The 57,671-nt window shown below is 41.9% G+C and carries 49 protein-coding genes and 1 pseudogene (1 of these 50 running past the window's edge); 26 read left to right on the top strand and 24 right to left on the bottom strand.

All coding sequences use genetic code 11. The features are described 5' to 3' along the window. Nucleotides 1–163: the start of a hypothetical protein gene (locus tag KFO40_RS03175; RefSeq protein WP_009041149.1), read on the bottom strand. The gene continues 236 nt to the left of window position 1, outside the view; the window shows 163 of its 399 coding nt (coding positions 1–163); the start codon lies at nucleotides 161–163; its stop codon lies off the left edge, out of view. Between the two features lie 196 nt (nucleotides 164–359). Between KFO40_RS03175 and KFO40_RS03170 the strand changes: the two genes are divergently transcribed. The 6 genes from KFO40_RS03170 (at nucleotide 360) to gcvP (ending at nucleotide 7,174) form a co-directional block, all read left to right on the top strand. Further along, nucleotides 360–1,445, top strand: coding sequence for a metallophosphoesterase (locus KFO40_RS03170; protein ID WP_004306295.1), 1,086 nt, complete (start codon nucleotides 360–362; stop codon nucleotides 1,443–1,445). A 72-nt stretch (nucleotides 1,446–1,517) separates the two neighbouring features. Then, a complete protein-coding gene (locus KFO40_RS03165) occupies nucleotides 1,518–1,751 on the top strand; it encodes a YecH family metal-binding protein (protein ID WP_074706552.1) in 234 nt (77 codons plus the stop codon). Between the two features lie 144 nt (nucleotides 1,752–1,895). Then, nucleotides 1,896–2,747, top strand: a complete 852-nt coding sequence (locus KFO40_RS03160) for a DUF3298 and DUF4163 domain-containing protein (RefSeq protein WP_074706555.1) — start codon at nucleotides 1,896–1,898, stop codon at nucleotides 2,745–2,747. A 113-nt stretch (nucleotides 2,748–2,860) separates the two neighbouring features. Beyond that, nucleotides 2,861–3,481 (top strand): 16S rRNA (guanine(527)-N(7))-methyltransferase RsmG, encoded by a 621-nt coding sequence (gene rsmG / locus KFO40_RS03155; RefSeq protein ID WP_049702941.1) that lies wholly within the window; start codon nucleotides 2,861–2,863, stop codon nucleotides 3,479–3,481. 43 nt (nucleotides 3,482–3,524) lie between these two features. Continuing rightward, complete coding sequence (locus tag KFO40_RS03150; RefSeq protein ID WP_004311627.1) at nucleotides 3,525–4,163, top strand: MBL fold metallo-hydrolase; 639 nt, start codon at nucleotides 3,525–3,527, stop codon at nucleotides 4,161–4,163. A 161-nt stretch (nucleotides 4,164–4,324) separates the two neighbouring features. Further along, the gene (gcvP, locus tag KFO40_RS03145; RefSeq protein ID WP_049702942.1) at nucleotides 4,325–7,174 is read left to right on the top strand and encodes an aminomethyl-transferring glycine dehydrogenase; all 2,850 of its coding nucleotides are present in this window, start codon (nucleotides 4,325–4,327) and stop codon (nucleotides 7,172–7,174) included. Between the two features lie 213 nt (nucleotides 7,175–7,387). On the opposite strand, the gene KFO40_RS03140 is transcribed toward gcvP, so the two are convergent. From KFO40_RS03140 to KFO40_RS03065, 16 genes are all read right to left on the bottom strand, one after another. Further along, nucleotides 7,388–7,957 carry a nitroreductase family protein gene (locus KFO40_RS03140; RefSeq protein ID WP_008643824.1) on the bottom strand — a complete coding sequence of 190 codons (570 nt, stop codon included), beginning with the start codon at nucleotides 7,955–7,957 and terminating at the stop codon, nucleotides 7,388–7,390. A gap of 61 nt (nucleotides 7,958–8,018) precedes the next feature. Further along, nucleotides 8,019–9,104 (bottom strand): HpaII family restriction endonuclease, encoded by a 1,086-nt coding sequence (locus KFO40_RS03135; protein WP_008643830.1) that lies wholly within the window; start codon nucleotides 9,102–9,104, stop codon nucleotides 8,019–8,021. A gap of 81 nt (nucleotides 9,105–9,185) precedes the next feature. Next, nucleotides 9,186–9,989, bottom strand: a complete 804-nt coding sequence (locus tag KFO40_RS03130) for a C39 family peptidase (protein ID WP_170849028.1) — start codon at nucleotides 9,987–9,989, stop codon at nucleotides 9,186–9,188. Nucleotides 9,990–10,010: 21 nt separating this feature from the next. After that, complete coding sequence (locus KFO40_RS03125; RefSeq protein WP_009041156.1) at nucleotides 10,011–10,628, bottom strand: IMPACT family protein; 618 nt, start codon at nucleotides 10,626–10,628, stop codon at nucleotides 10,011–10,013. A 283-nt stretch (nucleotides 10,629–10,911) separates the two neighbouring features. Further along, nucleotides 10,912–12,159 (bottom strand): DUF1015 domain-containing protein, encoded by a 1,248-nt coding sequence (locus KFO40_RS03120; RefSeq protein ID WP_008643834.1) that lies wholly within the window; start codon nucleotides 12,157–12,159, stop codon nucleotides 10,912–10,914. An 88-nt stretch (nucleotides 12,160–12,247) separates the two neighbouring features. Then, on the bottom strand, nucleotides 12,248–13,168 hold the full coding sequence (locus tag KFO40_RS03115) for an NAD(P)-dependent oxidoreductase (protein ID WP_008022136.1): 921 nt from the start codon (nucleotides 13,166–13,168) through the stop codon (nucleotides 12,248–12,250). Nucleotides 13,169–13,275: 107 nt separating this feature from the next. Then, a complete protein-coding gene (gene serC / locus KFO40_RS03110; RefSeq protein WP_008022134.1) occupies nucleotides 13,276–14,343 on the bottom strand; it encodes a 3-phosphoserine/phosphohydroxythreonine transaminase in 1,068 nt (355 codons plus the stop codon). A gap of 431 nt (nucleotides 14,344–14,774) precedes the next feature. Further along, nucleotides 14,775–16,109, bottom strand: coding sequence for a DEAD/DEAH box helicase (locus tag KFO40_RS03105; protein ID WP_211146060.1), 1,335 nt, complete (start codon nucleotides 16,107–16,109; stop codon nucleotides 14,775–14,777). Nucleotides 16,110–16,155: 46 nt separating this feature from the next. Further along, nucleotides 16,156–16,335, bottom strand: a complete 180-nt coding sequence (locus tag KFO40_RS03100) for a hypothetical protein (RefSeq protein ID WP_004306317.1) — start codon at nucleotides 16,333–16,335, stop codon at nucleotides 16,156–16,158. Between the two features lie 250 nt (nucleotides 16,336–16,585). Further along, entirely contained in the window at nucleotides 16,586–17,860 is a 1,275-nt protein-coding gene (nqrF, locus tag KFO40_RS03095; protein ID WP_004300391.1) for an NADH:ubiquinone reductase (Na(+)-transporting) subunit F, read from the bottom strand. A gap of 18 nt (nucleotides 17,861–17,878) precedes the next feature. Next, a complete protein-coding gene (nqrE, locus tag KFO40_RS03090) occupies nucleotides 17,879–18,505 on the bottom strand; it encodes an NADH:ubiquinone reductase (Na(+)-transporting) subunit E (protein ID WP_004300390.1) in 627 nt (208 codons plus the stop codon). A gap of 110 nt (nucleotides 18,506–18,615) precedes the next feature. Further along, a complete protein-coding gene (locus KFO40_RS03085) occupies nucleotides 18,616–19,257 on the bottom strand; it encodes an NADH:ubiquinone reductase (Na(+)-transporting) subunit D (RefSeq protein WP_004326960.1) in 642 nt (213 codons plus the stop codon). Between the two features lie 21 nt (nucleotides 19,258–19,278). Next, a complete protein-coding gene (locus KFO40_RS03080; RefSeq protein ID WP_004315905.1) occupies nucleotides 19,279–19,953 on the bottom strand; it encodes a Na(+)-translocating NADH-quinone reductase subunit C in 675 nt (224 codons plus the stop codon). Between the two features lie 13 nt (nucleotides 19,954–19,966). Further along, nucleotides 19,967–21,139 carry an NADH:ubiquinone reductase (Na(+)-transporting) subunit B gene (locus KFO40_RS03075; protein ID WP_004311620.1) on the bottom strand — a complete coding sequence of 391 codons (1,173 nt, stop codon included), beginning with the start codon at nucleotides 21,137–21,139 and terminating at the stop codon, nucleotides 19,967–19,969. Nucleotides 21,140–21,272: 133 nt separating this feature from the next. Next, a complete protein-coding gene (locus KFO40_RS03070; RefSeq protein WP_032811845.1) occupies nucleotides 21,273–22,622 on the bottom strand; it encodes a Na(+)-translocating NADH-quinone reductase subunit A in 1,350 nt (449 codons plus the stop codon). 913 nt (nucleotides 22,623–23,535) lie between these two features. After that, the gene (locus tag KFO40_RS03065) at nucleotides 23,536–24,930 is read right to left on the bottom strand and encodes a C1 family peptidase (protein ID WP_004315907.1); all 1,395 of its coding nucleotides are present in this window, start codon (nucleotides 24,928–24,930) and stop codon (nucleotides 23,536–23,538) included. Nucleotides 24,931–25,148: 218 nt separating this feature from the next. Here KFO40_RS03065 and KFO40_RS03060 point away from each other — a divergent pair, with 218 nt between their 5' ends. The 7 genes from KFO40_RS03060 to KFO40_RS03030 all read left to right on the top strand — a co-directional run bounded on the left by KFO40_RS03060 (nucleotide 25,149) and on the right by KFO40_RS03030 (nucleotide 34,238). Continuing rightward, nucleotides 25,149–26,420, top strand: a complete 1,272-nt coding sequence (locus KFO40_RS03060; RefSeq protein WP_195651404.1) for a BamA/TamA family outer membrane protein — start codon at nucleotides 25,149–25,151, stop codon at nucleotides 26,418–26,420. Nucleotides 26,421–26,557: 137 nt separating this feature from the next. Continuing rightward, on the top strand, nucleotides 26,558–27,304 hold the full coding sequence (locus KFO40_RS03055; protein WP_008017377.1) for a TolC family protein: 747 nt from the start codon (nucleotides 26,558–26,560) through the stop codon (nucleotides 27,302–27,304). 11 nt (nucleotides 27,305–27,315) lie between these two features. After that, nucleotides 27,316–29,541 carry a GumC family protein gene (locus KFO40_RS03050; RefSeq protein ID WP_074557179.1) on the top strand — a complete coding sequence of 742 codons (2,226 nt, stop codon included), beginning with the start codon at nucleotides 27,316–27,318 and terminating at the stop codon, nucleotides 29,539–29,541. Then, nucleotides 29,531–30,829 (top strand): O-antigen ligase family protein, encoded by a 1,299-nt coding sequence (locus KFO40_RS03045; RefSeq protein WP_004315911.1) that lies wholly within the window; start codon nucleotides 29,531–29,533, stop codon nucleotides 30,827–30,829. The genes KFO40_RS03050 and KFO40_RS03045 overlap by 11 nt, the downstream gene beginning before the upstream one ends. 9 nt (nucleotides 30,830–30,838) lie before the next feature. Then, a complete protein-coding gene (locus tag KFO40_RS03040; RefSeq protein ID WP_004315912.1) occupies nucleotides 30,839–31,765 on the top strand; it encodes a glycosyltransferase family 2 protein in 927 nt (308 codons plus the stop codon). Between the two features lie 27 nt (nucleotides 31,766–31,792). Further along, nucleotides 31,793–32,986, top strand: a complete 1,194-nt coding sequence (locus KFO40_RS03035; protein WP_004315913.1) for a glycosyltransferase — start codon at nucleotides 31,793–31,795, stop codon at nucleotides 32,984–32,986. Nucleotides 32,987–33,095: 109 nt separating this feature from the next. Continuing rightward, complete coding sequence (locus KFO40_RS03030) at nucleotides 33,096–34,238, top strand: glycosyltransferase family 4 protein (protein ID WP_004315914.1); 1,143 nt, start codon at nucleotides 33,096–33,098, stop codon at nucleotides 34,236–34,238. A 94-nt stretch (nucleotides 34,239–34,332) separates the two neighbouring features. Here the strand turns inward: KFO40_RS03030 and KFO40_RS03025 are convergent, their stop codons facing one another. The 4 genes from KFO40_RS03025 to KFO40_RS03010 all read right to left on the bottom strand — a co-directional run bounded on the left by KFO40_RS03025 (nucleotide 34,333) and on the right by KFO40_RS03010 (nucleotide 37,436). Further along, nucleotides 34,333–34,782: an N-acetylmuramoyl-L-alanine amidase gene (locus KFO40_RS03025; protein WP_008643849.1), complete on the bottom strand. Its 450-nt coding sequence runs from the start codon at nucleotides 34,780–34,782 to the stop codon at nucleotides 34,333–34,335. A 4-nt stretch (nucleotides 34,783–34,786) separates the two neighbouring features. After that, on the bottom strand, nucleotides 34,787–35,092 hold the full coding sequence (locus KFO40_RS03020; protein ID WP_004300375.1) for a hypothetical protein: 306 nt from the start codon (nucleotides 35,090–35,092) through the stop codon (nucleotides 34,787–34,789). Nucleotides 35,093–35,148: 56 nt separating this feature from the next. Beyond that, nucleotides 35,149–35,691 carry an HU family DNA-binding protein gene (locus KFO40_RS03015; RefSeq protein WP_004300374.1) on the bottom strand — a complete coding sequence of 181 codons (543 nt, stop codon included), beginning with the start codon at nucleotides 35,689–35,691 and terminating at the stop codon, nucleotides 35,149–35,151. Between the two features lie 185 nt (nucleotides 35,692–35,876). Beyond that, nucleotides 35,877–37,436, bottom strand: a complete 1,560-nt coding sequence (locus tag KFO40_RS03010) for an ATP-binding protein (protein WP_004315916.1) — start codon at nucleotides 37,434–37,436, stop codon at nucleotides 35,877–35,879. A 180-nt stretch (nucleotides 37,437–37,616) separates the two neighbouring features. Here KFO40_RS03010 and KFO40_RS03005 point away from each other — a divergent pair, with 180 nt between their 5' ends. After that, the gene (locus tag KFO40_RS03005) at nucleotides 37,617–37,874 is read left to right on the top strand and encodes a DUF4248 domain-containing protein (RefSeq protein ID WP_004311607.1); all 258 of its coding nucleotides are present in this window, start codon (nucleotides 37,617–37,619) and stop codon (nucleotides 37,872–37,874) included. A 96-nt stretch (nucleotides 37,875–37,970) separates the two neighbouring features. Here the strand turns inward: KFO40_RS03005 and KFO40_RS03000 are convergent, their stop codons facing one another. Together KFO40_RS03000 and KFO40_RS02995 are read right to left on the bottom strand one after the other, a co-directional pair. Continuing rightward, entirely contained in the window at nucleotides 37,971–39,764 is a 1,794-nt protein-coding gene (locus tag KFO40_RS03000; RefSeq protein WP_008997724.1) for a bifunctional DNA primase/helicase, read from the bottom strand. Between the two features lie 159 nt (nucleotides 39,765–39,923). Beyond that, nucleotides 39,924–40,892 carry a Lin1244/Lin1753 domain-containing protein gene (locus KFO40_RS02995; protein ID WP_008022120.1) on the bottom strand — a complete coding sequence of 323 codons (969 nt, stop codon included), beginning with the start codon at nucleotides 40,890–40,892 and terminating at the stop codon, nucleotides 39,924–39,926. A 148-nt stretch (nucleotides 40,893–41,040) separates the two neighbouring features. Between KFO40_RS02995 and KFO40_RS02990 the strand changes: the two genes are divergently transcribed. From KFO40_RS02990 to KFO40_RS02935, 12 genes are all read left to right on the top strand, one after another. Further along, on the top strand, nucleotides 41,041–41,379 hold the full coding sequence (locus KFO40_RS02990; protein WP_008017359.1) for a hypothetical protein: 339 nt from the start codon (nucleotides 41,041–41,043) through the stop codon (nucleotides 41,377–41,379). A gap of 74 nt (nucleotides 41,380–41,453) precedes the next feature. Continuing rightward, a complete protein-coding gene (locus KFO40_RS02985; protein ID WP_004315920.1) occupies nucleotides 41,454–42,569 on the top strand; it encodes a hypothetical protein in 1,116 nt (371 codons plus the stop codon). A gap of 41 nt (nucleotides 42,570–42,610) precedes the next feature. Next, a complete protein-coding gene (locus tag KFO40_RS02980; RefSeq protein WP_004315921.1) occupies nucleotides 42,611–43,579 on the top strand; it encodes a glycosyltransferase family 2 protein in 969 nt (322 codons plus the stop codon). Continuing rightward, nucleotides 43,572–45,023, top strand: a complete 1,452-nt coding sequence (locus tag KFO40_RS02975; protein ID WP_004315922.1) for a lipopolysaccharide biosynthesis protein — start codon at nucleotides 43,572–43,574, stop codon at nucleotides 45,021–45,023. Before KFO40_RS02980 ends, KFO40_RS02975 begins: the two co-directional genes overlap by 8 nt. Before the next feature lie 43 nt (nucleotides 45,024–45,066). Then, a complete protein-coding gene (locus KFO40_RS02970) occupies nucleotides 45,067–46,212 on the top strand; it encodes a hypothetical protein (protein ID WP_004315923.1) in 1,146 nt (381 codons plus the stop codon). 4 nt (nucleotides 46,213–46,216) lie between these two features. Further along, nucleotides 46,217–47,383, top strand: a complete 1,167-nt coding sequence (locus tag KFO40_RS02965) for a glycosyltransferase family 4 protein (RefSeq protein WP_008770970.1) — start codon at nucleotides 46,217–46,219, stop codon at nucleotides 47,381–47,383. Beyond that, nucleotides 47,380–48,231 carry a glycosyltransferase family 2 protein gene (locus KFO40_RS02960; protein ID WP_004315925.1) on the top strand — a complete coding sequence of 284 codons (852 nt, stop codon included), beginning with the start codon at nucleotides 47,380–47,382 and terminating at the stop codon, nucleotides 48,229–48,231. Before KFO40_RS02965 ends, KFO40_RS02960 begins: the two co-directional genes overlap by 4 nt. Nucleotides 48,232–48,235: 4 nt before the next feature. Continuing rightward, nucleotides 48,236–49,327 carry a hypothetical protein gene (locus KFO40_RS02955; RefSeq protein WP_004315926.1) on the top strand — a complete coding sequence of 364 codons (1,092 nt, stop codon included), beginning with the start codon at nucleotides 48,236–48,238 and terminating at the stop codon, nucleotides 49,325–49,327. Between the two features lie 166 nt (nucleotides 49,328–49,493). Then, on the top strand, nucleotides 49,494–51,134 hold the full coding sequence (locus KFO40_RS02950; RefSeq protein WP_015531241.1) for an LTA synthase family protein: 1,641 nt from the start codon (nucleotides 49,494–49,496) through the stop codon (nucleotides 51,132–51,134). An 8-nt stretch (nucleotides 51,135–51,142) separates the two neighbouring features. Beyond that, nucleotides 51,143–52,357, top strand: a complete 1,215-nt coding sequence (locus KFO40_RS02945; protein ID WP_008770969.1) for a glycosyltransferase family 2 protein — start codon at nucleotides 51,143–51,145, stop codon at nucleotides 52,355–52,357. A gap of 70 nt (nucleotides 52,358–52,427) precedes the next feature. After that, complete coding sequence (locus KFO40_RS02940; RefSeq protein WP_008770968.1) at nucleotides 52,428–55,085, top strand: ATP-binding protein; 2,658 nt, start codon at nucleotides 52,428–52,430, stop codon at nucleotides 55,083–55,085. A gap of 45 nt (nucleotides 55,086–55,130) precedes the next feature. After that, nucleotides 55,131–56,228 carry an endonuclease/exonuclease/phosphatase family protein gene (locus KFO40_RS02935; protein ID WP_008017354.1) on the top strand — a complete coding sequence of 366 codons (1,098 nt, stop codon included), beginning with the start codon at nucleotides 55,131–55,133 and terminating at the stop codon, nucleotides 56,226–56,228. 47 nt (nucleotides 56,229–56,275) lie between these two features. Here KFO40_RS02935 and KFO40_RS02930 read toward each other — a convergent pair. Further along, nucleotides 56,276–57,671, bottom strand: a pseudogene (locus tag KFO40_RS02930) (cell envelope biogenesis protein OmpA); the annotation flags it as partial.

The raw sequence follows: 57,671 nt of genomic DNA, 5'->3' as shown, positions 1-57,671 counted from the left end.
AATCGCAAGTATGAGACTTTTTACACTTCGGACAGCCTGAATCACAGCAACTCTGCACTGTCTCACAACGGGCACAGCAATAACGCACAATAGAGACTCCGCCTCCTGAATAGATAATCAGGAGAGAAAGGATAAGTGCTGTTATGTAGGCTAGTTTTTTCATTTCAGAGGACAAAGATAAGAATAAAAACAGATTTTCCTATAATTTTTCGTAATTAAGATTCAATCAATCCGATACAGACACATTCTCTTTCCTTTATTTGGCTATTTTAGAGTCATATCAGCACTATTAACTCTTTTTACTCAACAATAAAACCTATCTTTGCCCCAATAAATTCTCTGATTTTTAAGTAAACGCTATGCTTACATATTTACTCATCATTATCACTCTTTATCTGGCAGGTAATGCCTACATATTTATCAGAGCAAAGCAAGCTCTGAAAGTTAAATCTCTCGGAGTAAAAATATTCCTGACCGTTTTATTCTGGATATGTGCTTTATCCTTTTTCGGCACGATGCTAACTCGTAACCTTGAGATGCCTGTCTTTATCTCCCATTCAATGTACACCATTGGAACAAGTTGGTTGATATTTACTCTATACATGGCATTATTCTTGCTTTTGTTTGATATCTTGAAATTATTCAAAGTTGTCTACAAATATAGGTTCTATCTGTCTTTAGTGTTCACGTTGGGATTGCTGGGATGTGGGGTATATAACTATCATCACCCGGAAACCAATGTAGTCAGCATTTTAACCAATAAACGATATGAAGATACTCCCCAAGCAATTAAAATCGTCGCAATCAGCGATGTTCACTTGGGAAATGGCACAGGGAAAGCCGCATTAAAAAAATATGTGGAAATGATAAATGCGCAGCATCCCGACCTGATACTGATTAGTGGTGACTTGATTGATAATAGCGTCGTACCTCTTTATACAGAGAATATGGCGGAAGAATTAGCTAACTTGAAAGCTCCTATGGGTATCTATATGGTTCTCGGCAATCACGAATACATTAGCGGTATCGATGAAAGTATCCGATATATTAAAAGCACTCAAATACAATTATTGCGCGATTCAGTAGTTACACTTCCCAACGGCATACAACTGATAGGACGTGATGACCGTCATAACCGCAAGCGTCATTCCCTGCAAGAGTTAATGGTGAATATCGATAAAAGCAAACCTATCATTTTATTGGATCATCAACCTTTTGATTTGGAAAAAACGGAAGCTGCCGGCATCGACCTGCAATTCAGTGGGCATACACACCACGGACAAATATGGCCTATTAATTGGGTGACCGATTATATCTTCGAGCAAAGCCACGGTTATCGCCAATGGGGAAACAGTCACGTGTATGTATCTTCCGGATTGTCTCTTTGGGGACCACCCTTCAGAATAGGAACGCATAGTGAAATGGTTATTTTCAATTTTCAATGAATATTATGCAGTTTTGTCACATATGTTACAGTTTCCAAGCAATCTCTGCCCTATCTTTGCAGAAAAAAGATTATGGAACAATTACATGCTCATGAAGTCCTCCACATGATGGAAGGAAATAGCTACTCGGAATCATCATTGCGGGAAGCAATCATTAAGAAGTTTGGCTCACAGCAACGTTTTTATGCTTGCTCGGCAGAAAACATGGATGTAGATACCCTTATCGAATTTCTGAAAATGAAAGGGAAATTTATGCCTGTTGAAGATGGATTCACAGTAGATATCACTAAAGTTTGCAAGCATTGATTGGCGGATAATATCCGCCAATCCCATTTTTGGGGATAAATAGCTGCATTTTTTTCTGTTTTTATTAGCCCGATTCACGAATTTCATCTATATTTGTCAATAGTGAATGATAAAACAAATGTTGAATTTACAGAAAAAACGGGTATGAAAAAACAATATGTCAGTCTGCTTGCAATTATACTTTCGGTAAGCGGCTTTTTGTTTTCTTGTCATGACAAGATGAACAAAAACACAGGTGCGTTACAGTTTGATAGCATTCAAGTGAATGAGACAGCACACCTCTTCAGTGATACAGCCAAACCGGCCTGCAATATTATTATTAATTTTGCCTATCCGGTAAAATCATCGGATGATATGCTGAAAGATAGTTTGAATTCTTATTTCATTTCGGCCTGCTTCGGTGATAAATACATCGACGAAAAGCCGGAAGAAGTTGTAAAGCAATATACCGAGAACTATATCAGCGAATACCGCCGCGACCTCGAACCGATGTATGCCGAGGACGAGAAAGACAAGGAAGACGAATCTTCCATCGGAGCTTGGTATTCTTATTATAAAGGTATAGAGAGCCACGTACAACTGTATGATAAAGACCTGCTTGTATATCGTATCGACTACAACGAATATACCGGAGGTGCACATGGCATTTACATGGCTACTTTCCTGAACATGGACCTCACCCTGATGCGCCCGCTCCGTCTTGATGATATTTTTGTCGGAGACTACAAAGACGCATTGACCGACCTGATCTGGAACCAGCTCATGGCGGACAACAAAGTGAACACTCACGAAGCATTGGAAGACATGGGATATGCTTCCACCGGGGACATCGCTCCGACAGAAAATTTCTATCTAAGCAAAGAAGGAATCACCTTCTATTATAATGTATACGATATCACTCCTTATTCTATGGGACCTGTAAAGGTAACAATCCCATTTTCTATGATGGAGCATTTACTAGGCAGTAACCCAATTCTGGGAGAACTGAAAAATTAAAATTCATAAAAAGCTGAACACCAATGAATATCCTATTGTTATCACTCCCGTGTGACAGAATAGGATATTCATCCACATCTATCATTCAAAACTTATAACTCAAAACTCAAACAGTGGAAATCATACTGAAATATTTTCCTGATCTGACGGAAGAGCAGCGCAAACAGTTTGCAGCTCTATACGACCTCTACATTGACTGGAATTCTAAAATCAACGTAATCTCCCGCAAGGACATCGAGAATTTATATGAGCATCACGTGCTCCATTCGTTAGGCATTGCCAAAACAATCCAATTTCGCCCCGGAACCAGCATTATGGACCTGGGTACAGGAGGAGGTTTCCCCGGTATTCCTTTAGCCATCTTATTTCCCGAAGTAACATTTCACCTCGTGGACAGTATCGGCAAAAAAGTACGGGTAGCAACCGAAGTGGCAAATGCTATCGGACTGAAAAATGTAACGTTCCGCCATGCCCGCGCAGAAGAGGAGAAACGAACGTTCGACTTTGTTGTCAGCCGTGCCGTAATGCCTTTGGCGGATTTGATTAAGATTATCAAAAAGAATATCTCCTCAAAACAACAAAATGCATTACCCAACGGACTGATCTGTCTCAAAGGTGGCGAACTGGAGCATGAAACGATGCCGTTCAAGCATAAAACGGTCATTTATAACTTGAGCGATAGTTTCGAGGAAGAGTTCTTTCAAACCAAAAAAGTGGTATATGTTCCGATTTAAATAAGACTATATGTTCTGATAGATGATAAATCATAAAGAAACCATGAAAATAAAGAGATTTGAATTTAATATGTTTCCCGTAAACTGCTACGTATTATGGGATGACACTAAAGAAGCAGTCGTAATCGATCCCGGCTGTTTTTATGAAGAGGAAAAGCAGGCTCTGAAAAAGTTCATTCTTACCAATGAGCTGAATGTAAAGCATCTGCTGAATACTCATTTGCACCTGGATCATATCTTCGGAAATCCGTTCATGCTGAAAGAATTCGGATTATCGGCAGAAGCAAACAAAGCGGATGAGTACTGGATTGACGAAGCACCGAAACAAAGCAGAATGTTTGGTTTTCAGTTGCAGGAAGAGCCTGTACCACTGGGCAAATACCTGCATGACGGAGATATTATCACTTTCGGACATACCAAACTGGAAGCGATACACGTGCCCGGACATTCACCCGGTAGCTTGGTGTACTATTGCAAGGAAGATAACTGCATGTTCTCCGGCGATGTCCTGTTTCAGGGTAGCATCGGTCGTGCCGATCTCACAGGAGGCAACTTCGATGAACTGATAGAGCACATTTGCAGCCGTCTGTTTGTTCTCCCCAACGAAACTGTCGTTTACCCCGGACACGGTGCTCCTACGACGATCGGAATGGAGAAAGCTGAAAACCCATTTTTTAGATAAGAGAAGATTTAATGAGTTATGAATTCTGATTTATGATTTATGATTTGCCGTGCGGATGAAGTAGGTGTTGCGGCTGATTGAGGTTTATAAATCGGGAAAACATAAGAAAGCATAAATCAGAACTCATAATTCATAAATCATAAATCATAAATCATTAAGACATGAAAACCGATTTGTTAGCTAGCCGTCACATCGGCATCAATGAACAAGACACAGCCCTGATGCTCCGCAAAATTGGGGTGAACTCACTGGACGAACTGATTGATAAAACAATTCCCGCCAATATACGGCTGAAAGAGCCGCTGGCATTGACTAGTCCACTGACGGAATACGAATTTGGAAAACATATCGCCGAACTGGCAAATAAAAATAAACTATATACTACGTATATCGGTTTGGGATGGTACAACACGATTACCCCGGCTGTTATCCAGCGGAATGTATTCGAAAACCCGGTATGGTACACTTCTTACACTCCTTATCAGACAGAAGTGTCGCAAGGACGCCTGGAAGCGTTGATGAATTTTCAGACAGCCGTGTGCGACCTTACTGCCATGCCACTTGCCAACTGTTCACTTCTGGACGAAGCAACTGCCGCTGCCGAAGCCGTAAGCATGATGTATGCCATCCGCTCCCGTGCGCAACAGAAAGCCAATGCGAACGTAGTCTTTGTAGACGAGAATATTTTCCCACAAACATTGGCTGTTATGACTACACGCGCCGTGCCGCAAGGCATCGAACTGCGTGTAGGTAAATATAAGGATTTTGAACCTTCACCGGAAGTGTTTGCCTGCGTTCTACAATATCCAAACTCGAATGGAAACGCAGAGGATTATTCCGAATTTACAGAAAAAGCTCATGCCGCAGATTGCAAGGTAGCTGTCGCCGCCGATATTTTGAGTCTTGCCCTGCTGACTCCTCCGGGAGAATGGGGAGCAGATATTGTATTCGGAACTACACAACGTTTGGGTACTCCAATGTTCTATGGTGGTCCGTCGGCTGCTTTCTTTGCTACCAGAGACGAATACAAACGGAATATGCCGGGACGAATCATCGGATGGTCTAAAGATAAATATGGCAAACTTTGCTACCGGATGGCTTTGCAGACACGTGAACAGCATATCAAACGGGAAAAAGCAACTTCAAATATCTGTACCGCACAGGCATTATTAGCTACTATGGCAGGCTTTTACGCTGTTTATCACGGTCAGGAGGGTATCACTACAATTGCGTCGCGCATCCACAGTATCACTGTATTTCTTGAAAAGCAACTGAAGAAATGTGGATACACACAAGTCAACGTTCAATATTTTGACACCTTACGTTTTGAGTTGCCCGAACACGTTTCGGCACAACAAATCCGTACCATAGCGCTTAGTAAAGAAGTAAATCTGCGTTATTATGAAAATGGTGATGTCGGTTTCAGTATTGATGAAACAACAGATGTGGCAGCTGCCAATGTATTGCTCTCTATCTTTGCCATCGCTGCCGGAAAAGACTATCAGAAGGTAGACGATATCCCAGAAAAAAGCAATATCGACAAGGCTTTGAAACGGACAACTCCTTTCCTGACGCACGAAGTATTCAGCAAATATCACACGGAAACAGAGATGATGCGTTATATCAAACGTTTGGATCGCAAAGATATTTCGCTTGCACAATCGATGATTTCTCTCGGTTCATGCACCATGAAGCTGAATGCAGCTGCGGAAATGTTGCCTTTAAGTCGTCCCGAATTTATGGGTATGCACCCGCTGGTTCCGGAAGATCAGGCAGAAGGATATCGGGAATTAATTAAGAATTTAAGTGAAGATCTGAAAGTTATCACCGGATTTTCAGGGGTGAGTCTGCAACCCAATTCGGGTGCTGCGGGAGAATATGCAGGGCTTCGTGTAATCCGTGCTTATCTCGAAAGTATCGGTCAGGGACATCGGAACAAAGTCCTGATTCCAGCTTCGGCTCACGGAACAAATCCTGCGTCAGCTATACAGGCTGGATTTGTGACCGTCACCTGTGCCTGTGACGAACAAGGAAATGTAGAAATGGATGACCTACGTGCCAAGGCTGAAGAAAATAGAGATGAATTGGCAGCGCTGATGATTACTTATCCTTCTACACATGGTATCTTCGAAACAGAAATAAAGGAAATTTGCGACATCATTCATGCCTGTGGCGCACAAGTATATATGGATGGAGCCAATATGAATGCCCAAGTGGGATTGACCAATCCGGGATTCATCGGTGCGGATGTCTGCCACTTGAATCTTCATAAAACATTCGCTTCCCCTCATGGTGGCGGAGGTCCGGGAGTAGGTCCTATCTGTGTGGCCGAACATCTGGTTCCTTTCCTTCCCGGACATGGAATCTTCGGCAATTCGCAGAATCAAGTATCAGCTGCCCCATTCGGTAGTGCAGGTATTTTGCCTATCACGTATGGATATATCCGCATGATGGGTGCAGAGGGATTGACGCAGGCAACTAAGATCGCCATCCTGAATGCTAATTATCTGGCTGCTTGTCTGAAAGATACGTATGGAGTTGTCTATCGGGGAGCCAATGGTTTCGTAGGACACGAAATGATTCTGGAGTGTCGGAAAGTACATGAAGAAGCAGGCATCTCGGAAAATGATATTGCCAAACGTCTGATGGATTATGGTTATCATGCTCCTACCCTCTCCTTCCCTGTTCACGGTACATTGATGATTGAACCGACAGAAAGCGAGAGTTTGGCAGAACTGGACAATTTCGTAGATGTCATGCTGAATATCTGGAAGGAGATTCAGGAAGTGAAGAATGGCGAAGCTGATAAGGATGATAATGTGTTGATTAATGCTCCGCATCCGGAATACGAGATTGTTAGTGATCGTTGGGAACATTCGTACACACGCGAGAAAGCGGCTTATCCGATAGAAAGTGTACGTGATAACAAATTCTGGATCAATGTAGCTCGTGTAGATAATACATTGGGCGACCGTAAGTTACTACCAACTCGTTATGGCACTTTTGAATAAAGGTGATTTATTGTAGAAATCAATTCATTAGAAAAGATTTTTAGAAGCATCTCAATAAGAAATAATCCCGGGGCTCAATGAATGTAAGCCCCGGGATTATTTTTATCAGCCCAGGACTGAATAAACAAAAGCCCTAGAGATGCATCAATTATCCCCAAGGCTCATATTTTGTGATATGGAATGTAAATCCAACTACAATTCTGAATATTTTTTCTACTTGACAATCGTTACCGTATCAGCCTTCACCTTTTTCTCTTTCATTGGAATCTTCGAATCAGCATACCCCAAAGCCACGCAACCATAGACTTTATGATTGGCAGGAACACCTAAAGAGGTAATATATTCACGAACTTCAGGATCATCACACGTTGTGCCCAACTGGTTGATCCAGCAAGAGCCGATTCCTAAAGAATGGGCAGCCAGAAACATATTTTCTATTGCACAAGCACAATCCATACCAGCCCACCATTGTGTAGGTTCATTGGATACAATCACCAAAGTCGGAGCATGATAATAACAACAATAGGTCTTGCTATGTCCACGCTCTTGCAAACGGGAATCATCGCTTTTTGCAAAAGCTCCTTTAATGCGTTCATTCAGTTCTGTCAATTTATCTACATTTTGAATAGCAGTAAAGTGCCATGTTTCCAAATGCATTCCACTGGGTGCATAAGTTGCAGCTTCCAGAATAGCCTGCAAATCTTCTTCTGAAACTTGCTGACTAGTATAAGCCCGTACACTACGACGTGCTTTAATGTTCTCTAAAACTTCATTCGTTTTCATGAATAACAAGTTTTTTATATATATCGAATCAAAATTTCACCACAGAATTCTAATTTATCATTTACCTTTTAACTAGCCCAATCTTTGCATTCAGTTTGAAATAATAGACTCCATTCTCTCTTTCCAAAAATCCGTATTTATCCTTCTCCAAAGATCCTTTTTCCAAACGGGTATTTTGAAACAAAAAGTCTTCCATTACTTGCTTTTCTGATTTATGATAACAGAGCACCTCTCCACTTCCGCCCACTAACAGAATACCTTCCACAGCCGAATCCAATCCATTATAAATCTTTGCGGGACGCATACCTAAAGCTAATGCCATCAAGAACTGCTTCATCTTAAACTCATAAAACTTATGCTTGTTTATCAGTTCATCTTTAATCTTTAACGGATTCATTTGTTTGATAACTTCCGTCAGCTCACTAATGCGAGAGATACCATCCAAATGCATAATACGAACCATTTCTGTCAAGACACGTGGAAAATGCAGGTCAATCATCAGAAGATTGCTACGGAATACCCGGTCGGCTACATCAGAATATTTAAGTACACCGCCCAATCGTTCGATCATCATCATTCGCTCGGCAACCTCATTGGGAGATTCAGGCAAAGCATTGATTTTATTCACTGTGGGAGTGGCAAATTTGACTCCACTCTGTTCCAGTTTTAGATTTGCAGCACGTCCTCCGTCCAGTAACGGATTCATTACACCCAAACGTGAACGAACATTAAAACCTCTCAACGGAGCTTCCGGATGCCAAAATGCAATGGAGAAATCAGTACGATCTTCTGTTTTTGCTTCCAAATCGAAAATGGCTGCTTCGTCTAAAAACTCTTCTACTCCTTCCGGAGAGGTTACGTCATCTTCCGAAGAAGATTTCACAGCCCGTAATATCAAATCAGCTACAATACCAAAGTCTTCGCGAGGCATGGATTTAGTTCCGCTCTCTGCTTCTATACGAATCGTATCTTCCTCAATATAATATTGACGTGTTCCATCATGTTCTTCCCGTTGAATCATTGCAATAGGCCAAGATGTTTCTCCCGCCTTTGCGTCTGCTGTGCCTAGCACTACTTTTCCGTCTGTCAGGAGACGAAAGAAAGAATAGAGTTCGCACCATTCTTTTTTGGTTGCTTCGAATGCCATATATCTTTGTTCTTCTTTATTTTACTAATGTTCTTTTTATCCTAATTTCACTAAGAAATTTCTATCTTCACAATGAATTGCTTACTGATTAATAACCTGCGGTAAGGTTACAGGCAACGCAACAGGAGGTACTATATGAGTTACTTCCTCCAAAGGAGGAAGCTTGCCTACTTGTGCAAACAGGGAGTTTCGAATCCATTCTTTAGGAGTGACTATGATAAATCGTCCCGTCCAGCAACCATCAAAATAGGAAGGATTGCCCGGCTGTTTCTTTATTGGATAGCAGATATTTTCTCCTTTACTCCGCATCTCCGGCGAACGTCCGGGGTCATTTACCCACACATGTTTATCGTCAATGCCACGAAGCACCATCCAGTGCCCTCTCGGACCGGGACGCAAACCACGAACTGCTCCTGTATATCTCACATTCACAAGCACAGGTATACCACGATCAATATAATCTTTCAATACCCGGTAATCTTTCTGCTGAAAATGTTCGGCACTTATCATATTTTCATAATAACGTGTCAAAGAATCAATTTCAAAAGAATAGTATCCTCCCTGCCCTATCGATGTACGACGACGGAAAGGGGCACGTTTTTTCAGAAAGTAGTTACGTTGATACTCAATCAGTTTCTTTTCTGCATCCTGGGCTGTACGTTGTGTATCAGTCGTCATGCCTTTAAAGTAGTCAAAGACCATTAACGAAGAAGCCAGAGAGCAATGCGAGTAAGGACATCCTGTGATTTTCTGCGAATACCACGGAACAGGGATATTATTAGGAGCGAGCTTTTGAGTCTCCTGTGCTTGTGCTTGCGTCTGAACGCTTATCAAAGCAAAGAAGCTTAAAAACAAATTGAAAATTATATGATATTTATTTCTCATGCAATATTTTAAATATCTTATTTACAATACATTCTCCTCATCAAGAATCCGAGCTGTCTCCACCTTTTCCAAACGAGCACGCAATTTAGGCATCATCGAACGACGAATACGTAACGTCATACTACAATCCATGTCATACGACTGATTGAGAATTTCCGGTTCCTCCTCTTTCACAATGCGCATCACGTCATTCATGAAAGGATATTCAAACATTACCGTCACGTCTTCATCTACTGTCTTTTCTATAATTGTAGCGGCAGCAATAGCTTCAGCAGCGGCAGCCTTGTAAGCCACGATCAATCCGCTTGTCCCTAACTTGATTCCTCCAAAATAACGGACTACTATAATCAGGATATCCGTCAGTTCATTTGAATTTATCTGTCCGAGAATGGGTTTTCCCGCTGTTCCGGAAGGTTCTCCATTGTCATTGGCACGAAAATCCTTTCGTGCAGCTCCCAACATATAGGCATAACATACGTGTCGTGCATCATAATACTTTTTCTGATACGTTTCAAGATGTATTTTTATCTCATCGAGAGTACGCACAGGAAGGGCTATAGCAATGAACTTGCTTCGTTTTTCCGTATAAATACCTTCGGAAGGTTCAATGATGGTTTTATAAGTATCTTCAGCAGTCATGCTGCAAAGATACGGCTTTAATAAGAAAAGTCAATCTATCGTTTGGAAATATTAATGTTCCACTTATCGATGAGATGTAGCTGGGAATATAAAAATCTTTGTTGGCAGATTATCATCTACAAGATAGTGACGCTATCCAATAAAAATAGTGACGGTATACCACAAGGATACCGTCACTATCCCGGGCATATACCGTCACTATTTTTTTATCTTAATCGAGTGTTACATTTATTGATATAACTTACATCAGCAACGTCTTTTTTGCATCATCCGATAGAATTTCCTAATCCAATTTATGAATTACCAACCCCGAACGAAGTTTAGGTTCAAACCAAGTTGTCTTCGGTGGCATGATATTACCTGTATCTGCAATATCCATCAATTGTTTCATAGATACAGGATAAAGAGCCAGAGCCACTTTCATTTCACCGCTATCCACACGCTTCTTGAGTTCTCCCAATCCACGGATGCCGCCCACAAAATCAATACGCTTGTCCGAACGCAAATCCTTTATACCCAAAATTTCATCCAAAATCAGGTTGGAAGAAATGGTAACATCAAGCACGCCAATAGGGTCGTTATCATTGTATGTACCTGTCTTGGCTGTCAGACTGTACCATTTACCACCCAGATAGAGTGAGAAGTTATGTAAGCCGGATGGTTTATAGATATCCGCACCCTTCTCTTCTACTATAAAGTTTTTATCAAGTGCAGCCAGGAATTGCTCGGGAGTCAAACCATTGAGATCTTTCACTACACGATTATAGTCGATGATGGTTAGCTGGTTTGCAGGGAAGCAAACAGCCATGAAGTAATTATATTCTTCATCACCCCGATGATTCGGATTTTGCTTTGCTTTCTCTGCTCCCACTAGTGCAGCAGCGGCAGAACGGTGATGTCCGTCGGCAATATAAAGAGCCGGCATCTTAGCAAATTCGGCAGTAATAGCAGCAATATCCTCATCTTGATCGACAATCCAGAAAGTATGTCCAAAACCATCCCCCGGAGCGATGAAGTCATAAACAGGCTTGTTTGCCGTATACTTCTTGATAATAACATCCAACTTCTCATTATCCGGATAAGCAAAGAAAACAGGCTCAATGTTAGCGTTGTTCACACGGACATGCTTCATACGGTCTTCTTCCTTGTCACGACGGGTAAGCTCATGTTTTTTGATAATCCCATTCATATAATCGGGAACGTATGCACCAACTACCAATCCGTATTGTGTTTTCCCGTTCATCGTTTGGGCATAGATATAATAATTTTCCTTATTATCCTGCACCAACCAACCTTTGTCCTGGAACAGTTGGAAATTCTCGGCAGCTTTAGCATACACTTGTTCGTCGTGTTCGTCCGTACCGACAGGGAAATCTATTTCCGGTTTAATAATATGATAAAGAGACTTTTCGTTACCTTCCGCTTCTGCGCGGGCTTCTTCTGAATTCAATACATCATAAGGACGTGAAGCGACCTGTTCTACGAGGTCTTGCGGAGGACGAATACCCTTGAAAGGTTTAATTATTGCCATGATATTAGTATTTTATATGTAAAAAATTAAAGCCACAGACTTATTGAAAATCTGTGGCTCAAATATACTACTTATTTCTAAAAGAATCTTATTTGTTTACTCTAAATTTCTCGCAACCATCTTTCAGGAAGCCTACAATTTGTTGAGCGGCAGCAATACCGGCATTGATATTTGCTTCAGCAGTTTGAGCACCCATCTTCTTTGGAGTTGAGAAATAACGTCCGGCAAATTTCTCTGCAAATTCTGCGTTAGCAACAGGCATAATATCTGTGATATATTTGAAGTCTGCACGCTCTTCCATCAATTTAATCAGTTCTGCTTCGTTGATAACTTCCTTACGGGCAGTGTTTACCAACATAGCACCTTTCGGCATATCTTTCAACAAAGCATAATTGATAGAATTTTTCGTTTCGGCAGTTGCCGGTATATGAAGAGATACCACCTGACAAGTCTTATACAGTTCTTCTGCCGAATCAAGTGCTTTCACACCATCTTTTTCGATTACTTCTTTCGGGCAGAATGCGTCGTAAGCATACACTTCCATTCCGAAACCTTTGGCAACACGGGCTACATTACGACCTACGTTTCCATAAGCATGAATACCCAGTTTTTTGCCCATCAATTCTGTACCGGAAGTTCCGTTATAGAAGTTACGGACAGCATATACCATCATACCCAAAGCAAGTTCGGCAACAGCATTAGAGTTTTGTCCCGGAGTGTTCATCACACATACGTTGTGAGCAGTGGCAGCAGCCAGGTCAACGTTGTCATATCCCGCACCGGCACGTACTACGATTTTCAATTCTTTGGCAGCATCAAGCACCTCTGCATCAATAATATCACTACGGATAATGATAGCATTAGCATCTTTCACTGCATCCAGCAATTGAGCCTTATCTGTATATTTCTCAAGTAAAGCAAGCTCGAATCCAGCTGCTTCTATTTCTTTACGGATACCGTCTACTGCAACTTTAGCAAACGGTTTTTCTGTAGCTACAAGTACTTTCATAATTTAATTCTATTTATAAAGACTCACCACAGATTACGCAAATTTTCACAGATTATAGAATTTAGGAATCTGTGCTAATTCGTGTAATCTGTGGTGAAAATAATATATTAATGAAGTTTTTCAAATTCCTGCATGCAGTCAATCAAAGCTTGTACGCTTTCTTTCGGTAAAGCATTGTAGCAAGATGCACGGAAACCACCCACAGAACGATGTCCTTTGATACCTACCATACCTCTTTCAGTGGCAAACTTCAAAAAGTCAGCTTCAAGGTCTTTGTATTCGGGAGCCATCACGAAACAGATGTTCATGCGTGAACGGTCTTCTTTGGCAGCAGTACCCACGAACATTTTGTTGCGGTCGATTTCAGCATACAACATATCCGCTTTTTCAATGGCACGACGTTCCATTTCTTTCACACCACCTTGTGCTTTGATCCAACGAAGGTTCAGCAATGCAGCATAGATGGGCACTACCGGAGGAGTATTGAACATAGAACCATTATCAATGTGTGTCTGATAATTCAGCATTGACGGAATGTAACGAGAAACCTTACCTACAGCATCATTCTTAACAATAACGAATGTAACACCTGCAGGAGCCAGATTCTTTTGTGCACCACCATAAATACAGATATATTTAGAAACGTCGATCGGACGTGAGAAAATATCAGAAGACATATCGGCAACCATCGGAACCGGAGAATCGAGGTCTTTCTTCAATTCTGTACCGTAAATCGTGTTGTTAGTAGTGATGTGAAAATAATCTGCGTCTGTCGGGATTGTGTAATCTTTTGGGATATAAGTATATGTAGCTTCAGCAGAGGAAGCAACTTCTACAACTTCACCAAACCCTTTAGCTTCTTTCATTGCTTTCTTAGCCCACACACCAGTGTTCAGGTAAGCAGCTTTTTTTTCCAGGAAGTTATAAGGAACCATGCAGAACTCCATACTAGCACCTCCACCCAGGAACAGTACCGAATAGCCTTCGGGAATATTGAGTAATTCCTTGAATAATGCCTCTGCTTCGTCAACCACAGGTTGGAAGTCTTTGGCACGGTGGCTGATTTCCATCAAAGAGAGACCAGAGCCGTTGAAATCTAAAATAGCCTTCGCTGTATCCTCTATCACCTCACGCGGAAGAATGGAAGGTCCTGCATTGAAATTATGCTTTTTCATTTGAAGTTTGTTTTTGGTTTAACAATTTCGTTACTTTTGTCTTTTGACCTTGCGAATTTACGAATTTATTCCCATCGCACAAATCTTTCCTTATAAAAATACTGTTTTAAAGCAGATTTTCCTTTCTTTTTATTGGTTTATACAGGATATATACACCATATTGTTATCTATAGATGTCAAGTATGGGATAAAAGTCGAGATTGAAATAGAACCGGAGATATTGATGATAAAACAAAAGATTAATGCAATAAAAATGAATATTTATAAACTACAACAGTGAATTCAGCTTAGATTAACAGGGAAATGAAGTGAAAAGTAAAACATCTTTGGAAATAATGTAATCATCCCTATGCTCAATGACTAGTGAACATAGGGACGATTGTAAATAATAAAAGAGGACTTTAAGAGTTCTATATTACAAAAAAAGAGTTTTACTTCGCTTCCTCAATAATAGTCTTCATTCCTTTTATTTTCTCTCCTTGAATCAGATTCAGGAGTTGCTTCACCTTAGCTCGGCGAACGGCAACGAAAGCATAATGTTCTTTGACATCAATCGCTCCGACATCTTCGCGAGTCAGATTTCCTTTTTTATATAAGAATCCGGCAATATCTATCCGGCTAAGTTTCTCCTTTTTTCCTTTACCTATATAAATGGTAGCCCAGACCGATTTCGGAGGCCGGGGAGGGTTTTCAGGCAACACTACTATCTCCATTTCTTCCAGAATATAAGAAGGAAGTTTCTCTTCGGCATGAAGAATCAGATAAGACGTTCCGGTCGCATCCCAACGTGCTGTTCGTCCGTTGCGGTGCGTAAAGGCTTCTTCATTGACCGGCAAATGATAATGGATGATATGTCCGACTTCCGGAATATCCAGTCCACGGGCAGCCAGATCGGTAGAAATCAATACATGACAACTGCCATTACGGAACTTGTAAAGCGCACGTTCACGGTCCGGCTGTTCCATACCACCATGAAAACGTTCTGCGAGTAGTTTTTTATCCGCCAATAACTGATGTACACGGTCCACCGCATCCCGATGATTACAAAACACGATGCTCGAAGCGCTCCCCAATGTACAAAGCAGGTTATATAAAGTATCAATCTTATCTTTGGAAGGCGAAAGCACCTTCATCAATTTCAAGCGCGACTCTTGTTCTTCAGAATCGTCCGAAAGGAAGTTCAACTTAACTGTGCGGTTCAATCCTGTAAATTCGGGAATCTCTGCCGCATCGGTAGCTGAAAGCAACATACGTTTTTTTAATCCCGGAAGCTGGGTGATAATCTCTGCCATTTCATCGTGGAAACCAAACTCCAACGATTTGTCGAACTCGTCGATAATTAAAGTTTCAATGGTTTCGGGATTGAAATTTCCTTTAGACAGATGGTCGGTGATACGTCCCGGAGTACCAATGATGATAGCAGGATGATTGCCCAATATACTTTTCTTTTCTTCGGCGATAGGATGCCCACCGTAACAACAGCAGGTTTTCCAGGAAGTCCCCATTGCTTTGAATACAGAATCTATCTGTAAGGCCAGCTCACGCGAAGGAACGAGAATCAAAACCTGCACGCTGTCATCGTTCGGTTTTAGAGTAAGGAGTAAAGGTAACAGATAGGCCAGCGTCTTGCCCGATCCTGTCGGTGACAACAGTATAACGTCTTTTCTTCCGGTAGCTTGTTCAAGTGATGCTTCCTGCATCGGATTCAGCTCCTCAATCTTCAAATTGCGGAGAGCCGACTGTATAATTTCATTTTTCTCTAACATGGGGGCAAAGATACAAAAAGGAAAGAGTACGGAGATAAAAATGCAATCAAACTTTAGCCATGCCGGTCAATATATAATAACCTTTCAGATTATTCTCTTTCATGTAAATGGTTACTTCTGCCCTACAAGCTGTCACCAAGGCATATCCCGTTAAACTTGAACTCATAGCTTTGACAAATGAATACTCTGTATCATTGTGAATAAAAGATATACGATGATATTCCATAACCTATTGTACTTTAATAATTCTATTGTGTAGCCAAATATACGAATATAATAGATAAGTACGGATAAAAAAGGAGAACTATCTTTAAAACAGACATAAAATAGATACAAACCATAACGGAAAGACATTATGAGATAATAGTAAAAAAAAGCGGGAAATCGAAGAAGCATTACTGCTTTTCAGATTTCCCGCTCTGTGTTTATGTAACCTTTCCGGTCATTGTTCCGACCGGTTTGTTCTCTTCTGCGAATTATCCTCCGAAGTTGTCGAACATCAGGTTCTGTGCCGGAACGCCAAGATCGTCGAGCATCTTCTCAACAGCTTTCGACATCGGACCAGGACCACACATGTAGTATTCAATATCTTCAGGAGCTTCGTGATTCTTCAGGTAAGTTTCGTAAATTACGTTGTGAACGAATCCCGGAGTGTACTTCACGCCTGCAGCATCAGCAGCAGGGTCCGGACGGTCGAGAGCCAAATGGAAAGTGAAATTCGGGAAGTCCTTTTCGATTTGCAGGAAATCTTCCAGATAGAACACTTCGTTCAGCGCACGGGCACCGTAGAAGTAAGACATCTTACGGTCAGTAGTATGCAATGTCTTGGTCAAGTGCATGATTTGCGCACGCAACGGAGCCATACCGGCACCACCACCAATCCACATCATTTCCTTCTTAGAATCGAAGATTGGGTGGAAGTCTCCGTAAGGACCACTCATTATTACCTTGTCACCCGGTTTCAGGGTAAAGATATAAGAAGAAGCGATACCCGGCATTACATCCATAAATCCAGGACCTTGTTCTTTCGGTTTGAACGGCGGAGTAGCGATACGTACTGTCAACATGATACGGTCACCTTCGGCAGGATAGTTGGCCATAGAGTAAGCACGGATTGTTTCCTCGTCGTTCTTACACTTCAGACCCAGCAAACCGAATTTCTCCCATGCAGGAAGATATTCATCACCAATCAAGCTCTTATCGATGTCCTTGTCATAGTCCATTGAGAATTTAGGAATCTTAATCTGCGCATAAGAACCCGGGATAAAGTCCATGTGTTCGCCTTTAGGCAGAGCAACGATGAACTCTTTGATAAATGTAGCCACGTTCTTGTTGGAGATTACTTCGCACTCCCACTCTTTCACACCGAGTACAGATTCATCAATTTTGATAGCCATATCCCCCTTCACTTTTACCTGACAACCCAGACGCCAGTGGTCTTGCTGCTGTTTACGGCTGAAGTGAGGAACTTCAGAAGGCAGAATTTCACCACCACCTTCAAGCACCTGGCATTTACATTGCCCGCAAGATCCCTTACCACCACATGCGGATGACAGGAATATTCCGTTTACAGACAGAGTATTAAGCAAAGTAGAACCGGAAGCAACTTCCAATTCCTTTTCGCCATTGATTGTCAGTTTCACGTTTCCTGATGGCACCAGGAAATTTTTGGCAACCAGCAAGATAACAACAAGCAACAGAATAACCACAAGGAATACCCCAATGCTCGCTAATATTAAATTCATATCCATTGTCTTATTCCTTTCTTTTTAGATGTTCAAACCAGAGAAACACATAAATGCGATTGCCATCAGACCTACTGTGATAAATGTGATACCCAAGCCCTTCAACGGAGCAGGCACGTCAGAGTAAGCCATTTTCTCGCGGATAGCAGCCAGACCTACGATAGCGAGCAACCAACCGATACCGGAACCTAATGCATAAGAAAGAGCATCCCATACATCACCGATATATTTCGGGTCGCTCGGACCAAGGTTGATACGTTGTTGCATGAACAGAGAGGCACCCATGATGGCACAGTTAACAGCAATCAACGGCAGGAAGATACCCAGCGAAGCGTACAGCGAGGGGCTGAAACGTTCTACCACCATCTCCACCAGTTGCACAATACCGGCAATAACGGCAATGAAAAGAATAAAACTCAAGAAGCTAAGATCAACACCTTCAACAATAGCATTGGCAGCTAGCACCTTGGTTTGCAACAGATAGTTGACCGGAAGTGTCACCAGTAACACAAAAGTTACCGCAATACCCAGCCCTACGGCAGTCTTCACATTCTTCGAAACAGCCAAGTATGAACACATACCCAGGAAGAATGCGAATATCATGTTGTCCACAAAGATAGAGCGGACGAATAAACTTAATAAATGTTCCATAATTCTTTTTGATTTATGATTTATGATTTATAATTTATGATTCAGCAGACTTATCATGCGACTATGATTATAAGGCTAAACATAAATCATAATTCAGAAATCAGAAATAATTAATTACTTTCTTCTTGCAGTTCTTTGTGACGTGCACGTTGATACCATATAATGCAAGCTACGATAATCAATGCCATCGGTGGCATCAACATCAAACCGTTATTTACGTATCCGATATTCTGGATAGGTTCGTAGTTCAGGATATTGAAACCGAGCAATGTTCCCGATCCAAGCAGTTCGCGGAAGAAAGCAACGATAATCAAAATCTTGGCATATCCCAAACCGTTGCCCAGACCATCAAGGAAGGACTCCCAAGGACCATTCTGCATGGCAAATGCTTCCAGACGTCCCATCAGGATACAGTTGGTGATAATCAAACCTACATATACAGAAAGCTGAACACTTACATCATAAGCATACGCTTTCAAAATTTCACTTACAATAGTTACCAGAGCGGCTACCACTACCAACTGAACGATGATACGGATACGGTTAGGAATGGTTTTGCGCAACAATGAAATAACGACGTTAGCAAATGCAGTAATCACTGTTACCGAAAGTCCCATTACAATAGCAGGCTCCAGTTTTGCAGTAACAGCAAGTGCAGAACAGATACCGAGCACCTGTACGGTTACCGGGTTATCAATTCCCAACGGAGCAGAGAATACTTCTTTATTTCTCTTTGAAAACAGTTGTCCCATATTCTATCTTTCTCCTCCTTATTATTTAGTTAAAAAACTCAAGTAACTATTCAGGCAAGACTTCAACATGGCATCTACACCTACTGAAGTGATTGTACCACCGGAGATACCATCCACTTGGTAATCAGGTTTCTCTACCTTGCCATTTTTTACGACTCCCAAAGTGATAGCTCCATTTTCCAAAGTCTTCTTACCTACAAATTCATTTTGGAAATGGTCGGTTGCAATTTCAGCACCCAGACCCGGAGTTTCACTAGCGTGTGAGAAGTAAGTACCGTAAACGGTATCTTTATCTTCGTTCAGTGCAACGTATCCCCAGATAGCGCCCCAAAGACCGGCACCGTAAACAGGAACTACATATTTAGTCTGACCGTCCACTTCGCATACAAACACGTGCAGACGTTGTTGTTCTTTTGCTTCTTTCTCGTAGTTGGTAGCAAATTCGCCCGTATTTTCGGTCAGCGTACCGTCTACGTTCATCAGCATATCCCCTTTCACATATTTCTGATATTCAGCATCCGCATCTTCCACATTCTTAATGTTCAATGCAGCGAGGATTTGTTTCTTAGTGTCCAACTGCACATTCTTGTCTTGTGTAGATTTCAGTGAAGAACTAACGAATGCCAGCAGGAATGCTACGATAATAACCATTACCGAAGCATAAATGATAGTATAACTATTACTATTCGTATTCATTTTCTTTCGGTATTTATTGGTTAGACTTGATAGTGCGTTTCTCGCGACGGCTGATATTACTTTGTACTACACAGTAGTCAATCAGCGGAGCGAAGATGTTCATCAGCAGGATGGCAAGCATCATACCTTCCGGATAACCCGGATTCAATACGCGGATAACGATAGCCATCACACCGATCAGGAATCCAAAGATATATTTACCTCTTTCTGTACGTGCGGAAGTCACAGGGTCAGTAGCCATAAATACAGCACCGAAACAGAAACCACCGAGAACGAGGTGTTCGTACCAAGGCATTTGAGCCATTGTGTTGTTTTCCATGCCGATTGAGTTGAATACCCATGCCATGAATGCGCCACCGACGAATACGGAAATCATTGTCTTCCAGCTTGCAACACCTGTCCAAAGCAAGATAACGGCACCAATCAGGATAGCGATTACGCTGGTTTCACCAATAGAACCCGGAATCAGACCTGTGATCATATCCATGTTGAACGCAGGAACACTACCTGTTGTAGCAGCCTGTCCCAGTGGAGTGGCAACGGTGAGTCCGTCTACGCTTTGTCCTAAACCGAAGATGCTGTCGCCTGACACCCAAACGGCATCACCGGACATCTTGGTCGGGTATGCGAAGAACAGGAATGCACGAGTAATCAACGCAACGTTGAATACGTTCATACCTGTACCACCGAATACTTCTTTTGCGAAGATAACAGAGAATGCAGTAGCTACGGCAAGAATCCACAGCGGACAGTCTACCGGAACGATCATCGGGATCAGGATACCGGAAACAAGGAATCCTTCCTGGATTTCTTCTTTCTTCCATTGAGCTACGACGAACTCAATGCCAAGACCTACTACGTATGATACGATTATTTTAGGCAGTACTGCCAGGAATCCGTAGATAAACATTTCGATGAAGCTGCCAGTAGCACCTGTATGAGTGAAATGCTGGTAACCTACGTTGTACATACCGAACAGCAAAGCCGGTATTAACGAAATAACCACAATCGACATGATGCGCTTGCTATCGATTGCGTCATGTATGTGCGTTCCCGTTTTCGCAGTCTTGCTAGGCACGAACAGGAATGTTTCGAAGCCGTCAAATACCGACTGGAATGCGTGGAATTTGCCGCCCTCCTCAAAGTTCGGCTTTATCTTATCGAGATAATTTCTTAACGCTTTCATTTATTTAATTGAAAATTGAAAGTTGAGAGTTGAAAATTGGCTGTGCTGGGTTTATGCTGTATCCACAGAGAGCCGTTTCGCAAGATTTCAACTATCGCTTATTTTAATTTTTATTATTTAATCTCTTATTCGATTACGCCATTTCTGAACGGAGCATATCGAGTCCGACACGAACGATGCGTTGCAGTTCCATCTTTGAAGAGCAGACGAATTCGCAAAGGGCGAAGTCTTCGGGAGCTACTTCATAGATGCCGAGTGCTTCCATACGGTCGATGTCACCGGCGATAATTGCTTTAATCAGATATTCGGGTAGAATGTCCATTGGGAATACTCTATCGTATTCACCCGACATAATCATGTGACGTTCGCCACCTTTGATACGGGCATCCAACGTATATTCCTTCTTACCCATCAACCAGCTGAAATAAGAACGATTGGCACTGAACTGGTTGAAACGCGGCATGATCCATCCAAGCATTTCGTGAATGTCGTCACCTTCGGGGATAACAGTCAGTTGGCTATGGAATGCGCCCAAGAATCCGTTCGGGGATACTTGCTTTCCTGTCAGCACGTTACCGCTGATGTAGCGTAAATCTTTGTCTTTTGTTACATTGCCGGCAAACACGTTGGTGAGCAATGCGCCTACCTGTAGTTTGCAGTATGCAGGTTTCAACACTTCGGAACCTGTCACAGCTACTGTACGGGTGAAATCTACATGGCCTGTATTGAAGAGGCGACCGATGAAGATTACGGCTTGCGGATCAATAGTCCATACCGTTTCGCCCTTGGATACGGGGTCGAGGTGGTTGATCTGAACGCCTACATTACCTGCAGGGTTCGGTCCGTCGAATGCGGTGATTGTAACGTTCTTAGCCTGTGTCAGTGCAGCAGCGTTCTGTTTCACACTGATGTTCAGGTAGGTTTTTGCCAGTTTGGCAAGAGCATCAAGCCCTGTCTGGAAGTTTGCTTCTTCGCCTTTGAGGGCGAACTCGAAATCCGGAGCCAATGGATTGGTATCGAATGCGGAGATGAAGATTCCTTTCGGGGTTACCGTCGGATCTGCAATGATGTCATAAGGACGCTGTTTGATAAACGCGAAAAGTCCGGCTTCTAACAGAGCGGATTTCACAGCTTCAGCATCCATCGAAGCAACATTCTTTTTCCCAAAATCTTCATAGTCCTGCTCTGCAGCAGCTTCTACTACGATGTTCAATACCTTACGACGAGCACCACGTTCTACACTCGTCACCACGCCGCTCACCGGCGAAACAAATTTCACTTCAGGATGATACTTGTCGATAAACAAGGGTCCACCAGCCATTACATATTCCTGCTCTTTCACAACGACCTTAGGCGTCACTCCAGGAAAGTCATCGGGTACAAGTGCGTAGAATCCCGGTTCTTTTACTGTTGCGTACGTTTCAGCAGCTTTTCCTTTCAGGTTTATGTCAAGGCCTTTACGTAACTTTATTACATTTGCCATGCTATATAAAATAATGGTTTCATAAATTTGCCGCAAAAGTAATAAATAAGATTGGGATTCGGGAGGAAAAAAGAAAGGAATTACGGATATATTTCCGTAATTCCTTTCGTGTTCGTACACGTAAATCATCTTTCTCGTAATCATCTTTCTTTTGTCTTGAAACAAAAGAAAGAAGCAAAGAAAAATTCAAGGCTGACTTTTTTCTCCTACTCGCTTCCTTCACTTCGCTAAAGGGCAGAAACTCGCTACGCTCAAACAATCTGCCCTTCTTAACGCTACGTTACGGGCGCTCGCCTGACGGAGAAAAAAGTAGGCCGGGGAAAGCCGCCGGCTGGTCCGCTGTATGATATTCGTGAGGGGTATTAGGAAGGAATTCTCTGTATATTTCTATTTTTCTATCTCTACTATTATATCGTATTCTATATCTCTATTATATATTGTTCAGCTTTGCTATATTTAGTCGTATAACGTCTGCGGCTTTTATATAGCAAAGCATTTTTATTAGTAGCATTTGTAATATGCAAAGTTCTTTAGATAATGTGCTTTTTATGCTGGAAGTTCTTCATGCTGCAAAATCTCTTATTTAGAAAAGTATTCTATACTATAAATCCTTCCACACTGCAGAACTAAAACCTCTTATTCAGCAAAGTTTCATGCTATACATCCTTTAAAACAATGCAATCTTCCGTATACCAAAGGCCGCCACGCCGCACGGGGTCCCCGGCCTCGTTTTTCCGGCGTCAAGCGCAGGTGTTTCCTTCGGCGTTAAGAAGGGCAGACTGTTTGAGCGTAGCGAGTTTCTGCCCTTTAGCCGGAGGAAGCACCGGAGTAGCCGGAAAAACGCAGCCTTGATTCTTTCTTTTTGGTTCTTTTTCTTTCGTATCAAGACGAAAGAAAAAGAATATTCAGCAAACTATTCAGCAAACATAGGATCCCAAGCAGGAAGTCGGATAGGCTTCTGTTTCAACACCTCGAGAGCTTTTTTCGATGCATATTTCGTTTCTACTACTAGACGGAACATATATTCGTTAAACCAATCATCTGTCATAATGAGATAGCCCTGATAACCGGCGGCGGGTCCCCAACTATTTTCAACCATCCATTTCGTCGGTTTTCCATTTTTGTCAAGATCGACGGCCATAAGAGTCATGGCGTGACTGGAGCCACTGGCAAAACTTTGGATACGTTGCTTCTTGTTCATGCCAAAAGAAGTACCCATAAGAGATTCGTAGTCGTAGTTTTTGACATCCAGCAGACCACGGTCAGAGTTTAGAAACTTACCTACATCGCAAGAAAAATACATCATCGTGCTATCCTTGAGAGAAGAAATAGCCATTTCTTTGATATCCTCGATGGGAAGATTGACATAAGTCCAGTTTTTGCCGTCGTAACGGTGGCGGTCGTAATCTATCTCATAACACTTATAATATTCACGGCTCGGATCGTTCATTAACATGACATAATTATCAATCAGTTTTTCGTCACCATACTTTTTCAGGAAAGAAAGCGGAGTGTAAGTTTCGGTAGACACAGGCTCACCCTTAGCGTTATATTCAGTCCAGGTAAATTCAGTAGGAGGAACACCGAGATTCAACACTAACATGCGGTAGATGGTGCTCAACATCTCTGTTTTTGTTTTCTCAAGGGCAGCAGGCTTGACACCTTGCGCAGCGAGATCACGGAGTTGAAGCCCCTGTTCACGAAGTTTCAGGGCGATCAGACCTGCCATACGGGAGGTATTTTCACTACTGTTGGTTTCCGGCATCACATCTTTGGGAACAAGCCCGTATTTACTGACAATATCGGCTACACCGGTGAATGTTCCACCGTCACTCAAAGGATTACGGAAGAGCCATTCCACCATTTTATCATCCATCGGCTTACTGCTGGTATCGATAATACCTTGTAGAAAGAGGTTGGCTTTCTCCAGTTGGTCGAAGAAGAAAGGATAAGTTTGCGAGAATTCGAAGGAACCGAGGTTATGCTTGGCGATCGCTTTGGCACGCATCACATTCAAACCTGTAAAAAGCCAGCAACGACCAGAAGATTTTTGGTCGGTGATACCTTTAGAAGACACTTTGATAGAAAAATGCGTATCCATGCCTTTCAGGTTATCCTGGTTGAGAGCCAGTTTACGGATGTCGTTGTTGCCGATGGCGTTGCGAATAGCCTTGTCGGTGGGAGTGTTTGCATAACTCTGCTTGATTTGTTGCATCATGGAGTCGCTGATGCCTCCTTTCACTTCTTGCGCTTGTGTAGAATAAGAAAAAGCACAGAAAACAAAAATTGATAAAATCTGTTTATTCATTTGATATAAATAATTAATTAATAGGCTGACGGATCATGATATGCTAACAAATATTGTTTTAGTGTATGGGATTAAATCATGCAATTTTATTTACCAGCATATCGAAAAACATCTTATTCTGCAAAAATACGATTCTTTTTTAGATTTATTATCTAAGAACATCAAAACTAATCGGAATAAAATAGTTTTCTTTGCAGTCGAATTCCTCAAAGAGAAATATGAAGAAATATATAATAGGAATATTGGTGATGCTTCCATCCATCAATATGATGTCAGCTACGGCTGATAGTACGGCAGTAAAAAGCGATGAACTGCAAATGTCTACAACTTCTATCAGTGATACTACTCCTACAGATTTTGAAGGCGCCCCGTCAGACACCATTCCTGCCCTTTCCAAGCGCGAGTTGCGTCGCCAGCGCGTGGCAAACCGGAATTTGCACTATAACATATTAGGTGGTCCCAGTTATACGCCGGACTTCGGTTTATTAGTAGGCGGTAGCGCACTGATGACGTTTCGGATGAATCCGAGTGATACCACTCAACGGCGTTCAGTAGTGCCAATGGCCATCGCCTTGATGTTCAAGGGCGGCTTGAATCTGATGACGAAACCACAGCTCTTCTTTAAAGGCGACCGTTTCCGTATCTTCGGAACCTTCTCTTATAAAAATACAATCGAGAATTTTTATGGCATCGGATATTCCACTAATAAAGATTATGAACGTGGAGAAGATACCAGCGAGTACCGTTATAGCGGCATTCAAGTAAACCCCTGGTTCTTGTTCCGTTTGGGAGAAAGTAATTTCTTTGCAGGTCCTCAAGTCGATTTGAACTATGACAAGATAACTAAACCGGCTGCCGAGATGGTTAATGAGCCCTCGTACATTGCGGCAGGAGGTACGGAGCACGGATACAAAAATTTCAGTTCGGGACTCGGCTTCCTATTGACGTATGACACACGTGATATTCCCGCCAATGCTTATAACGGAACTTACCTTGACTTCCGGGGAATGATGTACAATAAAACGTTCGGCAGTGATAATAACTTTTACCGATTGGAAATAGATTACCGCCAATACAAAACAGTAGGCCGCCGCAAGGTGATAGCCTGGACAGTGCAAAGCAAAAACGCATTCGGAGATGTACCCCTAACAAAATATGTACTTAGTGGAACCCCCTTCGATCTTCGCGGTTACTACATGGGACAGTTTCGCGACAAGTCCTCGCATGTCATGATGGCCGAATACCGCCAGATGATAAATACGGACAAAAGCACTTGGATAAAAAAGATGTTAAGTCATATAGGATATGTAGCCTGGGGAGGATGCGGTTTCATGGGACCCACTCCGGGCAAGATAGAAGGTGTGCTTCCCAACCTCGGATTGGGATTACGTATCGAAGTTCAACCCCGTATGAATGTACGCCTTGATTTCGGCAGAGACATGGTGAACAAGCAGAATTTGTTCTACTTCAACATGACAGAAGCCTTTTGACGCCATTTACGCGACAAATTGTGCACAATTTACAAGAAAGATTGTAAAATAGATAATAAAAGACTGCACATAAATGAAATTAATCCTTATATTTGCGCAAGCTATAACACAGCAAGAGCAAATAATAGGATTTTTTTATGAAGCAATTTATATATTTTTTTTCGGGGTTATTACTTCTGTTCATCTCTACCACCCGTGTAGTTGCACAAGAAGTGTCTGACTATTCTCAACTAAGTGAAGAAGATTATAGTAAAATAGTTCTCCCCCCACTATCAGTTTTATTCGAAAATGCCAAGAACAGCCCCATTTATGAGATGGCGGACGTAAAGGCGAGAATTGAGCGCAAATTACTCCAAAAAGAGAAATGGTCATTTCTAGGTTTCTTCAGTTTACGGGGGAGCTATCAATACGGAATGTTCGGTAATGAGTCCACCTATACGGACGTGGCAGTCGCCCCATATCTTACCTACTCCACTCAAGCGCAAAATGGTTACACAGTAGGTGCAGGTCTAAGTATTCCATTGAACGATTTATTCGACCTCAAAGGACGTGTCAGTCGGCAAAGACTCACACTGCGGAGTGCGGAACTAGAACGAGAAATGAAGTATGACGAAATCAAAAAAAGTATTATTGAAATGTACACAATGGCAATTTCGCAGATGAAAGTTCTTCAAATGAGGAGTGAAAGTTTGGTGCTAGCTAATGTGCAATACGAAATTTCTGAAAAGAACTTTGCCAATGGTACTATTGAGTCTACCGATTTATCTACAGATAAGGAAAGGCAATCTCAAGCCCGTGAGGCATATGAGAATAGCAAGTTCGAATTAACAAAGAGTTTAATGATACTCGAAGTTATTTCACGCACTCCCATCATACGAAAATAAAAGATTAAGATATGAACTATATCATTTCTATCATACGAGCCCTATTTCGTCATCGCTGGCTGATATTGCTAGGAACCACTTTCTTCACATTGCTGGTTATTTACTACACACGACATATGCAAGGAGGATATGATGTAAAAGCCACATTATACACAGGGGTAGCTTCAGGTTATAATCTAGAAAGTGACAAACGCACAGACTGGGCAACAGTACAAAACTCAATGGACAATTTGATCAGCATCATGCAGGCCGAAAGTACGTTGAAGAGAGTATGTCTACGATTATTTGCGCGAATTCTTATTCAGGGTAACCCGGATAAAGAAAATAACGGTATTACCGCTTCCAGCTATAACTATACCTACAATCACTTGAAAAATAGTCCGAATGGAGCTGAAATTCTAAAACTAATCGACAAGTCGAGTGAAGATAAGACAGTAGCTAATCTGGAAAAATATATGCGTCCACATAGAGATAACTATATCTATGGATTATTTTACTACAATCACCCTTTTTATAGCTATAATGCCCTGAAAAACATCAAAGTACAGCGTCGATTGACCAGTGATTTGTTGGATATCAGCTATTCATCCGGTGATCCAGGCATCGTCTACAATACAGTGAGTATCTTAATGGACGAATTTGTAGAAGAATATCGTCGCATTCGTTATGGAGAGACGGACAAAGTAATCAAATACTTTGAAGAAGAGTTGAAGCGCATCGGAAAGAAACTAAACTTAGAAGAAGAAGACCTAACAAAGTATAATGTAGAAAAACGCATTATCAACTACATTGACGAGACCAAAGAAATAGCCGCCATCAGTAAAGAATACGAGCTGAGAGAGCAAGACGCACTTTTTGCTTTTAATAGTAGCAAATCCATGCTTGAAGAACTAGAAAAGCATATGGACAGTAATGCAAAACAGGTGCTCAAGAACATGGAATTTGTAGACAAACTGAGAGAAGCTTCCAGCATTACCGGCAGAATATCGGAGGCTGAAGCGATGACTGTTTCCTCAAAAACAGACGATCAGACCTTGATAAATGAAAAGAAACGGCTCTCTGAAATCAAACAAGAATTAAATGACTTAACATCCTCCTATATCGGCCATAAATATACCAAAGAGGGCGCTTCGAGAACCAATATCATCGACCAATGGCTGGAACAAACGCTACTATACGAGAAAGCCAAAGCTGAATTACAGATTGTACAGAATGCACGCAGTGAATTGAATGACCGATATGTTTTTTTTGCACCGGTAGGTACTACCATCAAGCAAAAAGAGCGCATGATAAATTTCACCGAACGCAACTACCTCACTGTACTTCAAAGTTATAATGAAGCCTTACTGAGAAAGAAAAATCTAGAAATGACTTCTGCCACTTTGAAAGTACTCAACGAGCCGACTTATCCGATTTCGTCCAACTCAACCAATCGGAAACAGATTGTTATAGCTGCCTGTGCAGTCAGTTTTCTCATCATAGTCGCTTTGTTGTTACTAGTCGAAATGCTTGACAGAACTTTACGAGATGCCAGCCGTACCAGGCGAGTCACCGGGTTTAAGGTAATAGGCGCTATTCCCAATACAAGCCCCTCTCGCTATGGAGGTCTGACCAAGACTTATGTTCAGCTTTCCGTAAAAGAATTGAGCAATTCGCTACTTCGCTTCCTGACTAAGCGCAAGTCTCCCGGCGTATTCATCATCAACCTTTTCAGCACCAGTGACAATTCCGGAGAAGAAGAATTGGGAAATTTAATCTGTGGATATATGCAAAGCCGGATGTTAAATGCCAGGTTTATCACCTATGGAGTAGATTTTAATACAGACTCGACCCAATTTCTGCTAGCCAAGAGTATTACAGACTTTTACACTTTGCAAGGAGAAGATGTGCTGATAGTTGCTTATCCGCCATTATCGACCAGCAATATTCCGAGTGCTCTGTTACATGATGCCAACGCCAATATTCTAGTAGCTTCGGCAGACCGTGGCTGGAAAACTATTGATAAACAGCTTTGCGAACAACTTACGCAGCAACTGGGTAAGACGGATGTCCCATTCCGTATATGCCTCACAAATGCGAACCGTGACGCAGTAGAAGACTTTACCGGACAACTTCCACCCCATACATTACTGCGTAGAATCGGCTATCGTCTCAGTCAGTTATCATTAACAGAAAAAATCATATTCAATCTCAGAAGAAAAGCCAAAGAAGCAGCAGACGAGGACGATGACGAATAAAGTAACCGCTTTCCACCTCCTGCTTGCCGCACAGTTCGCGCTAATCGCAGCAAGTATGTTCGTAAACATCAAGATAGGATTATTCTCAATGGTGCTTATCTTATTGTTTACTACGATCTGTCTGATACAACTCGGCAATGACGAGCGCACTAACTGGAAACCCGGACAAAATATAATGACCTATTTCTTCATTGTCTGGTTATTGTTTTATATACTGGAAATACTGAATCCAAACAATGTTATGGCAGCCTGGAATATTAACCTCACTCCATACGCTCTCACCCCCTTGATCTGTGCATTCGTCGTTCCGATCGTAATACGTACCAAAAAAGATATTGAACTATTATTAATTATATGGTCAATATTTGTTTTGATATTCACCCTAAAAGGTTATTGGCAGAAGAATCATGGATTCAGTTCTAAAGATCTTTATTTCTTACACGTAGTGGGAGGTGCACGTACTCACATTATCTGGTCAGGCATTCGCTATTTCTCTTGTTTCTCTGATGCAGCCAATTATGGTGTTCATGCTGCCATGTCTACTGTGACCTTTGCCATTGCCTCATTCTTTGTTGACTCCAGATGGAAACGCATCTACTTCCTTTTTATTGCTTTTTGCGGCATTTATGGAATGGGAATCTCCGGAACACGCTCTGCCATGGGCGTTCTTATGGGTGGCATGCTGATGATAACCGTCATAGCAAAGAATTGGAAAGCATTACTGGGAGGTATATTCATATCTATCAGCATTTTCGCATTTTTCTATTATACCAACATCGGGAGCGGAAACCAATACATTCACAAAATGCGTTCCTCTTTCCATCCTACCGAAGATGCTTCATACCTCGTACGTGTCGAAAACAGGATGCGAATGAAAGAATTGATGGCAAAGAAGCCTATCGGATATGGTGTTGGGCTTTCAACCGGAAATTTCGAACCGAAAGAGCAAATGCCCTATCCTCCGGATTCATGGTTAGTCGGCGTATGGGTAGAAACAGGAATTGTCGGACTCATTCTTTATCTGGGTATACATGGCATTCTATTCGCTTGGTGCTCATGGCTACTGATGTTTAAAGTACGCAATAAGAGCTTGCGCGGATTAGTGGCAGCCTGGCTTTGTATGGATGCCGGTTATTTCATAGCGGCCTATGTCAACGACGTAATGCAGTATCCCAATCCATTGACTGTATATATAGGATTCGCACTCTGTTTTGCCGCTCCTCATATAGACAAGCGCATCAGTGAAGAAGAGAAAGAAAAAGAACTAGTAGCCACTCAAAAAAACTGACGAACAAATATGACAAACAATATTCCAGACATATCATTTATCACAATCTGCTACAACGGATTCAAAGACACATGCGAACTAATAGAATCACTACAGAATAAAATACATTCTGTAAGTTATGAAATCATCGTCGTAGACAATGCTTCACATGAAAACGAAGCAGCTAAAATACATCAACTGTATCCCACCGTTGTCGCTATCCGCAGCAATGAGAACAGTGGTTTTTCCGGTGGAAATAATATCGGCATCCAGGTAGCAAAAGGTAAATACATATTCCTTATTAATAATGATACATATATTGAATCAGACCATATCGCCTATCTCGTAGAACGCCTTGAAAGTCGACCGGAGATTGGAGGTGTATCCCCCAAGATACGCTTTGCATTTCCACCCCAGCATATACAATTTGCCGGATTCACTCCCTTGTCGCAAATCACCCTACGTAACCATATGCTGGGCTTCGATTGTCCAGACGATGGAACATTCGACACTCCCCACACCACCCCCTATCTGCATGGGGCAGCAATGATGTTTAAACGGGAAGTCATTGAAAAAATAGGAATGATGCCCGAGATATTTTTTCTCTACTATGAAGAACTAGACTGGAGCACAAGCATGACCCGTGCCGGATATGAACTGTGGTACGATCCCTGCTGTACCATTTTTCATAAAGAAAGCCAGAGCACTGGGCAACTTAGTAAATTGCGTACTTATTATCTGACACGCAACCGCCTGTTCTATGCCCGGCGCAATCTGAAAGGGTTCAACCGCATCGCCTCCATTATTTATCAGAGCACCGTAGCTGCTACAAAGAATAGTTTGGCTTTCATCCTCAAAGGGCGTTTCGACTTGGCGGCAGCCATATTCTATGGAGTAAACTCCGGACTTCTTCGCCCGTCATCCGACAAAAAGAGCGTTGTCTCACCCGATAAATAAAACGTTGTGTCATAAATTCCAAATACTATGAATATCGTCGACTGGATTCTTTTTGTACTTTTCGCGCTTTGCGTATGTTATCTGTTGCTATACGCCATTGCTTCCAAGTTCTACCGGGTCCCTGAATTTCCGGAAGCCCGCACCCTACGACGTTTCGTCATACTCTTCCCGGCTTATAAAGAAGACCGGGTAATCGTCTCTTCCGTACGCAGTTTCCTGAGACAGGAATATCCGAAAGAAATGTTTGATATCATCGTTATCTCCGACCAGATGCAGTCTGCCACCAACGAGCTCTTGCGTTCCTTGCCTATCCGATTGTTGATAGCCGACTATAAAGACAGCTCCAAAGCCAAAGCACTGACAATGGCAATGGATGCCATTGACGGAATACCCTACGATGTAGTAGTTATCATGGACGCCGATAATCTGACTTCCCCGCACTTCCTGACAGCGGTAAACCGTGCATTCGACAGCGGTGTGCGGTGCATACAAGCCCACCGAACCGGCCAAAATCTGAATACTGACATTTCTGTTCTGGATGGCATCAGCGAAGAAATTAATAATGGCATCTTCCGCAGCGGACACAATGCACTAGGACTTTCAGCCGCATTATCCGGTTCAGGAATGGCTTTTGAAGCCGACTGGTTCCGGAAAAACGTCCGACTTCTTGAAACGGCAGGCGAAGACAAGGAATTAGAAGTACTTCTTCTGCAACAGCGCATTCACACCACCTACCTACCGGAAATACCAATTTATGACGAAAAAACGCAGAAAGAAGAAGCCATCAGCAATCAGCGAAAACGCTGGATAGCTGCACAATTCGGCATTCTCCGCAGTTCATTGTCCGGATTACAGAAAGCAATCCGCCAAGGTAACATTGACTACTGCGACAAGATAATTCAATGGATGCTACCCCCAAGACTGATCCAAATAGCAGGTGTTTTCGGACTGACATTTATTTTCACAGCCATCGGTATCTGGCTAAGTCTGAAAGGCGATTCCGGAAACGAATGGATGATAGCCATAAAATGGTGGATATTATCCATAGCCCAGATAGTAGCAATGATATTGCCCATACCTGGAAATCTGCTAAACAAACGATTGGGTAAAGCAATTATAAAAATCCCAATACTGGCACTCACTACCATCGGCAATTTGTTCAAGTTGAAAGGAGCTTATAAAAAATTTATCCATACAGAACATGGAGAAGGCCATTTTTAAAGAAAATTTTCTTGAAAAGCAAGAGAATATTTATAAAAAAATGAGACTCCCTAGAAACAAAAAACTTATATAAAAGAGAAAACATCACCACCACTAAAAAAGAAAGAATATGAAAATAGCCATTGAAGCACAGCGCATTTTCCGCCCCAACAAGCATGGAATGGATTTTGTTGCTCTTGAAACAATTCGGGAACTACAAAAAATGGATCATGAAAATGAATATTTCATTTTTGTCAGTCCCGGTGAAGACAAGTGTCTGGAAAGTTCCGATAACGTACATATCATCGAGCTGAAATGCCCTACTTATCCATTGTGGGAACAGGTAGCACTCCCGCGTGCAGTAAAAAGCATCAAGCCCGATTTGCTGCATTGCACCAGCAACACGGCTCCTCTACACTGCCCTGTGCCTCTGGTTCTAACATTGCACGATATAATCTATCTGGAAAAGCGCCAGTCGTCCAGCCTGTCGTGGTATCAAGAGATGGGATGGCATTATCGCCGGTTAGTCGTTCCGCGCATACTCCCCAAGTGCGAGAAAATTATTACCGTTTCGCAGTTCGAACGGAAACGGATTCTTGAAGCGTTACATCTGCCGGAAAAGCAATTAGTAGCTGTATATAACGGGTTCAACAGTCATTTCCATTTGCAGCCCAAAGCTCCGGAAATTACCCGGAAATATATCGATGCAGACGAATATCTGTTTTTTCTAGGAAACACGGATCCGAAAAAGAATACTCCGAGAGTACTGAAAGCGTACAGCGGATATTTGAAAAAATCGGCAAAGAAGTTACCATTACTGATTGCCGACCTTAAAGAAGATGCCATTGACCGGATATTGGAAGAAGAAAAGATGATGGATATCAAAAGTTATCTCAGCTTCCCCGGCTACATTGAGAATACCGACCTTGCAGCGCTCTACAGTGGTGCATTCGCATTTCTATATCCCTCACTTCGCGAAAGTTTCGGTATCCCGATGCTGGAAGCGATGGCTTGCGGAACACCAATCATTGCAGGAAATACTTCAGCAATGCCCGAAATTGCAGGTGATGGGGCTTTATTGGTTGATCCATTCAGTCCCGAAGATATCACAGCAAAAATCTTGAAACTAGAAAATGACGGGACATTCTACCAGCAACAAGTGGAATACGGGCTTAAGCGCAGCCAGATGTTTTCGTGGAGAAACACAGCAGAATCGTTATTGAGTATATATAAGGAACTTTCTTTATCAAACATCTGCCCCGTGTCTAAGTAAAACTCACCGGAAAATAACCTAAGAAATGATAAAACGAGAAAAGACTTGTGACAAGTATTTATGTACTCGGTCACAAGTCTTTCTATAGAGTACATTACATTTTTGAGCAGAATTCTTTCACTTCGAAGCACGGACACGCTTTAATCCACTCTTCGGGTTCGATCTCTCCGTTTCCGTTCAGGTCCGGACTTAGATCCCGATGTCCGCACACCCGGCAACCGGGATAGTCGCGCAGGAGTGCAAGGATCAGCACCCGCATCGAATGAATCTGCCATTCGGTACGTGTATCGGCGGGATGACCGTGGCAGTCAAGTCCGCCCTCATAACAAATGCCAATACTGTTCTGGTTGTGTCCTTTTGCGTGCGCACCGATTCGTTCAATCTCACGGGTGGTCTTTATATCTCCATTTTTACGGATATAAAAATGATACCCCGTCCCGTTGAAACCACGCCGACGGTGGCACACTTCCAAATCATCTTCCGTAAAATCCCTGTCCGCCCTTGTGGCGGAACAGTGGATCACAATCAAGTTGATGGTTCGCATAAATTCATCCCTCCGTTTCAGTGACCATCTGTACTCGTTGCACACATTCCTTGCTACTACACTGCAGAGCCGCAGCTTGCGTCAGCTGTCCTCTCAACGAGAAAATCTCCGCGTGCATCTCTTTCACTTTCGAACTAAGGTCGAAATAATCCTTCAACACTTTCTCCAACTGCTGCATCAGAAAAGTATACTGGTCTTTCACTAGTTCACTGAACTCTTTCACTTCTTGCGCCATCATCTGGCGCTTCTTGCGGCTACTGCCCAGAAAAGGCAGAATCGTCATGATGATTTCGATAATTTTATCTAACATTTTAATAGATTGAGATGATAAATTAATAAATTGAGAACAGAGTCAATCAAAGCGGTTTATGCTGCCGGATCCGGAGCTTCTCCTCCACCGCTACCACCACCGGGTTCTCCCCCATCGCCTTTACCATCATCATCGGAGCCGTCACCGCCGTTTCCTCCGGCAGCGGACTTCTTCTCCGTATACAATTCGAACATCATGTTATTATCCCCGCCACGAGTAGTTGCCGTGCTGTCATTGGCAAGACGCAATGAGTTGTCGACTTTGAAACGGAGATTGATGCGAGTGATATTTTTCACCGTACAATCCTTTTCCTGTTCCACACCCGGACAGGTCAGCGTGGTATAAAAAATACCCAGTCCATCCACTTTCACCTTATTCCCTGCCACAAGCACTTTTTTCATCGCACGGACAAAGGATTTCATCACATGCGACACGTCTTCCACCGAAAGCGACCCGATAGACTCGATTTCCTGTGCCAGTGAATCAATTGAATAGATTTTCGACTCTCCAGCCTTAGGCTTGAGAAGATACATCATCGGTGATTTATCATCACCGAGCCGTTTTCTGCGCTTGTAGCGCACAACTGTAACTGTTGCCATATTTAAAAATTGTTTCTACGAAAAGAAGTACATTCTCCCTTTCTGTTGATGAAACAAAGATACGACAACACATTGACGACTTACCGGATTGCACCGGACTACACCGGATTATGCCGGATTAAAACGGATTACACCGAATTATACCGAAATATGTGGAAATATGTAGGAATATGTAAGATTATTCCCTAGTTTTCAATGATCCATTCTCCAATAGTTCGCGTACTACTGTCGAAATTAACTCCCACTTTGATAACTTTCCGATGATCTGCCTGATAAGGAATCGCATACTGCTTACTATTGATCTGTGCCAACGCTTCTTCAGGAGTACCGTCTACTTTGAATTCAAATACATAGATAGCCTCCTGCATCTTTATCACAACATCAGCCCTGCCAACAGCGCTCTTTACTTCTGCATCCACATATTGCCCCATCAACCGGAACAGGAGGTAGAAGATGGTCTGATAGTGTTTCTCCTCCTTATTATTCATATCATTGGGGATAGAGGCGAAAAATGATTTGATCCGCTCCATACATTGATCCAGATTGCCGACCCGTAAGTCTTTGATAAACGATACTACATAAAATGTATTCTCGCGAGCAGGCAAATGCACATAAGCCGGCATTAATGATTCGATAAAGCCTTTCCGAACTTCTTTGTTAGGATAAGCCAACGTATAGATCTGAAAATCCCGATCATATTCTTTAATAGTGAGATAACCGCTTTGGTAAAGTACCGGAAGCGGGTCTGTAATGACATTGGTAGGTGCATCAAACTGCTCGGCAGTAGCCGAAACGCCATCCAGTTGACGAATATCGAAATCGCTTTGCTGCAAGATGTCTATCAGGAAAGTGGGAGTGCCGGTAGAGAACCAGAAATTGGCATATTTCTTTTGAGCAAATGCATTAAACAAACTAAACGGATTGTAAATGTCTTCACTATTTTCACTGAAATGATACCCATCATACTGTTGTTTCAAATGTATACACGCTTCATCATACGTTTCACCGTTCGCCTCGGCCATCCTTCTTATATCTTCTTCCAACTGTGTACGCAATTCATTTTCCGTTATACCGCAAATGGCACTATAAGCATCTTGCATACTTATGTTCTGAAGATTGTTCAATTCACTAAAGATGCTCATCTGACTAAATTTACTGATACCGGTCAGGAAAAGAAAACGAAGATATTCTCCCTGCGCTTTCAACGGACTGAAAAAGTCGCGCATGATGCCACGTATTTCAGCTTGCAACTCCTCATTGTTGTTGCTATCCAACATAGGAGAATCATATTCGTCTACAAGTAACACAACCTGACGCCCGCTCTGCTCGTAAGCACGTTTGATAATACCTTTCAGACGGAGACTGAAAGTGTCTTCGCTCGTGTCACATCCGTAAATTCGTTCCCATTCCACCAAGCGATTGTTGATAGCGGAGCGCAGCATCCCCGCATTCATATACTTACTGATACTGAAATCAATATGCAACACGGGATAAACCGTCCAGTCTTTCTCCAACTGTTCCATCATCAGCCCCTTGAACAGGTCTTTTTTACCAGAGAAATAGGCTTCAAGAGTGGAAACTAACAGACTCTTTCCAAAGCGTCGGGGACGGCTAAGAAAATAAGTCGTATGTGTATTTACCAAACGATAAATCAACTCTGTCTTATCAATATACACACAATTATCATTGCGTAGTCTCTCGAAACTCTGTATCCCTATCGGATAACGCCTGAATATTCCTTCCATCCTTTTTCTATGCTTTTAACGTGAAACGTAAACAAAGATACGATAAATTTCAAGAATCGGTATTCTATTAGTATCAATTCTTTTATGAATACGCCCGAACATCCGCTCTCAAAATTTGCCTATTCCACTAAAAATGAGTAACTTTACTTCAAATATAACAATCTAAAGGCACAACTATAAATGAAAACAAAAAACAAGATTCTCCCCGAACAAGAAGAAGAAAAAACATTCCAATACCGCACCTATGGGAAAGGCGAGCTCGCCTTGTTGTACCTCCCCAATATCCTGCAACAAAGCGCAGTAGACCGATTCAACGAATGGATTGAAGCTGCACCCGGACTAAAAGAACGGCTCCTGGCCACCGGCATGAATCCACGCAGCAGATACTACACTCCCGCACAAGTAAGGCTCATCGTCGAAGTACTCCAAGAACCCTAATTGAAGTATTAAGTATTAGGTATCAAGTATGGTAAACGCATCGCAACAATGGATAACATCATAATACTTAATACTTGATACTTAATACCTAATACTTTAAAACAGCTCTTTTTCAGGTAGCCAGCAGGAGTTGTCGAACATTGTATTTCGGACACGCTGGTCAGCGGAGAGAGAAGGGTCGTGAGATTCTTCACAGGGCAGGTATCGTCCGCTTACGGGATCGTAGACAAAGGATGCCATTCCACCGACACCAAGATGCTTGAATTTCACCTTGTCCACGTATACGCGTGTGGCACCAACCTCCTTGTCACGTTCCACAATGATACCGTAATCCGCTTTGTTATAGAAATCGGCAGAGCCGTTGATGTCGTACATTTCCACACGAGGGGTAATGCCCGTGACAGGATTACGGTTCATTTTACGAGGATGGACTACGACCACGAGCAGGCAATTATGTTGCACGGCAAATTCTGTAAATTTATTCAACAGGTTCGAAATATATTGCGTTTCCGTCTGTCCAGGCTGCGGGTTATGGTCGAAACGGTTGAGCGGGTCGAAGACAATGATGCGGCAGCCACGGCGGACAACGAGTTCATGAGCCTTAGCCAGTACACGATCCGGAGAAACATTACCTTTCAGAGAGATATGAGAGACGTTTTCAGTCAGAAAATCTTCCGAGTTCGCAAGGAGTCCCTCCGTCATGCCACAGCCGTTTTGAAAACGGTGTCCGGTGAGTTTCTCAATCAGTTTGCGGAGATGATAGACGATGGGGGTATTTTCCGGGCTAAAGAACCCGATTTTCCATTGATGCCGCAGGCAGAGACGCAACACCAATTCGTCCACCCACTCGGATTTTCCTGCACCGGGAACTCCGGTGACGTAGACACTTCGCCCACGTTCATACGTGCAGATCTTATCCATCTCCTCCCATCCCGTTTCCGCTCCGGGACCGAAGCCGTTGTCGAAAAGAGCCCGCAGATCGTCATGCAAGTCGGCAGCGGTGAAGATACCTTCGAGCGGAACTTCTGCTGCCTGTTCGATGGCGATACGGAGACTGGCGATACCATATTTGCAGAGATGCTCGTTGGCATCTTTACACTCCGGACCGTAAGTCACCACCCGGCAGCGTTCAGCTCCCAGCCGGTTGATGAGTTCATTGCGCAACCGGATTCCGGCAGAATCAGCATCAACGGCAATGATGATTTCTTCCAGGTCCTCGAAGTGCGTCTCCATAAAACGGTCGAGCCAGGAGAGGTTCGAATTGGCTCCGGCCGGCACGGAGATGGCGCTTTTGAATCCGGCGGCGATGGAAGAAGCAGCATCCAGTTCCCCCTCGTGGATGATGCAGGAGGTTTGCCCCAGGATGGAGTCGATGTTGTAGGGAATCAGTTCGGCACCCTGCACCATTTTGAAAAGTTTCGGGAGAGCGCGAAATTTGGTGTTTATCAGTTGTTCCCCTTCAAAATAGTTGAAGCAGATGCAACGTTCCTTTTTGCCGGATTGCGGCATAAATTCTTCCTGTTCGGTGATGCGTAGGGCGGCTATGACGGACTGCGGGATGCAACGCGTCTCCACCAGCCAACGCTCCGTGTCTTCGGAAAGCGTGGTTTTCGAGGCATCAAACACTGGACGCTGAAAATGCTGCGGAATGGCTGCTGCACGACGCTTGCGGGCTGCCACACGTTCGGCATTCTTGCGCTCTTCCACATCATCGGGAACATAAAAATCAGCGCCACAATGATAACAGTGACAGTGGCCCGTGTCGACGTTGACACGTAGCGAACGGTCGCGCTTATTCTTGCGGGTAGGAAGACATTTTTTACAAATCGTCTTGAGGACTCCACTCGATTTACCGTGGATGTCGACATCATAGTTGGCAAAATTTCTCATATTTTTTTCCTTTTTTCTAATTAAAAAATAGTTTAAAATAATCATTCACACGCAGAGGACTTACCTGCCGGACGAGCTTCCGTTACCTGCCAGACGAACATCAACAACCTACCAGACGAACATCGGCAACCTACCGGACGAAGCCAGTCATCTGCCGGATTAATGCGCCCATCTTTTCTTCACATCATCCCACACAGCTGATGCATCGGGACGTGGCGGCGCATCAACCGGAATAAGATGTCCCAGATACGTTCGCCGCCCGTCGACGACGCTTTCAAAGCGGTTTACATCCTTGTCGACCGTATTCTCAAGCTCTTTCAGCAAGGTTTCCCTCAACGTGCGACAAGTAACGGAACCGGCCGCGATATAATTTGAAAAATACCGTTTCACGTCCTCCGGAAAAAGCAGTCCCGCTCCTTTGTCATAAAGGCGGATATGTTTTTTGAAGATTTCCAAAATAAGTTTTTGATGGTCTACAAAAAGCTTTCCCAAACCGGAATGCTGCCCGGCCAATTCCATATATGACTGGAAAGTAGAAAGTTGGTCCACCAACTTTTCCCAAGGCAACACGGGTTGTAACGGGCCATGATTGCCTTCATCCGCCAAACGGCTCACAAGAGACGGTGTTTCTATATTACTCCTATTATTGTTTACAACAGAAACACTTCCTTTACTCTCCTCTTCTTTACTTTCCTCTTCTCTCCTCTTCTGGTTTTCAGTGGGTTTTCTCCCTTTACTGACGGGCGTTTCAGCACTTTTTGCCACCTTTTTCGGACGCCCTCCTTTTTTACCGTTTTCGATGTCCATTTTCCGCTTCTCTTCCAAGCTTTTCATCACCCTATCCAAGTAAGAAGAACGAAACATCTGTCGTTCCTCATCCAGTTCGAAGAGATCGAATTCGCGAAGTACCCGCTCCACCGCAACTTCATCCACATCATACCGCCGGGCCATGGCCTTCAGTAAAACCGGTTTGCACGACGCCTCATAAGCATCTTTAGTGCGCAGATGCAACAGCAACATCACGTAAATTCCGAGTGCTTCCGCGGCATTCATCTCTGACATCATACAGGCAATATTGTCGTCATTCAACAAATTTACCTCCAAATTGAAATACTGATCTTTCTTCATTTTCATTTATCATTTATTATTCCACATTTAATACTTCCGGGGCGCAAAGGTGCAAAATGTATTTTATTCCAGCTATCGCAAAAATGAGAGAGGGATTATATATTTTTTATCCGACCTTTGCCAAAAATTATTAATAATCCCAAACAATATGGACACAAAACGCAACCAAACGTTGGAAGAAATAGAAGAAAATAAAATAGTGAACGAGCATTACCAGAACAGAGTAATGCTGATAAAAAAGCTCTTGAAAACGTCACGGCTAGCCACAGTAGACCTCTGCGTGCATATCGACATCAGTGAAGCCTCCTACTACCGTTACATAAATTTCACCAGCTATATGAAAGCAGACATTTTCATACATGCTTGTCTCTTCCTCAAGCAATATATTGAAAGTCACCACATTCCTTATACCCAAGAAGAAAAACGGCTTATAAAAACATTAGACCTGTTTCAGATTTCCTCAAATAGCAACTTAAACTGCAATTAAAACACAGAAAAGGAGAAACTTATCATAAGTTTTATTACATTTGCAATGTAATAAAGGTCTTTAAAACTTAAAAAATGAGTGATAGCGAAACAGACAGCCCATCAATAAAAGCACTGATCGTTTTCAGAGAAAACGGAGAAACCGACAATCTATTTGTTCCTATCTTATGCGATGCTATCAGAATGGCTGGAATCAATGTAAGATACTCCCAAAAAGAATTCTGGGAATCGGATACGACTTATGACATCATCCATTTCCAATGGCCGGAAGAACTGGTGGGATGGACATGCAAAGACCCCGACGTCATCCGCCGCCTGAAAGAACGCATTGATTTTTTCCGCTCGCGAGGAACTCATTTCATATACACACGGCACAACATTCACCCCCACTATGCAAATGATATCATCAGCCGGGTCTACGACATAATCGAATCGGAGAGTGACACCGTAGTGCACATGGGACATTACAGCCAGACAGAATTCATACAAAAATATCCCGACAGCAGGAACGTCATCATCCCGTACCACATCTACCAATACACCTACAAAGAAGATATCAGCATAGAGCGCGCGCGCCAATATCTGAACCTGCCACAAGAAGCATTCGTCGTCACCGCCTTCGGGAAATTCCGCAACCGGGAAGAAAGACGTATGCTGCTCGGAGCGTTCCGCGACTGGGACAAAGAACGGAAACTACTGATAGCCCCTCGCTTATGCCCCTTTTCAAGGCGCAATAACTATGGCAGAAATATCCTCAAACGATGGGCTTCCCGAATTGGCTACTATGTCCTCATGCCGTTGTTAAACCGTATGTTCAGACTACAAGCGGGAGCCAACGACGAACCGATAGACGAGTGCGACCTCCCTTATTATATGTCTGCCTCTGACGTGATATTCATCCAAGAAAGAAATGCACTAAACTCCGTAAATATTCCTCTTGCTTTTCTTTTCCACAAGATAGTCGTAGGACCAAATACCGGCAATATAGGCGAACTATTAAAAAACACAGGCAATCCGACTTTCAATCCGAATCATAAAGCCGATATCATACGGGCACTGAAAATGGCCTGGCAGTTATCTACTTGGGGAAAAGGAGAAATGAACTATACCTATGCACTAGAAAACATGAGTATAGATAAAGTGGGCAAACAATATGCCGAAGTATATAGAGATTTGAACAGCAGATTGTAATGCTGCTGCCAGTATCAATAATTTATCAGAATACGAAATGCATGAAATATAATGAAATAAAAGTCAGTGTCGTCATTCCTGTCTATAACACTGAAAAATATGTTCGTCAAGCAGTAGAAAGCGTGATGTATCAAAGCTTGAAAGAACTGGAAATAATAGTTGTAGATGACGGATCAACAGACAAAAGTTTAAGTATAGTAGAAAAACTGGGTGACACTGACAAACGTATACAAATATATACACAAGCGAATCAGGGACAATCAATTGCGCGTAACAGAGGGATCTCACACGCACACGGAGAATATATCTATTTTATGGATAGCGACGATCTGCTGGAAGAAGATGCTTTGGAATTGTGTTATCATAAATGCAAAGAAGAAAAACTTGATTTTGTATTTTTTGATGCTTTAGTTTTCTTTGAAAACAACGTTGAAAATGCTCCAACACTGAATTACAAACATACAGAGAAATTAGAAGACAAAATCTATACCGGCCAGGAAGCACTTGAAATTCAATTACAGAATAAAGAATATACTCCTTCCGTTTGCCTGCACTTTATTCATAGAAACGTGATAGAAAAACATAATCTATCATTTTATCCCGAAATCGTACACGAAGACCAACTGTTTACTACCTTGCTTTATCTACAAAGCACGAAAGCAGCTTGCATTAAACGAACTTTTTTTCATCGTCGTATGAGAAAAGATTCTACAATGACGAGTAAATTCGCAATGCGGAACATAAAAGGATATCTTGTCGTCACAGAAGAGATTCTTAGCTTTAGAAGACAGACTACCGAAGATAAAAATAAAGAAATTATTGATTTATATTTATCTCAAATGCTTGACGCTGCCATGTGGCAAGCACATTCACTAAAATTACCGGAGCGGATCAAACTCGCACGGTTGTGCCTGCAAAAATATAAAAAGTATGTATCGACAAAAACGATAGGGGCATTACTTTTCAAATTCCTATTTATAAACCATAAAAAAACGGTCGACAATGGCTAGCAACATTAAAAATCAACTCTTTTCAGGAGTGTTCTATACCGCACTGGCCAAATACAGCGGCATTGTCATTTCTCTTGTAATAGCAGGAATACTGGCCCGCCTCCTATCTCCGGACGACTTCGGAATCGTAGCCGTTGCCACCGTAATCATCGCTTTTTTCAGCCTCCTCACCGATATGGGAATATCTCCCGCTATCATACAGCACAAATCACTGACAAAAGATGAACTATCAACTATTTTCTCGTTTACCGTATGGACCGGCATCGGAATCAGCATCTTGTTTTTTGCAGCTTCATGGATGATTGCCGACTATTACGAAAGCGAAATCCTGCGGACACTGTGTCAACTGCTGTCCGTTAATCTATTCTTTGCCTCCGCCACCATCGTGCCGGGAGCACTATTCTATCGGAACAAGGAATTCAAATTCATCGCTATCCGTAGTTTCGTTATCCAGATTTCCGCAGGTGCGGCAGCCGTGACTGCCGCCCTCTGCGGAGCAGGATTATATGCACTGATTATCAACCCAATAATATCCAGCATACTCATATTCGTCATCTCCTACCAGCGCTATCCGCAACGACTGCGTTTCACGCTGGGGCTGACGGCGCTCCGGAAGATATTCTCCTATTCCGCCTACCAGTTTCTATTCAACGTCATCAACTACTTCAGCCGCAATCTGGACAAATTACTGATTGGCAAATACATGAGTATGTCCGACCTCGGATATTACGAAAAATCCTATCGCCTGATGATGCTTCCCTTGCAAAACATCACCCAGGTCATCACTCCTGTAATGCACCCCATCTTCAGTGATTTCCAAAATGACAAAGCAAAACTAGCCACCTCTTATGAACGTATTCTCCGATTCCTCGCTTTCATCGGATTGCCTCTTAGCGTGCTGCTCTTCTTTACAGCAGAGGAAGTAACGTTGATTATTTTTGGAGTCCAATGGCTGCCCTCCGTACCCGTTTTTCGGCTACTCTCCCTGTCCGTAGGAATTCAGATCATACTCTCCTCGTCCGGTTCCATCTTTCAGGCGGCAGGCGATACACGGAGCTTATTTGTATGCGGAGTGTTCTCGTCTGTGCTCAACGTGACAGGCATACTGCTCGGAATCTTCTATTTCGGAACGCTGACAGCAGTGGCTAGTTGCATTGTGGTGACGTTCTCCATCAACTTTATACAATGTTACTGGCAAATGTACCGGATAACCTTCCGTCGAAGTGCGTGGCCATTCATTCGTCAGCTTATTTCTCCGTTCATCATTAGCATTTTGATAGCATTAGCCCTCATTCCCATGCAGTATGCACTGGAAGGGATGAATATTTTTGTGACAATTATAGCCAAAAGTATCGTTAGTTTTATTATCTTTGGCATTTATATACAAATGACGCATGAGTATGACATTATCGGCAAAGTGCGAAGCATCCTGTGTAAGAGATAATAAAAAGAACAGAATAAACAATATATAGAGATTTGAGCAACCAATGAAAGCCTTATTCCTTATATTCCACGGCTTCGACAAAGCCAACGGAATTAGCAAAAAAATACACTATCAGGTAAAAGCCCTCAAAGAATGTGGGTTAGATGTTCGTTTATGTTATTATGACATAAGCCCTTCCGGTGAACGCCGCTGGATGGCAGACAATGCAGTGATTGCTGAATTGGGACAAGGAGTGTTTGCGAAAATTCGGAAACGGTTGGGCCTAAACTGCATAGCAAACTACGTACTTCGCGAAAATATACATTTTGTCTACATCCGTTCATATCATAATGCAAACCCTTTCACCATAAATATGGTGAAACGTATGAAGAAAAAAGGAGCAAAAGTGGTCATGGAGATACCGACTTTTCCTTACGATCAAGAGTACATCACATGGCCTATGAAATTCAAAAGGCTCACAGATCGTTGTTTTCGTCATCGCCTGGCCTCTTTCCTTAATGGAATAGTCACCTTTTCAAACGCTAAAAATATCTTTGGCGAACGAACAATCCGCATATCTAACGGAATTGATTTTGATGCCATTCCTATGAAGAAACAAATGAATGACACGACACATGAGCTACATTTAATAGGAGTAGCTGAAGTACACTATTGGCATGGATTCGATCGACTTATCCGTGGATTAGCTGAATATTATTGTACGAATCCTGACTACAAAGTTTATTTTCATATCGTGGGACCATTATCCGGCGAACGTGAAAAGCAAGAAATCCTTCCCGTCATTCGTGATAATAAACTAGAATCTTATGTTATCCTCCATGGACCACAGCATGATCAGCAACTTGACGCCATGTTTGAGCAGGCAGATTTTGCTATCGGTAGTTTAGGCCGACACCGCAGTGGTATCACACATATCAAAACTTTAAAAAATCGCGAATATGCTGCACGAGGATTGGCATTTACTTATTCAGAAATCGACGAAGATTTTGATAAGATGCCTTACATTTGGAAAGCACCACCAGATGAATCACCTATTAATATTCAACAGTTAATCAGCTTTCAAAAGTCTCTGACTATGACTCCGCAGAATATTAGAGAATCTATCCGTCCATTGTCCTGGACAGCGCAAATGAAAAAAGTCATCGATGAATTGGACATCAGACCACAGCATACAATACTTGAAAAGTAATCCGATGAATAAAAAAGTAAAAATAGCCTATTGCATCCCCTCGCTCTATTATCCTAGTGGAATGGAACGTGTACTTACACTAAAAGCAAACTATTTTGCAGAACATTTAGGGTATGACATACACATCATATTGACCGATGGAAAAGGAAAAGAACCTTACTATAAATTGTATCCATCCATCACCACCCATCAGCTCGACATCAACTATGACGAATTGTATGGCCTTTCCTTACCGAAACGAATTCACCGATATTGGAGCAAACAGAAATTGTTTAAAAAAAGGCTGGAGACATGCCTCAATGAGATTGAACCGGACATTACCATCTCTCTCTTACGACGTGATATAAACTTCATCAATAAGATGAAAGACAAAAGCATTAAGCTTGGAGAAATCCACTTCAACAAGTCCAATTACCGGGAATTCAGCGACAACTGTCTTCCTGGTATCATTCAGCGTGCCGTCAAGCAATACTGGATGTGGCAACTCATCAGGCAGGTGCGACAACTCAAAAGTTTTGTCGTCCTTAGCCATGAAGATGCTGCCGAATGGACAGAGCTCAATAATGTAACCGTAATCTACAATCCACTCCCGTTTTTGCCGGAACAACAATCGGATAACACCCCCAAACAGGTCATTGCCGTAGGCAGATATGTCCCTCAAAAAGGATTTGACCGTTTAATATCTGCTTGGAGCATTGTCAATAAAAAACACCCGGACTGGATTCTCCGTATCTATGGTGATGGTATGCGGGAACAACTTCAGAACCAAATCTACGAACTAGGAATTAGCCCCAGTTGTATTCTGGAGCATAGCACACCGGATATTGTCGATAAGTACTGTAAAAGTTCTATCTTCGTCCTTTCTTCGCGTTATGAGGGATTTGGCATGGTTATTATAGAAGCAATGGCATGTGGAGTACCTCCCGTCTCATTTACATGCCCCTGCGGACCGCGTGATATCATCAGCGACGGAATAAACGGACTATTAGTAGAAAACGGTAATATAGAGGGATTAGCAGAGAAAATCTGCTATCTGATAGAAAACGAAAATGTACGACGAGAAATGGGACGGCAAGCTCGAATGGATATAGAACGTTTCAGGATCGAACCAATCGCAGAACAATGGAAAACATTGTTTGAAAGTATCATTGAAAAAAATAAAGATTTATGAAATGGTATACTAAATATCTGCAAGTTTACGAACAACCTTTCGATTCAGCACCAAAGGAAGCAGTAGATTTCGTAAAAACTAAATTGCAGAAATTATCGGAAAACAAACAACCCTTAGCATCTGTCATTCTCATCTGCTATAATGAAGAAAAGCGTTTGCTAAGTTGCTTATGGTCGCTTTGTGACAACATCTGTGACTTTCCGATTGAAATTCTGGCTGTCAACAACAATTCTTCCGATCGAACTGAAAGTGTGCTCCAACAGTTGGGAGTCACTTATTTCAATGAGCTTAAGAAAGGACCGGGACATGCCCGCCAATGCGGATTAAACCAAGCAAAAGGAACATACCATATCTGTATTGACACCGATACCATGTACCCGAACAATTACATCAAGACACATGTAAAAAAACTAATGCAACCAAACGTAGTCTGCACGTTCAGCCTTTGGAGCTTTATTCCTGATGAGCAACACTCTAAATGGGGATTATGGTGGTATGAATCATTAAGAGACTTTTACCTGCGCATTCAAGCCATACAGCGTCCGGAACTTTGTGTACGCGGCATGACATTCGCATTCAAAACAGAATTAGGCAAGCAGTTAGGATTCCGCACAGATATCATTCGTGGTGAAGACGGCTCACTGGCTTTAGCGATGAAACCTTACGGAAAACTCGTCTTTATCCATTCTTCAAAAGCACGGGTTATAACCGGATATGGAACAGTAGGAGCAGATGGAGGACTGTTTAAAAGCTTCAAAGTGCGTTTTATCAAAGGATTAAAAGGTATTGGAGGATTATTCACCAGAAAGAAAAAATATAAAGATAAAGACAATAATTTAATCAAATAAGCAAATGAAAATAATAAGAAAAATTATTCTAGTTGTTATTTGTGTAATATTAGTTGACTATATATACCAGTATAATCAATTTCAAAAGTATAATCAGGCTCCATTAATTATCAAGACTCCGGAAGGTAGTAACCAACCCTATCACCCATCAGTAATATACATTCCGGAAGGATGGAATGGATATAAATACTGGATGGCGGAAACTCCATATCCCTTAGGTGAGGATGGTGATTGGAAAGGATTGCCTCCATATAGAGAACGATGGGAAAATCCATGTGTGCATGTATCTAAAGACGGAATACATTGGAACGATTTTGAGGACTCTCAAAATCCAATAGATGATTTAGACGAAAACAATATTATAAATAAAGATTATTTTTCAGACCCACATTTAGTCTTTTATAAAGATACTTTAGAGTGCTGGTACCGCATCAGCCATCAAAAAAATAATGCTACTTATATATTACGCAAATATACTCTCAATGGAAAAGACTGGTCTCCCCGAGAGGTGATGATAAATCTACAAGATACCTCTATCATAAAAAATGAAACAGGTAATATGGTTATAAGCCCTGCGATACATAAAGGTACTAATGGATATGTAATGTGGTATGTGAACAGTATAGAAAAGCCAAGAGAAATCTGTAGAAGTTTTTCTACAGATGGGAAAAAGTGGAGCAAAAAAGAAACATGTCATCTACCTGACAATTCTGTTACCCCTTGGCATATTGATTTAGCATATATAGACAAAATATATTATCTAGTTATATATGATTATGATACTAATAACCTAGTATTATACTCCAGTTCCGACGGCTTATCATTTAACAACAAAAAATATATATTATCCAAAGCTCCAATGCTGGGTTCTTTTTATTCCTATGGCTTATATCGAAGTTCACTTATTAAGGACAATGAAAAATATAAGCTATATTTTAGTGCTTTTGAGAAAAAAACTGCTATAGGACTAATGGAAGGAAATTCAATAAGTACATTACATGCTACTTCTGCAGAGGGAAATTTTATATCTTTCTGCAAATTTCCAATTGTATATTTGAGGAATAAAAAACAGTCGCTAAAGGAATTATTTCAATAGCATAGTTGAAAACAAACAATATAATTATGATTGGCGGCACCTTAAGCGTATTTAAAAGTATTTGCAGACAAAATAGTGAGATAGAAATATGAATATAAAATTATTAATCAAACAATTTACATTCCCCTTGTCGTTAATATTACTATGCTATATTAATTTACAATACATGCACTACTCAATTCTTATTGATAAATATTCTCTTACTCCATTCTCATATCTGGAGAATATCATTCATGCTTTTATCGATATATGCCTATTATTCTTTATTCCACTTTATCTAATTGGAAAAAAGACTTATTTATTTTTCATTCCATATACTATCATTACAATACTGGTAATTGTAAATGTATCTTATAGTAGATTCTTCTACACATATATGCCTCCAATATTATATGGAGAATTCAACAATCTTGACGGACTATCAGCTAACGTATTTGCAACTATTAGGTTCTCTGACATTACAATACTAATAACAACTCTTGCAAGTATCTTATCTTATAAACAATTTCATAGAGCTTATTCTGAAATAAGAAGAAAGACACGAAGAATCTTTTCCCTTTACATATTAGGAATTGCATTTATTTTATTAGGAGGATTAATAGCTACAGCAACAATACATTGGTCATCATTAAACTACAAGTATGTTCACCCTTTTAAAAATAGTCCAACAGAAAGTATATTCAAATTCGGAATAATTTATGGGACCATTATACAATGTGCATCAAACAACAAACAAGACTGTAACCCAGAGGAAGTGGCAAAACTGGAACCATTCTTTTACGAATCAAAATATAGTATTGAATATCCACCAAAAGAAAATATTATTCTCATTATAGTAGAATCCCTTCTTTCGTTCCCTACAGATCTAAAAATAAATGGAATAGAAATTACTCCTACCCTCAACAAATTAGTAGAAAAAGGAGCATACTACAATAATAACATGACTTCTCTGATACAATTAGGCGAATCGAGCGACGGACAATTCACATACCTCAACGGACTTATACCCAAAACAAAAGGTGTTACCATTTACGATTATTTTAATAATACTTTCGTGTCCTTGCCCAAACTTTTAAAGAAACAAAAACCTGGAATCGAATGTAGAATGGTTATTCCTACTTCATCTAAAACATGGAGACAAGATGGAGTATGTATCCAATATGGGTTTGATAAACTCTATTCACGAAAGGAATATACATTGAGTAATTATAAAGAAAATTGGTTAAATGATAAGCTTCTTTTTGAATATGCAGCAAGCATAGACAAAAATAGCAAACAACCTTTTTTCTCACTTATCCTCACATCATCAACGCATTCTCCATATACCAAAGCAGTTGAAGACTACCTCATTCCATTCCCTGACACATATTCAGAAGAATTAAAAAATTATCTATCTAATGTGCATTATATGGATAAATACTTAGGTAAGTATTTGAATTTCTTAAAAGAAAATCATCTTTACCACAATTCTCTAATTATAATAGCCAGTGACCATTCCATTTCAAATGACTGGCTTAAATCCAAAGAAGAAGATAATGTTTCTTTTCAAATCCCATTGTATATTGTAAACTCTCCACAAAAGATCGACAAAACAAGCGATTATGTTATCACGCAAGCTGATTTATTTCCAACCCTTCTTGATTTGGGGGGTATTCATTCTGAATGGAGAGGAGTAGGAAATAGCTTACTTTGCCCTGATTCCATTTTGAACACCGAAAGAGAAAAAAAACGAATAATATATAGAGAAAAAATTTCTGATATTATATTAGATAGTGATTATTTTAAAGGAAAGAAAATATCTAAATAAATACAGCTATGAACGAAATCATCACTCTTTGTCTTGAAATAATTTTCTGGTTTGCCTTGTTCATTGTGTTCTACACATATCTGGGCTACGGAATTGTGCTTTACGTTCTCGTCAAGTTGAAAGAACTTTTCGTGAAGCCTGTGAAGCGTTCGTTGCCGGCATCGGACGCTGGTTTGCCGGAAGTGACTCTCTTCATTACAGCATTCAATGAAGAAGATGTTATAGACGAAAAGATGGAGAACAGTCTTGAACTGGACTACCCTGCGGACAAACTGCATATCGTATGGGTGACAGACGGAAGCAACGACGGTACGAACGAACGACTGAAAACCCGTTGGCAGGGAAAAGCGACCATACACTTCCAACCCCTACGACAGGGTAAGACAGCCGCAATGACACGTGGAATGACGCTGGTGGACACTCCGCTCGTCGTCTTTACGGATGCTAACACTATGGTAAACCGGGAAGCAATACAGGAAATCGTACTTGCTTTCCAAGACCCGAAAGTGGGCTGCGTGGCCGGCGAAAAACGGATCGCCGTACAGACCAAAGACGGAGCCGCTGCCGGTGGGGAAGGTATTTACTGGAAATACGAATCAACACTGAAAGCACTTGACGCCCGCCTCTACTCTGCTGTAGGAGCAGCAGGCGAACTATTTGCCGTGCGTCGTGAACTATTCGAAGCAATGGAACCGGATACGTTGCTCGATGATTTTATTCTTTCGCTCCGGATCACCATGAAAGGTTATACCATTGCTTATTGCACCAATGCTTACGCCATCGAAAGCGGTTCGGCAGATATGCGCGAAGAAGAAAAGCGGAAAGTGCGCATCGCTGCGGGAGGATTGCAGTCCATCTGGCGACTTCGTCCGTTGCTGAATCCTTTCCGCTACGGGACACTTAGCTTTCAATATACGTCTCACCGGGTATTGCGATGGTCTATTACTCCGTTCCTGTTGTTTGCTCTCTTCCCGCTGAATATTGCGATTCTGCTGTTAGGCGGTTCCGCGATATTCTACGGAGTGCTGCTTGCCATGCAGGTTCTTTTTTACGGATTGGGATATTGGGGATATTATCTATCCACCAAACAGATAAAAAACAAGTTGCTTTTTATCCCCTACTATTTCTTATTTATGAATGTCAATGTGCTGAAAGGCATCCGTTATCTGAAAAAGAAAAAAGGAAGCGGAGCCTGGGAAAAGGCGAAACGCGCTGAAAAGTAAAACAAATGCTATTATCTTTTGTTATCCTTACTATAAGACATTAGTCTCTATCATCTAATAAAAAACAGACATGAACAGAATATTACATGATGCGAATAACGCACAAAGAATATTGAAACTGACGGCAGATACAATGCTATTGGTTGACAGGCACGGAGTCTGCGTAGACATTGAGCCTCATTGTGATCTATGGTTTCTGCAAGAGGATATACTTTTAGGAAAAAATATATTTGAGCTTTTACCAGAATATACGAGAGAGAGGGTGATGCCCATCTTCCAGATTGTACTCGAAGAACAAAGAAGCATCAGCAAGAACTTCAAGTTGGTGCTGAAAGGCGAAACTTTTTACTTCAAATGCCTCATGTTCCCTTATGACGGTATGGTGCTTTGCCAATATCGCGACATCACGCAAAGAAGCAACGTAAAAAGACAGTTGGAACAGGCAAATCTCACCCTGCGGGCTATCCAAAAGGTAGCCCAGATAGGACAATGGACGTACAATACGAAACAGAATATTTTTCATTATCTTGGATATACCGGTGTTTTGTGCGAGGAAAATGTGCAAAACCTTGCCATTGAGAAATATGTGGAACTGATTGTAGAAGAAGACCGTCAGAGTTTTATGGAATGGTGTCGGGTGAACGAAAAAGAACTCAACATGGAAAGCATCAGCTACCGTGTCCGCCTGAACGGAGAAATCTTCTATATGCGTATCCAGACTTATCTGCGTGAACAACGCTCCGACGGTAGTTTCAATATCGAAGGCTATATCCAGAACATCACGGACATACAGCATCGTAGAAATGACATCAATACACTGACTCATGCCATCAACAACGCCAAAGAAAGTATCTTTGCCGCCAAGCCCGATGGCACGATTATCTTTGCCAACCGTCGTTTCCTGTACAATCATGGTATTTCAGAAAACGAAGACATCAGTCAATTAAAGATTTACAATGTCGCCGCAGATATGCCTACACAAGAGGCTTGGAACGAACGTTGCAAAGATGTCATACACGGTGGCAGCAGTAACTTTGTGGCTCATCACCCATCTAAAATCAATAAAGGTATATTGGCTTATGAAGGCACGATGTACAACGTGACCAATGATTCCGGAGAAGAAAGTTACTGGTCGTTTGCCCATGATATTTCCGAGAGGATTCGGTACGAAGCCCAAATCAAACGGCTCAACCAAATCATGGATACAACCATCAACAATCTCCCTGCCGGGATTGTAGTGAAGGAAATCAACAACGACTTCCGATACATTTACCGGAATCGGGAGGCCTACAACCGCGATCTTTATAAGAACGACCCTGTCGGCAAGAATGACTTCGATTTCTACCCGCCTATCGTAGCCGAAAAGAAGAGACAAGAAGATATCCAGGTGGCCACCACCGGAAAAGGTCTGCACTGGACTGCTGAAGGAAAGGACAGAAACGGAAACATGATTATCCTCGACAAACGGAAAATCCGGGTGGACGGTGACGAATTGTCTTCGCCTATCATCGTCAGCATCGAATGGGACATCACGGAGCTGGAAATGATAAAACGGGAACTTCAATCGTCGAAAGAGAAAGCGGAAATGTCTGATAGCCTGAAGTCGGCCTTCCTCGCCAATATGAGTCATGAAATACGTACGCCGCTGAATGCTATCGTAGGTTTCTCGCATCTCATTGCCGAAAGCGACGATGCGGAAGAACGGAAGACGTATTATAACATCGTAAACGCGAACAACGAACGTCTCCTGCAACTTATCAACGAGATTCTCGACCTCTCGAAGATTGAATCGGGAACCATCGAGTTTTCCTTCGGACCGGCTAGTCTCCATAATCTCTGCCGGGAAGTGCACGATGCTCATATATTCCGTACTCCGCAGGGAGTAAGCCTTGTCTATGAATCCTCGGACGAAAGTCTGATGATTGAAACGGACAAGAACCGGGTATTCCAGGTGATTTCAAATCTGATTGGAAATGCTGTCAAGTTTACGAAGGAAGGAAGCATCAGTTATGGTTACAAACTGGCGGACAATCAGATTGTATTCCACGTAACGGATACCGGAACAGGAATTGAACCGGAGAAAGTGGGGCGTGTGTTCGAGCGTTTCGCAAAGCTGAACAATCATGCGCAGGGTACAGGATTGGGGTTATCTATCTGTAAGTCTATTGTTGAACGGCTCGGTGGAAAGATTTCCGTCAACTCCGAATTTGGCAAGGGGACGACGTTTACATTTACTTTACCATACACGATTGCAAATCCTGCAAATGTGGATTCTTCAAAGAAAGAGAATGGTGAAGGGAACATTGCTGGAATAGCATCTGCCGGAAAAACTGCAGATTCGAGTGTTGACAGTTCTGCAAATACACGGCATGCCTGTATTTTGGTTGCCGAAGATACGGACAGTAACTTCGACTTATTGGAGGCTATTTTAGGTAAAGATCACCGGCTTATACGTGCGCATGACGGAATGGAAGCTGTCACGATGTTCGATGAAGTGAAACCGGATCTTATCTTGATGGATATCAAGATGCCGAATCTGGACGGACTGGAAGCTACAAAAATCATCCGTGAACTGTCTGCCACTGTTCCTATTATTGCTCAAAGTGCCTTTGCATACGAACAGGACCGGAAAGCGGCTGAAGAAGCGGGATGCAATGATTTTATAGCTAAACCAATAGCGGATGATAAGTTGAAAGCAATGATTCATAAATGGTTGCTTCCTTCGTAGAGAGCTTAATCCCTCATGATATAACCAGCAAATAATTTAGATTAAATGAAAGCCTTTTACAGACTGTTTTATTACATATCCATCGTGCTGACCAGTATTTTGGCAGGAGTTACCATTGCGGGTGCTTTCGTAGGCAATGCCGCACCGGATAGTTTCAAATTTATGCCTTTCATCGGTTTGATACTGCCGATACTTTTATTGGCTAATCTTGCTTCTGCTATCTACTGGACGATTCGTTGGCGGTGCTGGGTTTTCATCCCTCTGATTGCTATATTCAGCAATTGGGGGTATATGAGCTGTGTATTACAATCGCCTTTTTTCAGTCCGGCTTCGTCACCGATGGTTAAAATGAATGTATATACTCCGGGGGTGTTGACGGTTGCTACTTACAACGTCGATGCCTTTAACCACGAGCATACCGGCTACTCATGCAAGGAGATTGCTTCTTACATGAGAAACCTGCAAGCAGATATTCTCTGTTTTCAAGAATTTGGCATAAACGATGAGTTTGGCATCGATAGTATATCCGCAGCTCTTTCTAATTGGCCGTATCATTATATTCCTTCTTCGCCCGAAGGGAAAAATCTGTTGCAACTGGCTGTTTTCAGCCGTTATCCTATCAAGGAGGAGCATCTTATCATCTATCCTGATTCGAAAAATTGCAGTCTTGCATGTGATATTGAAATCAATGGTCGCACCATCCGCCTGTTCAACAATCATCTCCAAACAACGGAAGTAAGCCAGAACAAGCGCAAACTGGAAAAGGGACTTCGTACGGATGATTCCCAAAGAGTGGAACATGCTACCCTGGGACTTATCGACGGCTTACATGAGAATTTCCGGAAACGGGCCGTACAAGCTGATCTTCTCAAGCAACTGATAGCCGCCTCCCCCTATCCAACTCTAGTCTGCGGTGACTTTAACTCTCTGCCGTCTTCGTATGTTTATCACACTATAAAAGGTGATAAGTTGCAGGATGGCTTTCAAACGAGCGGACATGGGTATATGTATACTTTCAAGTACTTCAAGCATCTGTTGAGAATCGACTATATTCTCCATTCACCGGAACTGAATAGCACGGATTACTTCTCGCCGGATCTTAATTATAGCGACCATAATCCGGTGGTGATGAGGATGAAATAAAAAAGATGCTCCGTTTATTGAACGAAGCATCTTTTTATATAAATATTCTAGAATGTAAACTTAACGCCTAACTGCATCTGCCATGCACTACCTGTAGAAGCAGTATAATCCCATTTAGAATTTTTCTGGAACACCTCGCGAGAAGATGCATTCATCTGATAAGTAAGAGGTTCTCCTACCTTACTTGCTGTTTTTAACAACCTTACATTATCATAACTCTGCAAACCGCAAGAGCGATAAGCCCCCCACTTCGAATTTAATAAGTTACCAATATTCAACATATCAAGACTTACTTGAATACCGTACTTACGGCTACCAATCTTAGCATAAAAATCCTGTGCTATCTTCATGTCAAAACGGTGAATCCACGGTTCTAAAGAAGAAGCACGTTCTACATACTGCCCCTTGTGATCATTCAAATAAGAGTCATTATTTACATAGTTCCAAAAATCTTCTTGTTGGTCTACCGCCGAATAAGTCACATTATTTTGTTTATCTTTAATATCCACAAATGTCATTTCTTCTTTAGAAGCAGGCACATACATCAAATCGGAATAGTTTCCGTCACCGTTCATATCATTAGAATAGGTATAAGAAAAACGTCCTTGTTGGTAACCTGTATAGAACAAAGAAACAGTCGTTTTCATATTCGCATAAGCAACTTCATAAGAAGCATTAGCTATCAAACGATGCGGGGTAGAAAATAAAGAATAAGAGACACCCGGATCATTCAATGAATTAACTGCAACATTATTCTGCCATACTGAAGCCGCCGATGAACCTGGATTTGCCGTCATATCTTTAGCCATTGTATAAGTGTACCCAAATGAACCTGTAAAGCCAAAATCAAATTTCTTCGTTAATACTGCATTAAAAGAATATTGATAACCTTTTTCATCCCCATTAGTCAACTGTATAACGGTTTTCGTCTTAGGATTGTCATAGTAATTATTCTTAGTCCAATATACACGTCCCGGTTGTTCATTATAGGTTCCAGAAGGGGCCTTTTCGTTCATATTCTTCTGAACAACATTATATATATCACGTGTATACATAGCACCAACAGAAAGCATAAATCCATAAGGTAACTGAAACTCTGCATTTACATTACTACGCCAAACTTGAGGCATTTTAAAATTCGGATCCACATAAGCTATAGCACCGGGGACCTCATTTCCCGGAGTTGATGGAAACATATCCGGATTTTGGGTAAGAGTTTCTTTATAATTTGGATTAAAAGCAAAGTTTGCCGGTAATTCCGAAGTCTCAAATTCAACCATATTTTGCATCTGACCTGCATTTGTCGGTTGGTTAGTGAACCATACAAATGGTAATAACCCTGTAAACAAGCCTGTACCTCCAGTCAAAACAATAGAACGGTCACCTTTTATATCCCAATTAAATCCTAAACGAGGAGATATTAACAATTTACTTTTCGGCCAT

The organism is Bacteroides sp. 1001302B_160321_D4, from assembly GCF_015667765.1.
GTDB lineage: Bacteria > Bacteroidota > Bacteroidia > Bacteroidales > Bacteroidaceae > Bacteroides > Bacteroides xylanisolvens.
This window is presented reverse-complemented; position numbering and strand designations above follow the sequence as displayed.

Excerpts from the sequence above, each read along its gene's own strand:
- serC (WP_008022134.1), bottom strand. The coding sequence starts at position 14,343 with ATGAAAAAGCATAATTTCAATGCAGGACCTTCCATTCTTCCGCGTGAG.
- KFO40_RS02985 (WP_004315920.1), top strand. The coding sequence starts at position 41,454 with ATGAGTGATAGCGAAACAGACAGCCCATCAATAAAAGCACTGATCGTT.
- nqrF (WP_004300391.1), bottom strand. The coding sequence starts at position 17,860 with ATGGATATGAATTTAATATTAGCGAGCATTGGGGTATTCCTTGTGGTT.
- KFO40_RS03050 (WP_074557179.1), top strand. The coding sequence starts at position 27,316 with ATGAACTATATCATTTCTATCATACGAGCCCTATTTCGTCATCGCTGG.
- KFO40_RS03105 (WP_211146060.1), bottom strand. The coding sequence starts at position 16,109 with ATGTTAGAGAAAAATGAAATTATACAGTCGGCTCTCCGCAATTTGAAG.
- KFO40_RS03000 (WP_008997724.1), bottom strand. The coding sequence starts at position 39,764 with ATGAGAAATTTTGCCAACTATGATGTCGACATCCACGGTAAATCGAGT.
- KFO40_RS03160 (WP_074706555.1), top strand. The coding sequence starts at position 1,896 with ATGAAAAAACAATATGTCAGTCTGCTTGCAATTATACTTTCGGTAAGC.
- KFO40_RS02980 (WP_004315921.1), top strand. The coding sequence starts at position 42,611 with ATGAAATATAATGAAATAAAAGTCAGTGTCGTCATTCCTGTCTATAAC.
- KFO40_RS03040 (WP_004315912.1), top strand. The coding sequence starts at position 30,839 with ATGACAAACAATATTCCAGACATATCATTTATCACAATCTGCTACAAC.
- KFO40_RS03025 (WP_008643849.1), bottom strand. The coding sequence starts at position 34,782 with ATGCGAACCATCAACTTGATTGTGATCCACTGTTCCGCCACAAGGGCG.
- KFO40_RS02990 (WP_008017359.1), top strand. The coding sequence starts at position 41,041 with ATGGACACAAAACGCAACCAAACGTTGGAAGAAATAGAAGAAAATAAA.
- KFO40_RS03170 (WP_004306295.1), top strand. The coding sequence starts at position 360 with ATGCTTACATATTTACTCATCATTATCACTCTTTATCTGGCAGGTAAT.
- KFO40_RS02965 (WP_008770970.1), top strand. The coding sequence starts at position 46,217 with ATGAATAAAAAAGTAAAAATAGCCTATTGCATCCCCTCGCTCTATTAT.
- KFO40_RS03115 (WP_008022136.1), bottom strand. The coding sequence starts at position 13,168 with ATGAAAGTACTTGTAGCTACAGAAAAACCGTTTGCTAAAGTTGCAGTA.
- KFO40_RS03030 (WP_004315914.1), top strand. The coding sequence starts at position 33,096 with ATGAAAATAGCCATTGAAGCACAGCGCATTTTCCGCCCCAACAAGCAT.
- KFO40_RS03010 (WP_004315916.1), bottom strand. The coding sequence starts at position 37,436 with ATGGAAGGAATATTCAGGCGTTATCCGATAGGGATACAGAGTTTCGAG.
- KFO40_RS03165 (WP_074706552.1), top strand. The coding sequence starts at position 1,518 with ATGGAACAATTACATGCTCATGAAGTCCTCCACATGATGGAAGGAAAT.
- KFO40_RS02940 (WP_008770968.1), top strand. The coding sequence starts at position 52,428 with ATGAACAGAATATTACATGATGCGAATAACGCACAAAGAATATTGAAA.
- KFO40_RS02995 (WP_008022120.1), bottom strand. The coding sequence starts at position 40,892 with ATGAAGAAAGATCAGTATTTCAATTTGGAGGTAAATTTGTTGAATGAC.
- KFO40_RS03065 (WP_004315907.1), bottom strand. The coding sequence starts at position 24,930 with ATGAATAAACAGATTTTATCAATTTTTGTTTTCTGTGCTTTTTCTTAT.
- KFO40_RS03120 (WP_008643834.1), bottom strand. The coding sequence starts at position 12,159 with ATGGCAATAATTAAACCTTTCAAGGGTATTCGTCCTCCGCAAGACCTC.
- KFO40_RS02960 (WP_004315925.1), top strand. The coding sequence starts at position 47,380 with ATGAAATGGTATACTAAATATCTGCAAGTTTACGAACAACCTTTCGAT.
- nqrE (WP_004300390.1), bottom strand. The coding sequence starts at position 18,505 with ATGGAACATTTATTAAGTTTATTCGTCCGCTCTATCTTTGTGGACAAC.
- KFO40_RS03135 (WP_008643830.1), bottom strand. The coding sequence starts at position 9,104 with ATGGCATTCGAAGCAACCAAAAAAGAATGGTGCGAACTCTATTCTTTC.
- KFO40_RS03130 (WP_170849028.1), bottom strand. The coding sequence starts at position 9,989 with ATGAGAAATAAATATCATATAATTTTCAATTTGTTTTTAAGCTTCTTT.
- KFO40_RS03035 (WP_004315913.1), top strand. The coding sequence starts at position 31,793 with ATGAATATCGTCGACTGGATTCTTTTTGTACTTTTCGCGCTTTGCGTA.
- KFO40_RS03060 (WP_195651404.1), top strand. The coding sequence starts at position 25,149 with ATGAAGAAATATATAATAGGAATATTGGTGATGCTTCCATCCATCAAT.
- KFO40_RS03045 (WP_004315911.1), top strand. The coding sequence starts at position 29,531 with ATGACGAATAAAGTAACCGCTTTCCACCTCCTGCTTGCCGCACAGTTC.
- KFO40_RS03080 (WP_004315905.1), bottom strand. The coding sequence starts at position 19,953 with ATGAATACGAATAGTAATAGTTATACTATCATTTATGCTTCGGTAATG.
- KFO40_RS03075 (WP_004311620.1), bottom strand. The coding sequence starts at position 21,139 with ATGAAAGCGTTAAGAAATTATCTCGATAAGATAAAGCCGAACTTTGAG.
- KFO40_RS03015 (WP_004300374.1), bottom strand. The coding sequence starts at position 35,691 with ATGGCAACAGTTACAGTTGTGCGCTACAAGCGCAGAAAACGGCTCGGT.
- KFO40_RS02955 (WP_004315926.1), top strand. The coding sequence starts at position 48,236 with ATGAAAATAATAAGAAAAATTATTCTAGTTGTTATTTGTGTAATATTA.
- KFO40_RS02975 (WP_004315922.1), top strand. The coding sequence starts at position 43,572 with ATGGCTAGCAACATTAAAAATCAACTCTTTTCAGGAGTGTTCTATACC.
- KFO40_RS02950 (WP_015531241.1), top strand. The coding sequence starts at position 49,494 with ATGCACTACTCAATTCTTATTGATAAATATTCTCTTACTCCATTCTCA.
- gcvP (WP_049702942.1), top strand. The coding sequence starts at position 4,325 with ATGAAAACCGATTTGTTAGCTAGCCGTCACATCGGCATCAATGAACAA.
- KFO40_RS03100 (WP_004306317.1), bottom strand. The coding sequence starts at position 16,335 with ATGGAATATCATCGTATATCTTTTATTCACAATGATACAGAGTATTCA.
- KFO40_RS03005 (WP_004311607.1), top strand. The coding sequence starts at position 37,617 with ATGAAAACAAAAAACAAGATTCTCCCCGAACAAGAAGAAGAAAAAACA.
- KFO40_RS03055 (WP_008017377.1), top strand. The coding sequence starts at position 26,558 with ATGAAGCAATTTATATATTTTTTTTCGGGGTTATTACTTCTGTTCATC.
- KFO40_RS02945 (WP_008770969.1), top strand. The coding sequence starts at position 51,143 with ATGAACGAAATCATCACTCTTTGTCTTGAAATAATTTTCTGGTTTGCC.
- KFO40_RS03085 (WP_004326960.1), bottom strand. The coding sequence starts at position 19,257 with ATGGGACAACTGTTTTCAAAGAGAAATAAAGAAGTATTCTCTGCTCCG.
- KFO40_RS03020 (WP_004300375.1), bottom strand. The coding sequence starts at position 35,092 with ATGTTAGATAAAATTATCGAAATCATCATGACGATTCTGCCTTTTCTG.
- KFO40_RS02935 (WP_008017354.1), top strand. The coding sequence starts at position 55,131 with ATGAAAGCCTTTTACAGACTGTTTTATTACATATCCATCGTGCTGACC.
- KFO40_RS02970 (WP_004315923.1), top strand. The coding sequence starts at position 45,067 with ATGAAAGCCTTATTCCTTATATTCCACGGCTTCGACAAAGCCAACGGA.
- KFO40_RS03150 (WP_004311627.1), top strand. The coding sequence starts at position 3,525 with ATGAAAATAAAGAGATTTGAATTTAATATGTTTCCCGTAAACTGCTAC.
- KFO40_RS03140 (WP_008643824.1), bottom strand. The coding sequence starts at position 7,957 with ATGAAAACGAATGAAGTTTTAGAGAACATTAAAGCACGTCGTAGTGTA.
- KFO40_RS03070 (WP_032811845.1), bottom strand. The coding sequence starts at position 22,622 with ATGGCAAATGTAATAAAGTTACGTAAAGGCCTTGACATAAACCTGAAA.
- KFO40_RS03125 (WP_009041156.1), bottom strand. The coding sequence starts at position 10,628 with ATGACTGCTGAAGATACTTATAAAACCATCATTGAACCTTCCGAAGGT.